Origin of the sequence: Membranihabitans marinus, from assembly GCF_021729155.1 — a bacterium.
GTDB classification, from domain to species: Bacteria; Bacteroidota; Bacteroidia; order Chitinophagales; family Saprospiraceae; genus Membranihabitans; species Membranihabitans marinus.
The window spans coordinates 57,672-115,342 of sequence record NZ_JAJQYA010000015.1; the positions used below are offsets into that span (position 1 = coordinate 57,672).

The 57,671-nt window shown below is 37.7% G+C and carries 50 protein-coding genes (1 of these 50 only partly in view); 24 read left to right on the forward strand and 26 right to left on the reverse strand.

The genetic code is table 11. From position 1 onward, the window contains the following. Both LVD51_RS11060 and LVD51_RS11065 read right to left on the reverse strand, forming a co-directional pair. On the reverse strand, positions 1-96 hold the 5' portion of the coding sequence (locus LVD51_RS11060) for a YkvA family protein (protein WP_236971424.1). It extends 258 nt beyond the left edge of the window; only the first 96 of its 354 coding nucleotides appear in the window; the start codon lies at positions 94-96; its stop codon lies off the left edge, out of view. A gap of 56 nt (positions 97-152) precedes the next feature. Further along, on the reverse strand, positions 153-806 hold the full coding sequence (locus LVD51_RS11065) for a polysaccharide deacetylase family protein (protein ID WP_236971426.1): 654 nt from the start codon (positions 804-806) through the stop codon (positions 153-155). Positions 807-996: 190 nt separating this feature from the next. Here LVD51_RS11065 and gltX point away from each other — a divergent pair, with 190 nt between their 5' ends. From gltX to LVD51_RS11095, 6 genes are all read left to right on the forward strand, one after another. Further along, positions 997-2,550, forward strand: a complete 1,554-nt coding sequence (gltX, locus tag LVD51_RS11070; protein ID WP_236971428.1) for a glutamate--tRNA ligase — start codon at positions 997-999, stop codon at positions 2,548-2,550. After that, positions 2,543-2,746, forward strand: coding sequence for a hypothetical protein (locus LVD51_RS11075; protein ID WP_236971430.1), 204 nt, complete (start codon positions 2,543-2,545; stop codon positions 2,744-2,746). The genes gltX and LVD51_RS11075 overlap by 8 nt, the downstream gene beginning before the upstream one ends. A gap of 65 nt (positions 2,747-2,811) precedes the next feature. Next, positions 2,812-3,372 carry an RNA polymerase sigma factor gene (locus LVD51_RS11080; protein WP_236971432.1) on the forward strand — a complete coding sequence of 187 codons (561 nt, stop codon included), beginning with the start codon at positions 2,812-2,814 and terminating at the stop codon, positions 3,370-3,372. Between the two features lie 2 nt (positions 3,373-3,374). Further along, the gene (locus LVD51_RS11085; protein WP_236971434.1) at positions 3,375-3,887 is read left to right on the forward strand and encodes a hypothetical protein; all 513 of its coding nucleotides are present in this window, start codon (positions 3,375-3,377) and stop codon (positions 3,885-3,887) included. Next, entirely contained in the window at positions 3,865-4,992 is a 1,128-nt protein-coding gene (locus LVD51_RS11090; RefSeq protein ID WP_236971436.1) for a DUF4097 family beta strand repeat-containing protein, read from the forward strand. The genes LVD51_RS11085 and LVD51_RS11090 overlap by 23 nt, the downstream gene beginning before the upstream one ends. Before the next feature lie 569 nt (positions 4,993-5,561). Then, positions 5,562-6,455, forward strand: a complete 894-nt coding sequence (locus LVD51_RS11095; protein WP_236971438.1) for an OmpA family protein — start codon at positions 5,562-5,564, stop codon at positions 6,453-6,455. 217 nt (positions 6,456-6,672) lie between these two features. Here the strand turns inward: LVD51_RS11095 and LVD51_RS11100 are convergent, their stop codons facing one another. The 8 genes from LVD51_RS11100 to LVD51_RS11135 form a co-directional block, all read right to left on the reverse strand. Further along, a complete protein-coding gene (locus tag LVD51_RS11100; RefSeq protein WP_236971440.1) occupies positions 6,673-7,401 on the reverse strand; it encodes a metallophosphoesterase family protein in 729 nt (242 codons plus the stop codon). Next, positions 7,398-8,453, reverse strand: a complete 1,056-nt coding sequence (arsB, locus tag LVD51_RS11105) for an ACR3 family arsenite efflux transporter (RefSeq protein ID WP_236971442.1) — start codon at positions 8,451-8,453, stop codon at positions 7,398-7,400. The genes LVD51_RS11100 and arsB overlap by 4 nt, the downstream gene beginning before the upstream one ends. Positions 8,454-8,455: 2 nt before the next feature. Next, the gene (locus LVD51_RS11110) at positions 8,456-9,088 is read right to left on the reverse strand and encodes an arsenate-mycothiol transferase ArsC (protein ID WP_236971445.1); all 633 of its coding nucleotides are present in this window, start codon (positions 9,086-9,088) and stop codon (positions 8,456-8,458) included. A 19-nt stretch (positions 9,089-9,107) separates the two neighbouring features. After that, complete coding sequence (locus LVD51_RS11115; RefSeq protein ID WP_236971446.1) at positions 9,108-9,575, reverse strand: DUF6428 family protein; 468 nt, start codon at positions 9,573-9,575, stop codon at positions 9,108-9,110. Positions 9,576-9,624: 49 nt separating this feature from the next. Beyond that, positions 9,625-9,954, reverse strand: a complete 330-nt coding sequence (locus LVD51_RS11120; RefSeq protein ID WP_236971447.1) for an ArsR/SmtB family transcription factor — start codon at positions 9,952-9,954, stop codon at positions 9,625-9,627. A 254-nt stretch (positions 9,955-10,208) separates the two neighbouring features. Continuing rightward, positions 10,209-10,670: an SsrA-binding protein gene (gene smpB / locus LVD51_RS11125; RefSeq protein ID WP_236971448.1), complete on the reverse strand. Its 462-nt coding sequence runs from the start codon at positions 10,668-10,670 to the stop codon at positions 10,209-10,211. A gap of 14 nt (positions 10,671-10,684) precedes the next feature. Continuing rightward, positions 10,685-11,011: a YbjQ family protein gene (locus LVD51_RS11130; RefSeq protein WP_236971449.1), complete on the reverse strand. Its 327-nt coding sequence runs from the start codon at positions 11,009-11,011 to the stop codon at positions 10,685-10,687. Continuing rightward, a complete protein-coding gene (locus tag LVD51_RS11135) occupies positions 11,011-13,185 on the reverse strand; it encodes a S9 family peptidase (protein ID WP_236971450.1) in 2,175 nt (724 codons plus the stop codon). Before LVD51_RS11135 ends, LVD51_RS11130 begins: the two co-directional genes overlap by 1 nt. Positions 13,186-14,071: 886 nt before the next feature. On the opposite strand from LVD51_RS11135, the gene LVD51_RS11140 reads away from it, so the two are divergent. From LVD51_RS11140 to ribA, 8 genes are all read left to right on the forward strand, one after another. Beyond that, on the forward strand, positions 14,072-15,397 hold the full coding sequence (locus LVD51_RS11140) for a T9SS type A sorting domain-containing protein (RefSeq protein WP_236971451.1): 1,326 nt from the start codon (positions 14,072-14,074) through the stop codon (positions 15,395-15,397). A gap of 823 nt (positions 15,398-16,220) precedes the next feature. Beyond that, complete coding sequence (locus LVD51_RS11145; RefSeq protein ID WP_236971452.1) at positions 16,221-17,840, forward strand: T9SS type A sorting domain-containing protein; 1,620 nt, start codon at positions 16,221-16,223, stop codon at positions 17,838-17,840. A gap of 754 nt (positions 17,841-18,594) precedes the next feature. Further along, positions 18,595-19,926, forward strand: a complete 1,332-nt coding sequence (locus LVD51_RS11150; RefSeq protein ID WP_236971453.1) for a T9SS type A sorting domain-containing protein — start codon at positions 18,595-18,597, stop codon at positions 19,924-19,926. Between the two features lie 848 nt (positions 19,927-20,774). Next, positions 20,775-21,602: a prephenate dehydratase gene (locus LVD51_RS11155; RefSeq protein ID WP_236971454.1), complete on the forward strand. Its 828-nt coding sequence runs from the start codon at positions 20,775-20,777 to the stop codon at positions 21,600-21,602. Then, on the forward strand, positions 21,592-22,767 hold the full coding sequence (locus LVD51_RS11160; protein ID WP_236971455.1) for a pyridoxal phosphate-dependent aminotransferase: 1,176 nt from the start codon (positions 21,592-21,594) through the stop codon (positions 22,765-22,767). The genes LVD51_RS11155 and LVD51_RS11160 overlap by 11 nt, the downstream gene beginning before the upstream one ends. Next, on the forward strand, positions 22,764-23,606 hold the full coding sequence (locus LVD51_RS11165; RefSeq protein ID WP_236971456.1) for a prephenate dehydrogenase: 843 nt from the start codon (positions 22,764-22,766) through the stop codon (positions 23,604-23,606). Before LVD51_RS11160 ends, LVD51_RS11165 begins: the two co-directional genes overlap by 4 nt. Positions 23,607-23,612: 6 nt before the next feature. Continuing rightward, entirely contained in the window at positions 23,613-24,701 is a 1,089-nt protein-coding gene (locus LVD51_RS11170; protein WP_236971457.1) for a chorismate mutase, read from the forward strand. Positions 24,702-24,948: 247 nt separating this feature from the next. Then, positions 24,949-25,527: a GTP cyclohydrolase II gene (gene ribA, locus LVD51_RS11175; protein WP_236971458.1), complete on the forward strand. Its 579-nt coding sequence runs from the start codon at positions 24,949-24,951 to the stop codon at positions 25,525-25,527. A 405-nt stretch (positions 25,528-25,932) separates the two neighbouring features. Here ribA and LVD51_RS11180 read toward each other — a convergent pair whose 3' ends face one another. Together LVD51_RS11180 and LVD51_RS11185 are read right to left on the reverse strand one after the other, a co-directional pair. After that, entirely contained in the window at positions 25,933-26,142 is a 210-nt protein-coding gene (locus tag LVD51_RS11180; protein ID WP_236971459.1) for a hypothetical protein, read from the reverse strand. A 620-nt stretch (positions 26,143-26,762) separates the two neighbouring features. Then, positions 26,763-27,215, reverse strand: a complete 453-nt coding sequence (locus LVD51_RS11185) for a hypothetical protein (RefSeq protein ID WP_236971460.1) — start codon at positions 27,213-27,215, stop codon at positions 26,763-26,765. 528 nt (positions 27,216-27,743) lie between these two features. Between LVD51_RS11185 and mazG the strand changes: the two genes are divergently transcribed. From mazG to LVD51_RS11215, 6 genes are all read left to right on the forward strand, one after another. Continuing rightward, positions 27,744-28,523 (forward strand): nucleoside triphosphate pyrophosphohydrolase, encoded by a 780-nt coding sequence (gene mazG, locus LVD51_RS11190; protein ID WP_236971461.1) that lies wholly within the window; start codon positions 27,744-27,746, stop codon positions 28,521-28,523. Positions 28,524-28,750: 227 nt separating this feature from the next. Next, a complete protein-coding gene (gene rpsO, locus LVD51_RS11195; protein ID WP_236971462.1) occupies positions 28,751-29,026 on the forward strand; it encodes a 30S ribosomal protein S15 in 276 nt (91 codons plus the stop codon). Positions 29,027-29,188: 162 nt separating this feature from the next. Beyond that, positions 29,189-31,456 carry a polyribonucleotide nucleotidyltransferase gene (locus LVD51_RS11200; protein WP_236971463.1) on the forward strand — a complete coding sequence of 756 codons (2,268 nt, stop codon included), beginning with the start codon at positions 29,189-29,191 and terminating at the stop codon, positions 31,454-31,456. Between the two features lie 529 nt (positions 31,457-31,985). Beyond that, a complete protein-coding gene (locus tag LVD51_RS11205; protein WP_236971464.1) occupies positions 31,986-32,639 on the forward strand; it encodes a hypothetical protein in 654 nt (217 codons plus the stop codon). Between the two features lie 73 nt (positions 32,640-32,712). Beyond that, complete coding sequence (locus LVD51_RS11210; protein WP_236971465.1) at positions 32,713-33,138, forward strand: NUDIX hydrolase; 426 nt, start codon at positions 32,713-32,715, stop codon at positions 33,136-33,138. 26 nt (positions 33,139-33,164) lie between these two features. Then, positions 33,165-34,100, forward strand: coding sequence for a phosphoribosylaminoimidazolesuccinocarboxamide synthase (locus LVD51_RS11215; RefSeq protein WP_236971466.1), 936 nt, complete (start codon positions 33,165-33,167; stop codon positions 34,098-34,100). 68 nt (positions 34,101-34,168) lie between these two features. On the opposite strand, the gene LVD51_RS11220 is transcribed toward LVD51_RS11215, so the two are convergent. The 5 genes from LVD51_RS11220 to LVD51_RS11240 form a co-directional block, all read right to left on the reverse strand. Continuing rightward, positions 34,169-35,092 (reverse strand): IS1595 family transposase, encoded by a 924-nt coding sequence (locus LVD51_RS11220; RefSeq protein ID WP_236971467.1) that lies wholly within the window; start codon positions 35,090-35,092, stop codon positions 34,169-34,171. Between the two features lie 772 nt (positions 35,093-35,864). Beyond that, complete coding sequence (locus tag LVD51_RS11225; protein ID WP_236971468.1) at positions 35,865-36,389, reverse strand: hypothetical protein; 525 nt, start codon at positions 36,387-36,389, stop codon at positions 35,865-35,867. A gap of 67 nt (positions 36,390-36,456) precedes the next feature. Continuing rightward, a complete protein-coding gene (locus LVD51_RS11230) occupies positions 36,457-37,668 on the reverse strand; it encodes an NAD(P)-dependent oxidoreductase (RefSeq protein ID WP_236971469.1) in 1,212 nt (403 codons plus the stop codon). A 144-nt stretch (positions 37,669-37,812) separates the two neighbouring features. Next, positions 37,813-39,222 carry an MATE family efflux transporter gene (locus tag LVD51_RS11235; RefSeq protein WP_236971470.1) on the reverse strand — a complete coding sequence of 470 codons (1,410 nt, stop codon included), beginning with the start codon at positions 39,220-39,222 and terminating at the stop codon, positions 37,813-37,815. Positions 39,223-39,405: 183 nt separating this feature from the next. Next, complete coding sequence (locus LVD51_RS11240; RefSeq protein WP_236971471.1) at positions 39,406-40,107, reverse strand: SDR family oxidoreductase; 702 nt, start codon at positions 40,105-40,107, stop codon at positions 39,406-39,408. Positions 40,108-40,187: 80 nt separating this feature from the next. Between LVD51_RS11240 and LVD51_RS11245 the strand changes: the two genes are divergently transcribed. Both LVD51_RS11245 and LVD51_RS11250 read left to right on the forward strand, forming a co-directional pair. Beyond that, entirely contained in the window at positions 40,188-40,934 is a 747-nt protein-coding gene (locus LVD51_RS11245; RefSeq protein WP_236971472.1) for an MlaE family ABC transporter permease, read from the forward strand. 10 nt (positions 40,935-40,944) lie between these two features. Next, positions 40,945-41,718 carry an ABC transporter ATP-binding protein gene (locus LVD51_RS11250; RefSeq protein ID WP_236971473.1) on the forward strand — a complete coding sequence of 258 codons (774 nt, stop codon included), beginning with the start codon at positions 40,945-40,947 and terminating at the stop codon, positions 41,716-41,718. Positions 41,719-41,927: 209 nt separating this feature from the next. Here LVD51_RS11250 and LVD51_RS11255 read toward each other — a convergent pair whose 3' ends face one another. Both LVD51_RS11255 and LVD51_RS11260 read right to left on the reverse strand, forming a co-directional pair. Beyond that, positions 41,928-43,262 (reverse strand): MATE family efflux transporter, encoded by a 1,335-nt coding sequence (locus tag LVD51_RS11255; protein ID WP_236971474.1) that lies wholly within the window; start codon positions 43,260-43,262, stop codon positions 41,928-41,930. A gap of 103 nt (positions 43,263-43,365) precedes the next feature. Next, positions 43,366-45,942 carry an adenosylcobalamin-dependent ribonucleoside-diphosphate reductase gene (locus LVD51_RS11260; RefSeq protein WP_236971475.1) on the reverse strand — a complete coding sequence of 859 codons (2,577 nt, stop codon included), beginning with the start codon at positions 45,940-45,942 and terminating at the stop codon, positions 43,366-43,368. Between the two features lie 829 nt (positions 45,943-46,771). Between LVD51_RS11260 and LVD51_RS11265 the strand changes: the two genes are divergently transcribed. Then, a complete protein-coding gene (locus tag LVD51_RS11265; RefSeq protein ID WP_236971476.1) occupies positions 46,772-47,098 on the forward strand; it encodes a DMT family transporter in 327 nt (108 codons plus the stop codon). Positions 47,099-47,298: 200 nt separating this feature from the next. Then, complete coding sequence (locus tag LVD51_RS11270) at positions 47,299-47,793, forward strand: DUF1648 domain-containing protein (protein WP_236971477.1); 495 nt, start codon at positions 47,299-47,301, stop codon at positions 47,791-47,793. Between the two features lie 107 nt (positions 47,794-47,900). Here the strand turns inward: LVD51_RS11270 and LVD51_RS11275 are convergent, their stop codons facing one another. The 7 genes from LVD51_RS11275 to LVD51_RS11305 form a co-directional block, all read right to left on the reverse strand. Then, positions 47,901-48,497 carry an RNA polymerase sigma factor gene (locus LVD51_RS11275; RefSeq protein WP_236971478.1) on the reverse strand — a complete coding sequence of 199 codons (597 nt, stop codon included), beginning with the start codon at positions 48,495-48,497 and terminating at the stop codon, positions 47,901-47,903. A gap of 361 nt (positions 48,498-48,858) precedes the next feature. Next, the gene (locus tag LVD51_RS11280) at positions 48,859-50,007 is read right to left on the reverse strand and encodes a right-handed parallel beta-helix repeat-containing protein (protein ID WP_236971479.1); all 1,149 of its coding nucleotides are present in this window, start codon (positions 50,005-50,007) and stop codon (positions 48,859-48,861) included. A 181-nt stretch (positions 50,008-50,188) separates the two neighbouring features. Then, the gene (locus LVD51_RS11285) at positions 50,189-51,718 is read right to left on the reverse strand and encodes a sulfatase (RefSeq protein ID WP_236971480.1); all 1,530 of its coding nucleotides are present in this window, start codon (positions 51,716-51,718) and stop codon (positions 50,189-50,191) included. Positions 51,719-51,724: 6 nt separating this feature from the next. After that, positions 51,725-53,116 (reverse strand): sulfatase-like hydrolase/transferase, encoded by a 1,392-nt coding sequence (locus LVD51_RS11290; protein WP_236971481.1) that lies wholly within the window; start codon positions 53,114-53,116, stop codon positions 51,725-51,727. Positions 53,117-53,536: 420 nt separating this feature from the next. Further along, the gene (locus tag LVD51_RS11295; RefSeq protein ID WP_236971482.1) at positions 53,537-54,406 is read right to left on the reverse strand and encodes a DUF4249 family protein; all 870 of its coding nucleotides are present in this window, start codon (positions 54,404-54,406) and stop codon (positions 53,537-53,539) included. Between the two features lie 6 nt (positions 54,407-54,412). Beyond that, positions 54,413-56,743 (reverse strand): TonB-dependent receptor, encoded by a 2,331-nt coding sequence (locus LVD51_RS11300; RefSeq protein WP_236971483.1) that lies wholly within the window; start codon positions 56,741-56,743, stop codon positions 54,413-54,415. Positions 56,744-56,801: 58 nt separating this feature from the next. Then, complete coding sequence (locus tag LVD51_RS11305) at positions 56,802-57,461, reverse strand: outer membrane beta-barrel protein (protein WP_236971484.1); 660 nt, start codon at positions 57,459-57,461, stop codon at positions 56,802-56,804. Positions 57,462-57,671 lie beyond the last annotated feature (210 nt).

Consider the following 57,671-nt stretch of genomic DNA (forward strand, 5'->3'; position numbering starts at 1 on the left):
AAATGCATAATAGAGCAACAATGTGGTATAGGTCAATTTATACCCAATTGCTTTAATTTTCTTCTTTAAATAGGAAAATACTTTTTTCTGATCCATAGATTCTCATTACTTACTATGATCTAACGTCGATATTTCAAAAAAAGTTTCTATGGCTAACCATGGATGAGTACTGGTTTGGCCGGAGGCTTTATGGTCTGGTTGATGGCTAGGAATTGATATCCGAGTTGGCTGTAGTAATCCAACATTCTCGGCAAGGCGTACAACATGCGATCTCTAGCTTTTTCACTGTCGTGAAATACGACAATAGAACCAGATTCTGTATAGTGCTTGACTTTCTGCCAACATTCTTCACCACTAATACCTCTGTCGAAGTCTCCACTCAATACGTCCCACATAACGATTTGATAATACCGTATCAAAAATTTGGCTTGAGAAGGCTTAATTCGACCATAGGGCGGTCTAAACAAATGAGAACCAGCCATTGATGCTGCTTTACGCACATTTTTAAAATAGTCGGCATTGTCGGTAGCCCATCCATTGAGGTGATTATAGGTGTGGCTTCCTACACTATGGCCATGATCGACAACCATTTGAAAAATATCACTGTATTTTAAAATATTTTCCCCAACACAGAAAAAGGTAGCGTGGGCATTGTATTGATCTAACATATCCAAAACCAGAGGAGTAATCTCAGGATGAGGACCATCGTCAAAGGTCAAATAGATGTTTTTACTGTCCCTAGGCATGTCCCACAACAGGCCGGGAAAAAATTCCTTTACAAACTTTGGTGTTTTAGTTAGATACATTGCTTTTCTATAAATGTGATCAGGCTAATATTTTTTATACTTTTGCGATATTATTAATAGTTGACATTACATGATCGTTCTGCTAATACGTTGGTTGTTTTTTCGAAGTACATCGCAATGGTGAATATAGCAAAACACAATAACATATAATAATTTTTTATAATATTTAACAATAACTTCAACATAAAATATGAGTCATTCAAAAGTAAGGGTAAGATTTGCGCCCAGTCCCACTGGTGCTTTGCATATTGGCGGTGTAAGAACAGCTTTGTACAATTATTTATTTGCCAAAAAATTCGGTGGTGATTTTATATTAAGAATCGAAGATACCGATCAAACTCGCTTTGTAGAAGGGGCTGAAAAATATATCAAAGACAGCTTACAGTGGTTGGGGATAGAGCCTGTAGAAGGGCCTGACCAAGGAGGACCCCATGGCCCTTACCGACAGTCCGAACGAAAATCCATGTACCATACTTATGCACAGCAACTTCTCGATGCTGGTCTGGCTTATATGGCATTTGACACTCCTGAAGAATTGGATGCTCTTCGAGAAGACTACGAGCAAAACAAAAAAATAAGTTTTAAATACGATGCATCCGTTCGCAACCGATTGAACAACAGTTTACACCTTTCACCGGTAGAGGTTGAAGCATTATTGGAAGCGAAAACTCCTTATGTTATTAGAATGATGATTCCGGAGGACGAGGAAGTATTTTTCAACGACTTAGTACGCGGTCATGTCAGATTTGACACCAACGAACTGGACGACAAGGTTATATTAAAAGCTGATGGGATGCCAACCTATCACCTCGCCAATATAGTAGATGATTATCATATGCAAATATCTCATGTCATCAGAGGAGAAGAATGGTTGTCTAGTACAGCTCATCACGTATTATTATATCAAATGTTGGGTTGGGAGGATTCCATGCCAGCCTTTGCCCACCTCCCCTTACTCTTAAAACCCAAAGGCAGTGGAAAATTGAGCAAGCGTGACGGAGCCAAATTTGGATTTCCCGTTTTCCCGATGCGTTGGATTGAACCAGACAGTCAAGACGAATATCAAGGATTTAAGGAAAATGGATTTTTGCCCGAAGCATTTCTCAACTTTATCTCATTACTGGGCTGGAATCCTGGCGACGATCAGGAAATAATGTCTATGGACACTTTGATCAAAGCCTTCGATATAGAAAAAATAAGCAAGAGCGGTGCGAGATTTGACTACAACAAAGCATTGTGGTTTAACCAACAATACATCATCCAATCGTCAAATGAGACATTGTTGGACTATTTTAAGCTAAATTTCCCCAGTATCTATGATATGGCAGATCCAGAATACATGGCCAAAGTATTGGAGCTGTATAGAGAGCGAATTCACACATTAATAGAATTTCCAGAATCGGCCAAGCCTTTTTTCAGCGATGACTATTTTAGAGATGATCAACAAATTAAAAAGCGATACAAGGAAGAAAATGATGAGTTGTACGCTGGGATGTTTGAAAAAATCATAGGTACGGAACCTTTTCTTCAAGCCAACCTAAAAGCCAGTGTAGAATCCTATGTAGAGGAAAAAGAAAGTAAGTTTGGAGTAATCCTTCCCATATTAAGATTGGCCATTGCTGGAATTTTACAAGGCCCAGATATGTTTGCAATGATGGAAGTCATGGGTAAAGAAAAAGTTTCGACCAGATTAGAAGCATCAATACCCTACTTTAAATCAGTTAAAATGAGAAAGGATGAGTAAAAAGAATAAAATTAACAAAAGGCCAGAATCACACGAAGAACTCAAGGGGTTTGACATTCAAATTGATGAATTCGGACAAGTCATTACCAATATTAGTCAAGACAAGCTAAACTCCTTTTTGGACAAAAATGTGATTGACAAAAAAATGGACGCAGATCAAGTTTCCAAACGACTTGCAGAGGACGAAAGTGAATAAAATCTTCCATTCCCTGCAACGTTTCGATATTTGACATCGTCTATAAGGCAAAAGGATGTAGTAAATTGCAGAATCTATTGTCGATCGATGTAATCAAAGAATGTAAAAAGGGGAATAGCATGGCTCAGCACATGGTATACAAACAACATGCATCAGCAATGTATAGCATTAGTGTGAGAATCGTCGGCAACACTGGAGAAGCGGAAGACGTAGTGCAACAATCTTTTATTCAAGCGTTTTCCAAACTCTATAAATTAGACGATGAGTCTTTGTTTGGACCGTGGTTGAAAAAGATTGTAGTCAACAATTCTATCGATAAGTTAAGACGTCGAAAAGTACAGTTTTTGAGCTTGGACGATGACCACCATTCGGTAATGGCTCTCTATTCTGCTCCCACTGAAATAATAGAAAATAGAACCGACACCGTAGAATGTATTAAACAGGCCATACTGCAATTGCCCGATGGATATCGCAGCATATTGAGTCTATACCTCATTGAAGGATACGACCACAGTGAGATTTCGGAAATATTAGGTATAAGTGAATCTACATCCAGATCGCAATATGCTAGAGCGAAAATAAAATTGCGAGAAATTTTAAAAAACAATTTTAAGATTCAACGATGAAGATGGACGAATTAGAACAGTTAATAAATCAACACCGGGATCAACTCCAATACCGTTTTGAAGGAATGGATGGAAGTTGGTCTGTGATTCAGCAACAATTAAAACCCGATAAACCTTCCCATAACTGGGTGAAAAACTTGGGTGGTATTGCAGCGGCCATTGCACTGGGATTGATGGCTGTATGGGGCTATACCCAATACAATAATCGATTTATGTTGAGCGCGGAATTAACGGCTTCTATCAACTATTACGAAGAAACAGAGAATCAACTTCTTCGCAACATTTTACAAAATACCGACAAATTAGACCCCATTATCCAAGGGGACTTAGACGAAATAGAAGCCACGCGAATCAATCTTATTCAAGGCCTGCCCTTTGCACCGGCCGATCAAAAGGAACGAATAATCAACTCTTTGGTTCAGTCATATGAACTCAAAATAGAAATGCTCAAAGAATTATTAATATCAGATCAATTAGAAAAATCATTTGCACATGAAGATGCCCATAATTTATAAGACCATCCTCTCCATTATCCTATTGGGGTTTGTATACACTACGATGGCCATAGCCCCGCAATATTCAGCGGAAAAAAAATACAGTAAAACGATTAACACTTCCGACCAACCCAATATTTTATTAGAGAGTAAAAAGGGAAATGTAACCTTTCAAGCTTGGGACAATGCCAGAGTGGAATTGGAAATCACCATCAAATCCGAAGCCGACTCTCAAGCCGATGCCGACAAAGGTTTAGAAGGTGCTAAGGTAGAAGTAACGGGAAATGAAGATCAAGTAAAAATTCAGACCATTTATCTAGATGAAAAAGAAAACAAATCATTTTGGTCTACGGTAAAGTTTTGGTCTGACAATCTCAAACTCAGTGTGGACATGGTCATTAAAGTACCTAGAAATTCCTACTACGACCTGTCACACACCTATGGAGACCTAGTATTACCCGACCTACGAGAAGCCAAAATTGAAGTAAAATACGGATCCATCACCGCCAATGACGTCAGTGAAAAACTATCCCTCGACTTGGGCTATGGTAACGCCAACTTAAACAACATCAATGCATGTAATGCCGTGATCAAATATTCGGATTTAAACACAGAAGATTTAATTGTCGGACAATTGGAAGTATCCTATTCCAAAATATCAGCCAAAAAAATCGATCAATTGGTGCTCGACACGCGCTACTCTAAGGTATATATAGATGAGATCAATCAGTTGAAACTCGATGGTCGATTTGACAAAATTGAAGTGGGCATTGCTCACCAAGTTGATATTGAGACCAAATACACCTCATTGTCCATCGACAGACTACTGTCTCAAGCCAAGATTGTCAACAGCTATCAAAGTGTCAAAATCAATGAATTGGGCCCAGACTTTAGCGATGTCAACATTGAAAACAAATACGGAAATTGCAATATCAAAGTAGCTGAAGACAGTAATACCAAATTTAAATGTGTGGCCAAGTTTGGTAAAATAAACTATCCGACATTTGTCAATATCGACGAAAATGAAGAAATTGAAAAAGTAAAAACCGTTGTTGGCACCATTGGTCAAGGTCAATCCAATATTTCTATTGTCAATAATTTTGGAAACATAGACTTATCTCATTAACCAATGCTTCAAATTTTTTCTAAAAAATAGAAAAATCCTAAGAATCAGAAATAATGATTGCTTAATTTCATGAATGCAAAGTATATAATACCAATTACGTTTATAATTGTCGGTTATATTTCGATTTATTGTAGAGCCGCAATGCATTGCGGCTTAAATATTGTAGATTAAGACGTAATGCTATACTGGTAGTAGTATCTTAACAAGGAATTCCAGGGCAATCACGCCTCGGCACAGTGGCCTCGGTTCCTTCGTCAAAGGTCGATTTACGACCTTTGGTTGCCATTCTGGCAACTTTACTCAATCACGTCGTAGCTACTGCTATGCTGGCAATCCCTCCCAAAACACGGAGGTTTTGGCTCCTTCATCATTGACCGATTTACGGTCAATGGCTCTACGAGCTTCATTCAGTCGTAGCCTCGTCTAACTTCAAATACTTTCAAAATCTTAACCGACATCATAAAACGTAATTGGTATAATAAGGGGATTTTTAAACTATCTTCTAGGAAAATTGCAAGAAATACAATACTTTCGTTCAATAAATTAACCGTTAATTAAAAAAAGATACAGTGAGAACAAACGTAATACTAATCCTACTTCTTGCTTTTGGCATGACTTCATGTGTGAGTAAAAAGAAATTTGAAGCTGTTCAAATGGAACTAGATCAAGCCAAAATGGACTGTGAAAGTGAAATTGCAGCATTGTTGAAACAAAAAGAAACGGTGGATAGAAGGTTAAAAGACCTTAGTGGGGAATTGTCTACCGCTAAAAACACAGCCAGCAACGGCCAAGATCGAATCAAGCAATTGGAGGATGAAATAGCTTTCCTAAAACAAACCAATACCAATCTTTTGGGACGTTTAGAAGAAATGTCAATTATCAGTAGAACCGGTGCGGAGAGTATCAAAAAATCATTGGATGCATTGGACAGACAAGGTAAATACATCCAAGATCTCAATACTACTTTGCAGCGTAAGGATTCCTTGAACTTAGTCTTGGTTCAAAAATTAAAAAGATCACTTTCTGATGTCAATGACGATGATGTCAATGTAGAAGTTAAGAAAGGAGTGGTTTATATTTCACTTTCTGACAAATTGTTATTCAAAAGTGGAAGTACTGCCATCACAGCAGAAGCCAATTCTGTTCTATCCAAGATTGCTTCTATCATAAACGATCACAACGATTTCGATGTATTAGTAGAAGGACATACAGACAATGTGCCGATCTCTACTTCTTGTATTAAGGACAACTGGGACCTCAGTGTATTGCGAGCGACCTCTATCGTTCGATCACTTCAAGAGAACCACAATGTTGAACCTAAAAGGATGACAGCGGGCGGACGTTCTGAGTTTGTCTCTAAAGCGGACAACGAAAACTCTGCAGGAAGGGCGTTGAATCGAAGAACGGAGATTATAGTTCTACCTAAATTAGATCAATACTTCAGCCTAATGGCTCCAGAATAGTCGAATTCATTGGAAATAAGACATAATATTAAAAAAGAGGACAACGGTAAAAGTTGTCCTCTTTTTTTTGTTCTTATATCAATGCATTTTACAATGACGGAACGCAGTCGTGTCTCTTAAAAAACAGATCAATATATAACCGACAGTTATATATTCAATTGATCTTAATCCCTCTATTTCCCATCAAAATATATAATAACTCTAGAAATATTCACAACTATCTGGCCATTCGCAAAGCATCCGCATAGCTAGAATCAAAATTACTCTGTTCTACTCCGATAGCGGCTTTCTCTACGTCGTATTCCAATCTCTTAAAAGAGACTTTCAAGCTATCAGAACGGGATCTAGTTGTAGATTGATTCAATTCTAAGATCGCATAACAAGCTCTGGGATCACCATCCTTGGGTTTGCCTACAGAACCAATGTTGACCACGTGTCTGTAGACATCACCATCTTTGATGACTCTGTGAAAAGGCTTGTGGGTATGACCGCACAACAGCACATCGGCTCGATGAGGCTGCATCATATCCAATACTTCTCCCTCGGGATAATCCACCAACATATAATCGTTGATGGCTTTCACACTGCCATGTACCAACAAAAGATTGAAGGACTGGCCCTGTTGAACAAAATTTAGTGACATATGTCGAGGTAGATTGATCAAATACTCTCTGTTTTCATCACTGACCATAGTCCTCGTCAATCCTCTATTGGACGGTGTAAACTCCTCCTCAATGGGTAGCAACAAGGCCTCATCGTGATTGCCCATAATGGTAGGAATCTTCCTTTGACGAATGGCCTCGACTACTTCATTGGGCCATACATTGTAACCGACCAAATCCCCTAGACAATAAATAGCATCTACCTGCTCCGCTTCCACATCCTCGAAAAAAGCTTGGAGGGCTGGCCAATTGGCGTGTATATCAGAAAAGAAGGCTATTTTCATAATACCGCTGTTTTGGGGCTATCGTAGTATTTCTTTTTCAACCAAAACGACACCCTTACCAATAAAATCAAAGCCGGCACTTCTACCAAGGGTCCTATAACTCCGGCAAAGGCTTGTCCCGAATTCAATCCAAATACAGCAATGGCTACAGCTATCGCCAATTCAAAGTTATTACCAGCTGCGGTAAAGGCCACAGCTGCTGTCTTGTCGTATTCTGCCCCCATGGCTCTGGTAAAGAAAAATCCAATAATAAACATCAAGGTGAAATAAATCAACAAGGGAACAGCAATAATCAATACATCCATTGGGATTTCAACGATTAATTCTCCCTTCAATGAAAACATCACCACGATGGTAAACAACAAAGCGATCAAGGTCATAGGTGAAATAGTGGGTATAAAAGTATTGGTATACCATTCTTCCCCTTTTAATTTCACCAAAATTAGCCTACTCAATATTCCCAACAAAAATGGAATGCCTAAATAAATGGCTACACTCTCGGCAATAGTCCCTATGGATATATCTACTATAGCACCCTCAAAACCAAAATATGGAGGTAGCACCGTAATAAATATCCAGGCATAGAAGCTATAAGCAAATACTTGAAATATACTATTGAGAGCTACCAATCCCGCACCGTATTCGCTGCTGCCATCGGCCAGATCATTCCACACCAAGACCATGGCGATACAACGAGCCAATCCAATAAGAATCAATCCGACCATGTATTCTGGATAATCGCGCAAGAAGGTAATAGCCAGAAAAAACATTAAGACCGGACCAATGATCCAGTTTAAGATCAGGGAAATCGAAAGTACTCTCGTGTTTTTAAACACCTTGGGCAAGAGGGCATAATTGACCTTGGCCAAGGGAGGATACATCATCAATATCAATCCGATGGCGATGGGAATATTGGTTGTCCCACTGCTAAAAGAATTAATAATATCGGGAAAAGTAGGAATAAAATATCCAAGTCCCACACCAATTGCCATCGCGACAAAGATCCAAAGGGTTAGATTTCTATCGAGAAAACTTAATTTTTTTGAGGCCATTATTACGAGTTGATTTGGTTAAAAACAAAAAATAGTTCAGTAGCAATTTGCAGACTTCTTTCATTGTATTTTTCTGCTTGTTGAGGAGTATGGTCAAAGGCCTTAGGGTCTTCAAAAGTGATAGGTATCCTCCTTTCAGCACCGGGAACAAAGGGACAGGCTTCATTGGCCGAATCACAAGTCATAATCGCAGCAAAGTGAGATCGAGGATTGAAATCATCATCCAACTTTTTTGAAAACCCTACGATAGGATGTTCATTGGCAGCGAATTTGATACTGTATACGGGATTGTCTCCAGTCGACAGGGTTTGGATTTCAAAGCCAGAACGACTCAAGGTCTCTGCCACCATAGGAAAAAGAGCAGTAGCTTCTGTTCCTCCAGAGTAACAAAACACTGAATCGATGTTAAAATAATGAGCCATTGTTTGTGCCCAGACTTGAGACAAATGACTTCTTCGAGAATTGTGCGTACAAATAAAATTGATGCGGACATCTTCCTTACTCGATACTTTGGCTTGAATAAAGTCAGCCAAGGGTTGCAAAACCGTTTTTCGCTCTGCCGAAATAGATTTCGGATCCAATTTCTCAATTAAATCAACTATTCCAGAGAATAGAGTTGTTTCTGTGTTAATCATTTTCTATAACTATTTTGATTTAGCAACAACCTCCTCCAGGTGTACAGGAAGATGCATTACTCAATTCTGACATTTTCAATTTCGGTTTCTCTTCCGGTATCCCACATTTATCCTTTGCCAAACAATCGGTTTGTTTGGTGGTCAATAAGAAATGAGTTCCATCGAAATCTAGTCCAAATTTTCCAATGGTATCTCCTTGATACTCTACTTCGATTTCTAGATCTTCAATACCCAATACCTTCTCTGATAGTTCGATAATATTCACTAATTTTTCCGGATGCAATCTGTGGTCATAGTCGTTGGCATTCCATAATTGGAAGTTGACTACTTCTTCATTTCGTACGGTCCCTCCACAATCGATAAAATGTTTGGTGATTTTACCTACTTCAGTTACGTGAAAGTGACTAGGTACTAATTCTCCATTGGGCAACTGAAAAGAAATGGTTTCCAATTGGTTTAATTTGTCTTTTATTTCTGAAAGTTTCATAATTATATTTGTTTATTGCGATAATACGATTAATAATAGTAAATTTTTTTTAACAACAATGGTCTTGAGAAATATCTTGATCTAAAAACTGATTCATTACTTCCTTCATTTTCACCCAATTTTCCCCGTCGATACAGTAACACACACTAGTACCTTCCACATTGCCTTTTATAAGACCTAAATTCTTCAATTCCTTGAGATGTTGAGATATGGTTGGTTGAGCCAAGCCAATTTCATTGACTAAATCACCGCAAACACAGCTATTTATCTTAAATAGGTGTTGAAGGATGGCTACCCGCGCTGGATGTCCAAAGGCTTTGGCGAGGGTAGCTATTTCATTTTGTAGGTCGGAGAACATTTCCGTTTTAGTTAAACCCATATCTCTTAAATTAATATATTGCAATATTACAATTAATGGTAGAAATATCCAAATTAATTTTACCGCATACCGTATATCGGCGCTCTCCTACCTAGATCAACCGCCTGATATGAAATACATTTTATAATTGATAAACTCACCCATCTACGACACAGTGGTGAACGACTATGACTGAATATAACTGAATGAAATCAGATATATAAACCCACCTAGTCAGTGAGTTTATCCGCTAGTATACTACAGATCGATTTTCTTTACAATTTAATTTTATTGTATCGTTCCACATCCCTCTTGGTATCACGAGCCTTAATCGATTGTCGTTTATCGTGAACTTTCTTACCCTGGGCCAATACAATCTTCACCTTGATCAAACCTCGATCGTTGATAAACACGCGATAGGGAATTAAGGTCAGACCTTTCTCCTTGAGTTTTTTCTGAAGGCGAACCATTTCTCTTTTCTTTAACAAGAGTTTTCTCTCCCTAATTGGACTGAGTATGTGCATCGTATTGAATTTGTACTCGGCAATATGCATACCTTTCATGTACAATTCATTCTTCTTAAAATAGCAAAAAGCATCAGTCATATTGGCCTTCCCTGCGCGGATAGACTTTACTTCGGCACCGTGTAATTGGATACCGGCAACAAATTCTTCAATAAATTCAAACTCAAATTTCGCCTTTCTATTGACGATATTTATGGTGTTCTTTGTAGACATTAATTTCTTTTATTTTATAATCGACTCAACCTCACAGCTGTGCCATAGGCCAATATTTCTGAGCAGCCTTGCATGACCATAGCCGTAGTAAATCGGACATTGACTATAGCATCTGCGTTTAGTCGTTCTGCATCTGCGATCATTCTATCCAAGGCTTGCTCTCTTGCTTGAGCCATTAATTTGGTATATTCAGTGACTTCTCCACCGACAAAATTGCGAAACATCGCTGTAAAATCCTTTCCGACATTTCGCGCCCTGACCGTACTGCCACGAACTACGTCTAGTAATTCTGTAATTTCGTATCCAGGTATAGTTTCCGTACTTGACAATAATATATTCATTACAAATTATTTAAAATAAAGTTTGTCATTTTTCGATATAAATGTAATCTCGCACCTGGTCCACTAATGCTATGACTGTTGTTGGGATAAAACATTGCCTCAAAATCCTTTCCTTCTTTAACCAGTGCTGCTGCCATTTCTGCGGTATGTTGAAAATGGACATTGTCGTCGGACAATCCGTGAACCAACAAATACTTTCCTTTCAACTTATTGGCAAAGTACACCGGTGAATAATCGTGATACCCTTTTTCGTTCTCCTTTTCGTTGCGCATATATCGCTCGGTGTATATGGTATCATACCAACGCCAATTGGTCACTGGGGCCACGGCGATGGCCATTTTGTAGACATCGTTTCCATGAAGGATTAAATTGGTAGACATATACCCGCCATAGCTCCAACCAAAAACCCCAATACGACTGCCATCTACATAGGGTAAAGAAGCCAAATAGCGAACGCCATCGATCTGATCTTCGGTCTCATATTTTCCTAAATTAAGGTAGGTCATTTTCTTAAATTTCTCGCCTCGACCTCCAGTACCTCTGTTGTCTATACAGGCCACGATATAACCTTTCTGAGCTAGCATTTGAAACCAAGCAAAGTTGAGTCCACCCCAAGCATCTACCACTTGTTGCGAACCAGGGCCACCATACAAGAAGGTAAATAAAGGATATTCTTTGTTTTCATCGAAATCAGGAGGTGTAATTAAATATCCATTTAAATCATCTCCTACCCTGTTTTTAAATGTAAAAAATGTCTTTGACTGGAAATCAAATTTTTCTAGTCTTTGTTTTAGAGCGGCATTGTCTACGATAGAGCGAATGTTCTGCCCTCGGTTGTCGAATACTATATATTGGCTCGGGGAATTTTTATTGGAATAGTTGTGTACATAATAATCGAAAGTTGTACTAAATTGACAGTCATTCCACCCCGTACTGTCTTGGATTGCGGTTAACTCTGAACCATTATAATTGACAGAATAAACTTCTCGTTGAAGTGGAGATAATTTACTGGCTTGGAAAAAGATTTTTTCCCGCTCTTCATCCACACCATATACATTGGTCACATCGTAATCCCCCTTCGTTATTTTACTCACTTGCTGACCTTTCATATTATAGAGATACAATTGATTATATCCCTCCTTCTCACTCGTCCACACAAAGTGCTGACCGTCTTTTAAAAACTTTAAATTGTCATGAACATCGATGTAATATTCATTATTTTCCTTTAACAACAATTTAGTTTTTGCATTTTGAGGATCGACTAAGATCAGAGACAATTCATTTTGATGTCTATTCACTACAGTCACACATAGTTGATTGTCAGTGTGAGTCCATTGTATACGAGGAATATAAAAATCACTGTAATCTAGGTCTACCTCAGTCGTTGTTTTTTTTGCCGTATCGTAAATAAGTACAGAAACTTCTGCATTTTTCTCACCGACTTTGGGGTATTTAAAAGTCTGATAATCGGGGTACAATTGGTTGTTATAGTTGGTCATTGTAAATTCTTTGACCTCACTTTCATCAAATCGAATAAAAGTCATATAACGACCATCAGCTGACCACTCAAAGGTCCTAGTAATGGCAAATTCTTCTTCGTAAACCCAATCTGCCGCCCCATTGATCACTTCATTGATTTGACCATCCATAGTCACCTGCACCACATTCTGTGACTTTAAATCCCTGTAATATATATTGTTTTCAAAAACGAAACCGATCTTATCGCCCTGTGGTGAAAAATGGGCATTCATTACTTTTCCATTGTCGAAAAGGGGAGAAATTGTTCCATTGCTTCGGTTATATATATAATAGTTGGCCAAATAAGAGCGTCGATACAACTTACTGCGTTGTTCTGCCAACAATATCATTCCTTCGTCGGAGGAGAAAGTATAACTATAGGATTTACCTTTAAAGCCCATGGCTTGACTCAATTCCTGTGGATCAAATATCACTTCAGTCATTTGTCCTGTAGTAATATCATAAGACTGAATTTGACCAGATTTCTTAAGGGTATAATGCCTTCCATCTGCCAAAAAATTGAACCCTGGTAAGGATTCCTGCACAAAAGTTCTGTTAAGCCATAGGTCTTCAAGTGTTATCTTAACTTGAGCTACACTCGACCCTACTGAAATAAATGTGACCATCGCAATTGGTAATAAATACTTTAATATCATCCTACATATTTTAAACTACTATCAAAGGTAGTTAAAAATATGTTTACTAAATATAGGATAAATATGTATAAAGTCAGCGATTAAAGACTGGTTTTACAATAACCCAATCATTCCCTCAAAACCCTTCATCATCTCTTAAAGACCTAGTATTGATTGAAAACAAAGTCAAACAATCTTTATTTGAATAAGAAAACCATTGACTCAACCTCAAATAATAGATCTATTTACATCAGAATTTAAGAAAGTAATGCCAAAATCTATTAAATAAACTCATAGACAAGCTTACTTTTAAAGATAATGCATCGATATTAATTTCAAAACCTAAGGTATTACGAAATAATAAAGCCAAAAACATCTATAAATTAAATACATTCCCTGCATTTAGTTTACCATATACAAACAATTAAATAACACCAACCACATACATCTACAATAAAAAAATCAAAAGCTATTAAAAATCAGACAAATTATAATTAAAAACAAAAAACACCCCTCAACACCTAAAAACATCCTCAATTATAAACTGATAATTACTTGAAAATATAAATTAAGACCAAAAAGTTAAAATTCAATTTTATAATACAACAATATAATTTAATCCCATATATTTGACCCTAAATCAAAATATCAACCTTCGGTTATTCATAGTCAAAACCTAAGCCAAACACCACATTAACTACTAATTATCAATTTATTAAAAAACACAACACCATATCAACATTATTATTACAGACAATAATAAATTAAGAATACATTATAATAACCAAAAATATCAAAACTTAAGTCAACAAAATCATCAATGTCTTTCACAACAATTCACATACAAAATAAATTTAAAGTCGAAGACAATTTAAAATTTAATCTACCCCCTTTAAAACTTACCAACATGAAAAAACATTTACTCTTTACACTTTTATTTTTGTCTGCCATCAATACATGGGCAGCCACCTATTATTCTTCTGGAAATAAATCTTGGAGTGATTCGGGATTCCCCAACACCCTAAATGCGGGAGATCAAATCATCATCCAATCAGGTCACACCATTGCACTCAATAAAGACATTGTCATCAATGGCCATCTCACCATTGGCGCAGCAGCAAAACTAGCTGGCAACAAAAAGATAGATGTCGGCATAGGTGGAATAATAGTGGTATCTGGAGAATTAGAAACATCTATGGATCTGACTATATCAGGTCACCTGCAAAATGTTGGCACAACTACCATCAATAGCAAAACCAAAGTAATTGGCACCTTGGACAACAGTGGAATCCTTAACTCTGACGATGAATTACATGTAGATGGGCAATTTACCAACTCTCATTTTACCTATATTAAAAAATTACACAGCGACGGAATCATCCTCAACACTGGCACCATTGAACTGGAACCAGGAGAGACATTCCACCACCATGGCGGAGAATTAAAGGGCAATGGCAGCAATTTGGGCAGCATAATCGCAGACGAACTAAAAATTGAGGACAACACTGGAGTAAACCTCAACAACCACCCCGAAGCCATCACCTCAAAAATGGTTTTCTGTGGTACCAATGGACAAGAACCAGGATTTGATGGCGATGGAAACAACAGCAGTCAAAAAGTAAGTAAGGAAGAATTCCTAACCAATGGAGAACCCACACTATCCATCATAGATGAAGAAGTATTTATATGTGCCAATCGCACCACCCCTATAGAACTTCTATCCTTCCAAGCCGAAGTAATGAATGAATCCACCGTAAAAATAGACTGGGTCACAAGTTCTGAGCTAAACAATGACTATTTTGAAATCGAGAGGAGTCGCGATGGATTAACTTGGGAAAAAATAACTCAAGTCAATGGTTCGGGAACAACTCAAACTACACAATACTATACTATTACTGATTTACAACCATATTCTGGTAAGACATGGTATCGATTAAAACAGGTAGATCTAGATGGGAGTTTTTCTTATTCAAATACCGAAGAAGCCAACATCAATTCAAATTCTTACTTATCCATCTACCCTAACCCCAGTCAAGACTTCATCACTCTCTCTGGCAGCAATATAGACTTAAGTCAAGTCAGAATATTCAATGGTTTGGGTCAAGATGTCAGTAATCTTCTAAATATTGGAACTGGTAAAACCTCAAGACAGGTGATTGATATTTCGACTTTGCCGGCCAATATATACTATATAATGATTTCTAATCAAATGCATAAATTGATTAAACAATAGTCGAAGACATTATCGACTATTATTTTTCTGAAAGCAGATATCTCATTACTATGAGGTATCTGCTTTTTTTCAATAAACAAAACACCTTTTAAGTGAACATCATCGAACACAAAACAGCTTAACTCCTCCTTCCTAGACTACTCCTTTTATGAAAAGTCTAAAATAAAATCGACAATACAGGACAATCCAACCCCAAGTCTAGATCAATTAGCAATTAGAAAAAAGAGCCACCCTCTTAAAGCAATCTGCAAGCAAATTTAAATAAAAATGATGTTTGATGTAATCGACAATAATCTCTCCAAAAGTATTACATAGAAAAACTGCCTAATCACACAAAATTTTCACCAATGCTACAACTTACACCAGCAACAAATACATCTCTTAAGAAGCTTATGAGATAGCTGATATTGTATCAAACAATAAATAATTAGATATAAATAATCACCTTATTACCTGTAAATATTTTACAAATCAAAAACACATGCCCTTTAAATGTTAAAAAACACACAATTAAACAAACATTTGAATAAAACACCTATCTTCACCTTAAGACTATACATCTAGTAATAATTTGCTTTGGAAATCTTCCAATTCACTAGTTGATAGCACTAAGTGTTCTTACAGAACATAAGCCAAGCCTCAAATTCATATAAACTTAAACAGTGCCATAACCACTATGCGCAAATGCTAGGCATTCACGTTGATCTAACTACACAGTTCATGCGAATGGTCTGACTATGTCTAAATCGAAAATTTTACGACATCGTTAATTGCAATAATTCTCATTTACAGTTTTTGAAACCTCTTTAGAAATTAATTAAAAATGAAAAAACACTTCCTATTTGCATTATTCATCATTTACTGCACTCATGGCTGGTCTAAAACCAATATTTCATCGATCAATGAAATGAGCTCCATCATTGAATTAGACTCTACTCAAATTAATGGCGACTTCACTCTTACCGCCGGCAATACCTACCTGTTAAAGGAGGACATTGAGATCTCTGGGAACCTCACCATCGAAGCTGGGGCGAGATTGGAAGGAAATAAAAAAATTACTGTTGATTTTGGAGGCAACTTAATCAACAATGGAGAAATCGAAACATCTAGTGAAATACTAGTTAATCTAGCTGGAAACATTGTCCTAAATGGAAAACTTTTTACTTCTGATAATATCATCATAAATATAGGAGGAAGTTTCACCAATAATGGACAACTTTTCACATCCAGCGAAGTTCTTGTAAATCTAGGTGGAAATTTCATCATCAATGGAATACTCGCCACATCTAATTTATTCACTGTTAATCTAGGTGGCAATCTTATCATCAATGGAAAATTCATTACTTCTCATGATTTTACAATCCAATCTGGCGTATCCATCTCCCTCCCTCCTTCTGGCGCCATTGAAGCATCAAAAGATGTAATTATTTCTGGTTCATTATACAATTCAGGTTCACTCCTAGTCAATGGAAAGATAATCGTGGAAGGCAGTCTGGACAACAGCGGCACTATAAATACAGATGGGGAACTGTATATTCAAGGACTTTTTAGCAACTCTCAAAACACTAAAGTCCAATCATTATATAGCGAGGGAATCATTCTTAATACTAGCACTATTGAATTGCTACCTGAACAAACTTTTCATCACCATGGAGGAGAAGTTAGCGGCGGAGGAAGAATATTGGCAGATTCTTTAAGAATAGAAGCCAACCCTGAAGTAAATCTAAACAATCGCCCCGAAGCGATAACCCAAAACACTATATTTTGTGGCACTATAGGCCAAGAACCCATATTTTATGGAGATGAAGAAAATGATTCAACCAAGGTAAGCAAACAAGAATTTTTAACCAACGGAGAGCCCACTCAATCTATTATTGATGAATTTGTCTTTTTATGTAATAACCTCACCACTCCTATCGAACTACAGCGCTTTGAAGCAAAAGCCAGTTCAGATAAAACCGTAGTCATTGAATGGATCACTAGCTCTGAACAAAACAACGATTATTTTGAAATTCAACGAAGTCGCGATGGACTAAACTGGGAAAAAATCAATCAAATTTCAGGAGCGGGAACAACCCAAACCACTCAATATTATTCTACCAATGATCTTCGACCACATCTAGGAAAATCGTGGTATCGATTAAAACAAGTGGATATTGATAGTAATTACACCTTCTCCCATACCGAAGAGGTAAACCTCTCGAACATTACAAACAATCTGTCCATATACCCCAACCCCAGTCAAGACTACATTACGTTATCTGGAAACAAGATCGATCTTAGTCAAATAAAGATATTCAACAGCATAGGCCAAGATGTCAGCAACCTCATCAACATTGGTCAAGGTGTAATTTCTAAACATGTAATTGACATATCAGCTTTACCGGCGAATATATACTATTTAAAGATCAACAATGAAGTACACAAATTAATTAAGCAGTAAAGAAGCCTTATAACCAACGGTTATTATAAAGTTATCACATAGCAGACATCTCGAATTGTAAAGAGCTGTCTGCTTTTTTATTTAAACACTATTTACAATTCATTTAATATCAAATAACTATACTCACACATATCTTAAAACCCTCTCCACTTAGCTAACACCACAAAATAAGTTCATACTCAAACAGATTAAAAACACTAACCAATCTACCCCCTAGGCCAAAAGAACTTACTTTCCTTTATTTTACTAATTAAAAATTCAATATAATAGACATTTTAACAACAATAATTAAACAATTTGCATATTAAATTACAAATTCACAAACAAAACAACATACTTACACAAACAGAATTTAATTTATTTAAATACACCATAACAATACACTTCACTAAGTATGTAGCAAAAAACAAAGCTAATACAAAGTTAACATGTTAATTAACACCAATAATATACAATCAATTGTTAATTATTAGTATATTTACCCTCAGAATAATTAAATACAATCTGGGAATTACAAAATCGACCTCAATATTTTTATATTTTTTGTAGTTCTTAATACGATATGACTATACCATCCTACAAACCGCTTCAAATCTGAGGTATTAATTGATTTCGAATCAATTGTAATAACATTACACCGAAATACAAACAGAATTTGAAGACTACGACCTACTTAATTTTTAAAGAAATTAAGTTTTAATTTTCACAACCCCAGTTGTATTAATATTTAAATAACCACCAAAAAAACATTACCATGAAAAAGTTATTTCTTTTCTTATTTTTCATAGTTTTCTTTGGCCAAAGTTGGGCTCAAACCTATATTACTGCTATTAGTGGAAATTGGTCTCCTACATTACCCACTACCTTGATCTCAGGAGAAACTATTCTAATATCATCAGGACACACAATTACCCTCGATGCCGACATAGAAATCAATGGAACTCTAACCATCTCAGCCGGAGCCATCCTCGAAGGTCCATATGAAATCACCGTAGGATCTACCGGTACAATAACCAACCTAGGAGAACTAAATATAGAAGAAGTCATGGTCAATGACGGCATTATTACCAATAATGGAACATTGACCGCTTCGGAAGATATCACTGTCAATGGATCCTTAACCAATACTGGAACGATATCCACTTCAGCAGACATTACGGTCAACGGATCCCTAACCAATAGCAACTCCCTTACTTCCACTGGGGATGTCAATATTCATGGAACATTGTCCAACTCTACAATGATAGAAGTAGATATTATGTATTGCGGCGGAACCCTGATCAATAGCGGAAGCATTACTTTAGGCAATAGCCGAACCTTAGAACTCGAAGGAGCCATTGTTTCTGGTGGCGGAGAAATTATCGCAGATAAACTACACATACACAAAAACCCATCTAACACACCGGCCGCCATTGTCGATATGGTATTTTGTGACAGAAATGGTAACACTCCCCAATTTGTGGGAGGAGGGGTTTCAGAAACTGACTTCATCACCAATGGTGACCTTACGGAATGCAGCATTAACGAATTTGTCTTTTTCTGTGAGAATAGAGTCTCTCCAATAGAATTGAAATTCTTCCAAACCGAAGTTTACAACAATTCACATGTGACGCTTGAATGGATTACATCTTCCGAAACAAACAATGCGTATTTTGAAATTCAACGAAGCCATGATGGACAAACCTGGCAACACATCAATAAAGTTTACGGAGCAGGCACTACGCCCATCGCCCAATATTATTCAACTACAGACTTGGAACCCATTTCTGGAAAATCTTGGTATCGATTGAAACAAGTGGACTTCGATGGCAGTTATTCATACTCACATACTGAAATTGTTGTCATCAATAAGAGAGACATCTTATCCATATACCCCAATCCCAGCCGAGACCACATCACAATATCTGGTAAAAACATCGACCTCAGTCAAGTTAAGCTATACAATGGATTGGGCCAAGAATTGAGTCAATCCATTGATATAGGAAGTGGGATAATTTCACATCAAATAATTGACCTATCTAATTTACCCGCTAACATTTATTATTTAAAAATTGATGAAACATTACATAAAATAATTAAACAATAAGACATAAGAATTTTATCCCAACGTATATTTCAAAAAACACAACCAGATGTCTTGATTAAATTAGAGACATCTGGTTGTTCTTTAATGCATAATATTTACCCATGCCACAGAGCACCTAAGTCCATTCAATTGAGAATTCTGCAATCACCTTTAGTCTTCGTCTATAGAAAAATATTCTACAACCTATCTTCAATTAAATGTCGACTTAAGGTTGCTTCTCACAATGGCAGTAACTGATGCAAATAAGATACGACTGCTATCCTAAGACGACATACCTTTAAAATACAAGCCTTTAAGCACTGAATTGACAACTGTGTAATTCAATAGGTTTACATCATTGAATCTCGGTAAAACCATAGGCCTTTAATATTTAACCATATTGATATAAAATTGAAGTAAAAGATTATGATTAATAAGTCGTAATCAATGGATACTGGGTAATTGAATGATAAATCAATGCTTTGAATAAAAAAAATAACAAAAAAATTTATTCTAAAATCATCGATTAAAAAGAAAAAAATTCTTTGGCCTCGTAAAAAGGTGGTGTTGAACACAGAAAGACATTCCTTGACTAGAATAATTTACACAAGGTTAAAATCCACTAAACAGAATAATTTTTTGTTTACAAGATTAATCCCTAGATTTGACCTATCATAATAATAAAGACATCGCAATGAAGGCATTGAACAAATATTACTTTTATTTTTTTAGCAGTATTCCAAAGTGGATCTGAGATATTTGATTGATGAATCATTCGACAATAATAATCAGGTCCTTAATTTGGGACCTTTTTTTTTGCACATAGATGAAAAAATGATCAACCAAGTTTGATTAAATAAAGAAAAAATATGAAAAGAGTATCGATCCAAGGTTATCCCGGAGCATTTCACCACATAGCGGCCGCTTTGTATGAAGGCAGTGCAGTAGATGTAGTAGGTAGAAATACCTTTGAAGAAGTGGTAACCGATGTAATGGAAGACGACAACATTCATTATGGTATGATGGCTATAGAGAATAGCATAGCTGGCAGTCTTATGAAAAACTACAGCTTAATCCAAGATTCTGGAGTCCGCATCATCGGAGAGACATATTTGCGTATTCGACAAAATCTATTGGCTCTGCCGGGGATCAAGATTGAACAAATTAAAGAAGTTCACTCCCATCCCATTGCATTGGCTCAATGTGAGAAATTTTTTAAAGCCTACCCCCATATTAAATTAATAGAATCTATAGATACCGCTGAAACGGCTCATCGAATAGCGACGGAAGGCAATACCGAAATTGGAGCAGTGGCCAGTGATTTGGCCGCAGAGATGTACCATTTGGATACCTTGGCCAGCAGTATAGAGACCAATAAGCAAAACTATACTCGATTCCTAGTATTGGACGACAAATGCCCGGGCTTGAGTTTTGATAAAATATCGATCTCATTTACAGTATCTCACCACATTGGTAGTTTGTATAAAGCCTTAGAAAATTTAGCACAAAACGAATGTAATCTTACCAAGATTCAAAGTGTTCCCATTTTGGGAAAACCTTGGCAATATTTATTCTTTGCCGACTTCACTCTGGCCAATCCCGATAATCTACCGAGTATATTAGAAGATTTACAACCTTTTGCGCAACAGGTAAAAGTTTTGGGCAAATACAAACAAGGTATACGTCATGACAATTAAATCGGCCCATAGAATAGACAGTGTTGTAGAATACTACTTCTCCAAAAAGCTCAAAGAAATAGCCCAGCTAAAATCAGAGGGCAAGGAGATTATCAATCTCGGTATAGGTAGCCCTGATTTGCCCCCGCATCAGTCCGTCATTCGGGCTTTGACCGATGGTGCAGAGAACAGTCAGAATCACGGTTACCAAAGTTATATCGGCATACCAGAGCTCAGAGCAGCCTATGCCAATTGGTACGCCAATCAATACCAGGTCGATCTCAATAGCCAAACAGAGATATTGCCTCTTATTGGATCTAAAGAAGGCATCATGCATATATCTATGACCTTCTTAGAAAGTGGTGACGAAGTGTTGATTCCCGATCCGGGATATCCAACCTATCGATCGGCAGCACTATTGGCTGGAGCAACGATTCGAAACTACTCTCTAATCAGTGAAAACGGATGGCAGCCCAATTTTACAGAATTGGAATCAACCGACTTGTCCAAGGTTAAAATAATGTGGGTCAATTATCCACACATGCCTACAGGGGCCAAAGCCAGTATTGAATTATTTGAAAAATTAGTTGAATTTGGTCAACGTCATAATATATTGATCTGCCACGACAATCCCTACAGCCTAATTCTCAATCCAGAGCCATTGAGCATATTATCGGTGGCAGGAGCCAAGGATCACTGTATTGAACTCAATTCCCTCAGCAAGTCTCACAATATGGCGGGCTGGAGAATGGGTGTCATGGTCGGCAAACAAGAATATATTTCAGAAATATTAAAGTTTAAATCCAATATGGATTCGGGCATGTTTCGCCCGATGCAATTGGCAGCTATTCAAGCACTGTCATTGGATGGACAATGGTACCAAGACAACAATAAGATATACGAGGAAAGAAAAAACATCGCCTATCGAATCCTAGACCAACTCGGTTGCAGTTACGAAACCGATCAAGCGGGATTATTTACATGGGGTCGAATCCCTTCCTCTTACCGCAGCGGTTTTGACTTAAGTGACGACATCTTAGACCACACCGGTGTATTTATTACTCCCGGAGGGATATTTGGTGACAATGGCAATGCATACATTAGAATATCTATCTGTACCGATGCCAAAGTACTAAATCAGGCTTTAGAGAAAATTGAATCATTTGTAAACCAAAGTGTTTTATGAAAATAGGGATTATTGGATTGGGATTAATTGGAGGGTCGCTTGGATTTGCATTAAAGAAAAGTGGATTTGCCGATTATTTATATGGATTCGACATCAATGCAGATCACAGAGCAGAGGCACTGAACAGAGGCATCGTCGATGAAACCACCAATAATATGGAAGAATTGGTGAATAAATCAGAAGTCATTATTCTGGCCATCCCTGTTCAGCATATTGAAACCACATTGCCACAATTATTGGACATGGTCACTGACCAGGTCATCACCGATGTGGGCAGCACCAAAAATTCCATTATCAATCAGGTAGCCCACCATGACAAAAGAAGACAATACGTGGCTTCTCACCCGATGGCGGGGACGGAATATAGCGGACCGCAAGCAGCTATTTGTCACTTATTTGAAGACAAAACTTGCGTACTCTGTGATGTTGAAGATAGCGATGAAGAATGTGTAGATATCATCAAAAAAATGTATCGAAGTATTGGCATGAACATTGTGTACTACAACTCGGTAGATCACGATGTGCACACGGCCTATGTATCGCATATATCTCACATCAGTTCATTTGCTCTGGCACTGACGGTATTAGAAAAAGAAAAAAATGCCAATCGAATATTTGAGTTGGCCAGTGGTGGATTTTCCAGTACGGTTCGACTGGCAAAAAGCAATCCAGATACTTGGGTTCCCATATTTGAACTCAACAGAGACAATGTATTAGATGTATTAGACGAACACATCAACACCATAAGTCAATTTCGGACGTTGTTGATTAAAAAAGATTTCTCAACTTTTCATCAATTGATTGAAAAAGCTAATAATATTCAGAAAATTTTAAAATAGGTAAACATGAATTTGAAACCAATATTCGAAAACACAGACAGACCCATTCAGATTTTGGGTCCTTGTAGCGCCGAAACCGAAGAACAGGTGTTGGCAACTGCTCAACAATTAAAAGATGCCAACGCTAAAGTTGATTTATTTAGAGCTGGTATTTGGAAACCGAGAACTCGCCCCAATTCTTTTGAGGGAGTAGGACCAGAAGGTCTTCAATGGTTGAAAAAAGTAAGAGAGCAGTACGGTTATAAAATCACTACGGAAGTTGCCAATACACAACATACCTTCGAAGCTTTGAAAGCCCAGGTGGATGTATTGTGGTTGGGTGCTCGTACAACGGTTAATCCATTTAGTGTACAGGAAGTTGCCGATGCACTTAAAGGAGTAGATGTACCTGTATTGGTTAAAAACCCTATCAACCCAGATTTGAAATTGTGGATGGGTGCTATCGAAAGATTGTACAATGTAGGTATCACTAGAATAGGTGCCATTCATAGAGGTTTTTCTAAATTTGGTAAGAGTGTATATCGAAATACTCCTCAGTGGCAAATCGCCTTGGAACTTAAGCGAAATTTCCCGGACATTGAAATCATTACCGATTCATCTCACATCTGTGGAAACCGAACCAATCTATACGAAATCAGTCAATTTGCCTTAGATCTCAACATCGACGGTATTATGTTGGAAACTCACCCCAATCCCGATGAGGCATGGAGTGATGCTGCACAGCAAGTGACTCCTAAATTTTTGCAAGAGAACATCCTCAGCAAATTGATCGTAAGAAAGGAAACAGAAACTGATCCATTATTCTTACACAATATTGAAGACTTGCGTTCACAAATCGATTTAATTGACAAAGAAGTGATTCAATTATTTGCCGACAGAATGAATTTGGCAGAGAAAATCGGTGAATACAAAAAACAAAACAACATTGCTATTTATCAGCAAGGTAGATGGAGTGACATCTTAGAGAAAGCGATGGAAATGGCTCAACCTAAGGGATTAAGCGAAGAATTTATCAATAGAATCTTAAAAGCTGTTCACCAAGAATCTATCGATCATCAAGAGAAAGTGATGCAAGGAAAGCAAGAAAACGCTTAATCGATATTGAAAATATAAATATATATTTAAATATTTTGTTATAATCAGCGATAATCGTACATTGATTGCGCAAAATTATAGTCATAAATATTTTAAATATGTTTCTATTAAGTGTTTTTCTATGTGTTTTCTTTTGCTCCGGTGGAGTAATATTGTTTACCAAATACGGAAGAAAAATTTAAACTATTTATGCCGATCGATGATTAGGTAGATAGTTTGAATTTTTCGACTGTATTTATTTAATCTCATGAAACAATTATCAAAAGCAACCATACCTACAAAATATGGTAATTTTATCGTCGCCGCATTTGGCGAGCGAGCGGACGAGTACAGTCCGCATTTGGCCATAATAAGTGAGGACATTGATATCACCCAACCCGTCAATCTCAGAATTCATTCTGAATGTGTGACTGGTGATATTTTTGGGTCTCAACGATGTGAGTGTGGAGAACAATTAACTGCGGCCTTAGAGACCATCGGCAAGACTGGTGGTATCGTGATATATTTGAGACAAGAAGGTCGAGGTATAGGCATTGTCAATAAGCTCAAGGCCTATGAGTTGCAAGACACCGGTCTAGATACCGTAGAAGCCAATGTCCATTTGGGGTTCGAACCCGATGAACGAGAATACGGCATGGCTATCGAAATCTTAGAAATCCTGGGTATCAAATCCATTTATTTACTGACCAATAACCCCGACAAGGTTTCGGCTATTCAAAACTCCAACATCACTTTGGTGGATCGAAAGCCTCTGGTAATAGAAACCAGGGATACCAACGAAGGTTATATGAAAACCAAAGAAGACTTTTTTGGGCATATGTTATAAATGTCTTATCCGCTTCATTGAATGATTTCAACTAGTTTATCTTATTTCACTAGATAAGGATAAGGGACATATCATCATTTTTCTTGGAGGAATAGACCGCCATCCTCCTCAAGCAGACCGCTCAAATTAATACGAGGTTAATTTGACTTTAACGGTCTTCTTTCTATGGATTGGAAGGGTTATGCGAAATTGAATTTACAATGAATAGAAATTCAACCTTCTTCTAATTTTTAGCCATTATTATATCACAGCAGGTTAACTTCAGAAGTACATATTTCTGATAAATAAATCTAAATCCCCATACAGCCATCCTATGAATGGCAACACGAATAATCATCGATAATAAAGAATAATAAGGCTTTTATAATTCGGGAATCAATGACTAAGCATTGAATAAGATGATCATTATGCACTGGCGGGATTGGCACATTCTTCATCGGGTTTTTTACCGCAAACACTGCACTCCCCCACTTTAGTCTTCAACATAGGATTGTTGTTGGCACATGTTCCTCTAAATTCTTTGCCTATCGCTATATGACGAATATTAATCAGGAGAAAAGATACTCCAAAAATGGCAAAAATGACAAGAAGATAATATAAGAATGTAGATAGCATAATGAACTATTTTAATTAAATTTTGGATTAAAACACTAGTCTTAATCCCTTATTCAACAGTTTCTAAGGCTGAATGTTTAAGGAATGCAAAGGTAATATATAAATGTGGATAGTTCAATGGTTTTTAACCATACTTTTTCATTCTAAGCTTCCTTCCATTAGCCTCTCTGTATTTTTGGCTGTGAGATTGAATTGCCAATCAGTATAGCTCAATCCTTTCTCTTAGTTATAATACGAATTATAATGGTTGGTTACATTTCGATTTTTTATGATTCTTTTGGTCCAGTTTAGAGACACGACCGAATAATGTCCTCAGAATATATTGGTAGAATTTCGTCTTATAGCAGTGACAATTACCTGACGAATTATGGGGCGATCACACGCGGGAGCTAGTGGCTAACCCACCGAGCCCAGTGGAAGCGGTGGCTGAGCTTTGTCGAAACCCGATTCCTTCAATTTTAATATAATATTATTGAAAAATGAAATTTAATACTTAGCAATTTTAATGTAGTGTTGTCACGACACAGTGGTCGTGGTTAAATATCCTCGGCACAGTGGCCTCGGTTCTATCGACAAAATACTCACCAATAAGAGGTTCAAAGACTTCTTATTGATTCTCACTAAACTAAATCCTCATCATCACCATTCCAGTATTCTTCCTTAACCGCTGATCTTGGTACTATGACTAACTCTGCTTTCATATTGTCTGGAATTACCCCAGGAATATTTCCTGCCTCATAATTCCCTAAAAAACGAAGCCATTCTTCAACAAGTCTCATTAATTCAACAGTAGGGATAGTGAACGACTCGAATTCGTCAAAAAATCCACTAACAAATGTCTCATTCTTACTGATAAATAATACACATTTGTCTTCTGCCTCTAATTTAATCGGACTAGAATTATCATTTAGGCTATTAATATGATCAATAAGAATTTTTACATTTTTAGCTTTGGCCAAATCTCTACTAAACACATGACATATTGGATCGTATTTATTAGGAGCCACATTTATGACTGGAATTTGATTTCCATTACTGAGAATTACGAGCTTATAACTTCTTGTCCACCACATCAAGGAAAATTTTTTAATACAGGAAATGCTGAAATAATGTACCCATCTGCATGCAGATAAAATTCTATTAACTGTCCACCCTAAGTGTTTGCTTGCCAGCGGTTTCCTGCTATATTTCTAGGAATATTACTTAGAACATATTCCCTTCCAACTTGGGCACAATTTTGACCCTCCTTAACTAAAGAGATTATCATCTCCTTATATTCTGAATCATATTTTCTTCTTTTCATTTTCATAATTGTAAAGTTAACATTTGTAGCTTAACTATTAGTGTTGAATTTTATACTATATCCAACTAGGTGACTTCATTCAGTTATATTCAGTCAAGTCTCTACGTCCTCAGAATTTATTGGTAGTATTACGTCTTATGGCAGTGTAAATTACCTGACGAACTATGGGGCGATCACACGCCGGAGCCAGTACCTCCTGTTCCTTATTCGTCTACTTTTGGAAAAAACAAAATTCATACCTCTTAATATCACAACAAAACTCACTACCTTTACTGCCCTAATCAAAATAAATTTATCCATGACCAATGATACCAGAGCAATTGCCTTTTTGCGACTGCTAAAAATAATGGATGAATTGCGCGAACACTGCCCCTGGGACCGCAAGCAAACTTTTGAAAGTTTGCGAAACCTAACCATTGAAGAAACCTACGAATTAGTAGATGCCATAGACAGTGGAGACATGGCCGATATCGAAGAAGAAGTCGGCGACGTATTGCTCCACCTCGTATTCTATGCCAAAATGGGATCAGAACAAGAAAGCTTTAATATATCGACCATTATCAACCGCCTATGCGATAAACTCATACATAGACACCCACACATTTACGGAGATATTAAAGTCCAGGACGCCAGTGAAGTCCAATCCAATTGGGAACAACTTAAATTAAAAGAAGGTAAAAAGTCCATACTTCAAGGCGTGCCCAAAGCTTTGCCCGCACTGATCAAGGCACAACGACTGCAAGAAAAAACAGCCCAAGTGGGATTTGAATGGACAGAAGTAAAGCAAGTTATGGACAAGGTTGAAGAAGAATGGGCAGAACTCAAAACAGAATTGGCCCGCGACATCCCCAATTCCAACCACATCGAAGAAGAATTTGGCGACCTTTTATTTTCCATGGTCAATCTAGCTCGATTTATTGATGTAGAACCAGAAACGGCTCTGGAAAGAACCAATGCAAAATTCAAATCAAGATTTGAATACATTGAACAAAATGCCCGTAGACCATTAGCGGATATGAGTTTAGAAGAAATGGACGATTTATGGAACAAAGCAAAGGTAATTCTCGAGAAAGAATAACCCGTCCTATACACCGGTATGAAAGGCGGAAAATTTTTCACAGGGGTTTCTGTATAATGGGCTATTTATCCGATGCTCAACGATTAACAAAGACAATATCGAAAGGAAATTACGGGTTTATAAGGTAATAATGATAGAAAATATTATTTATCATAGATTTATATCTTATATTTGCGGCGCGCTATACGTGTATTTATTTAATCACTAAATGGTAAACAAAAAATATTATGCCAGTTTATATTACAAAAGAAAAAAAACAGGAGCTTTTTAAAGAATTTGGTGGATCTGAAAACAACACCGGTTCTACTCAAGGACAGATTGCATTATTCACATTTAGAATACAATCTCTTTCAGAACACTTGAAAAACAATCACAAAGACCAATCTTCTAGAAAAGCGTTGTTGTCTTTAGTTGGAAAAAGAAAACGATTGCTCACCTATCTTGCAAACAACGATATCGGAGCATATCGAAGTTTGATCGAAAAATTGGGTATCAGAAAATAAAAGGAAAAGAGTGCTATTTTTTAGCACTCTTTTTTTATAACTCCTTCATTGTAATCGCATTACAAAACTGCGATTTTTTAAAATTTGGGTTATTAAGATTACAGGGCCGATAAATAGCTAAAAATTCCTGCCTCTTTTTAACACTTAAAACGTAAATTATTTATGGGACAATTAAATCCTATTCGACAGAGCTTTAATCTTCCTGACGGCAGAGAAGTGACCCTTGAAACAGGAAAACTAGCTCGACAAGCGGACGGATCCGCACTTTTAAAAATGGGGAATACCATGCTTCTTTGTACAGTCGTATCTGCAAAAGAAGCCAAAGAAGGTCAACCATTTTTTCCCCTTTCTGTAGATTATCAAGAAAAATTTGCCGCTGCAGGACGAATTCCAGGCAACTTTTTTAGACGTGAAACCAGATTGAACGATTACGAAATATTGACATCGAGATTGGTTGATAGAGCCATCAGGCCTCTATTCCCCGATGATTACATGAATGAAACTCAAGTCATCATCAATTTGATCTCTGGTGAAGAAGATGTACTTCCCGACGCATTGGTAGCCCTTACGGCTTCTACCGCCTTAAGCGTTTCCAATATACCATGGGCTGGACCCATTTCTGAAGTTCGCGTAGCTCGAATTGAAGGAGAATTTGTCATCAATCCCAACAGATCTGCCTTGGAGACTGCCGATATCGATTTAATCGTTGCAGCAACTCTAGACAACGTGATGATGGTGGAAGGTGAAGCCGACGAATGTTCAGAAACCGACTTGATTGAAGCGATTAAAATAGCTCACGATGCCATCAAAGTACAATGTCAAGCACAATTGGACTTGGCTCAACAAGTAGGTGACGCCGCTCTAATAAAGAGAGACATCGTTCTTCCTGAAGAAAATGAAGAAATCAAAGCATTCGTTGAAGAGTTTTCTACTGAGGCCATCGATACAATTGCTCACGGGCAATTGGACAAAGATGCTCGAAAATCAGGATTCAAAGAAGCCTTAACTGCTCTTAAAGAAGCCTATTTAGAAAAGGTAGGTGATGAAGAAGTATATGCTGAAGCGGAACCGTTTTTAAGCAAATATTTCAATAAGTTGCAAAAACAATTGATCCGTAAAATGGTCTTGCAAGAAAAAGTGAGATTAGACGGACGTAAAGGTGACGAAATTCGAAACATTACTTGTGAAGTAGACTTTTTACCATCGGCTCACGGATCTGCACTCTTTACCAGAGGAGAGACTCAAGCCCTTACATCATTGACTCTAGGAAGTAAACTAGATGAAATGATGGTAGACACGGCTTTGTTAAACGGCCACGAAAAATTCATCCTTCACTATAACTTCCCTGCTTTCTCTGTTGGTGAAATCAAACCAATGAGAGGACCAGGTAGACGTGAGGTAGGTCATGCTAATCTAGCAGGTCGATCCTTGAAAAAAGTATTGGATAAAGACGAAACATATACCATAAGAATCGTATCTGACATATTGGAATCCAATGGGTCATCTTCTATGGCTACCGTTTGTGCCGGTTCACTGGCATTGATGGACGCTGGTATTCAGACCAAGGCGCCTGTATCGGGAATTGCCATGGGTATGATTAAGGAAGGCGATGACTATGCCATATTATCTGACATCCTTGGAGATGAAGATGCCTTGGGAGATATGGACTTTAAAGTCACAGGTACTTCTAATGGAATTACCGCTTGTCAAATGGATATCAAGATCGATGGATTGTCATACGACATCATGGAGAAGGCCTTATTGCAAGCCAAAGACGGTCGTTTACACATCTTGGGCAAAATGAGTGAAGCCATAGGCGAGACAAGAGAAGACCTTAAACCTTTTGCACCGAGAATCGAACAAGTCATTATCGACAAGTCATTCATTGGCGCGGTTATCGGACCTGGAGGAAAGATTATCCAAGAAATGCAAAAAGAAACCAATACCGTTATCAGTATTGAAGAAGTAGGAGAAACTGGTGTAATCCAAATTGCCAGCTCCAACAGAGATGATATTAATGCCGCTATTGCCAAAATAAAAGACATCACTTTTGTTCCCGATGTAGGATCTGACTACGAAGCAGTAGTTACTGAGATTTTACCTTTCGGTGTTGTTGTTGAATTTAACGGCAAAAACGGTTTGCTACACATTTCTGAATTTTCACATACCAGAATTGATACGGTAGAAGAGGTATTTTCAATTGGAGATCCTGTCAAAGTAAGACTCATAGGTATCGATAGTCGAAATGGCAAATTCAAATTGAGTCGCAAAGCACTTATGCCTCGACCAGAAGGCATGCCACCAGAACCAGAGCGACGTGATGATCGCAGAGGAGGTGATCGCAGAGGAGGTGACCGAAGAGGTGGAGATAGAAGAGACAACAGAGGCGGTGGAGACCGCAGAGATAATAATAGAGGTGATCGTCGATAATTCACGATCCTTCGACTAAATTAAGATTAAGCTCTGCAAATAATTGCAGAGCTTTTTTTATATTACTGAGCGAACCTTCCCGTGTTGGATGGTTTATACGAATTACATTTATAATTAACGGAAATCTTTAGATCTATTTGAAGTTATACATCGTTTAAAATACTCGCCGTAGCTACGGCTATGGAGCCACCCCCTCCCGAAACGCGGAGGTTTCGGCTCCTTCAACCTTGACCGATTTACGGTCAATGGCTCTTTGAGCTTCTTTCAGTCGTAGCCTCGTCTAACTCCAAATATTTTCAAAATCTTTTCCGTCATCATAAAATGTAAATCGTATTATACATACAAATCGAAGTATAAATGATGAAATTATAAAAGGATAAACAGATACCCTGTTTAATTAGAAACGTTGATATATGGTTTGTGGTTTGGATAAACAATCGATACCACATGTACTGTTTACAATTCGTCATTGAAATCTTTGAATTATAGTTTACTTTGAATTTTTATTGATAACTATCAAAACTACCTTATGTTTTTATTTTTTTTACTCGGACTATTAGTGACCGTATATATAATTAATAAAATATATTTCGGTAAAACCACCATCGATCACTTGCGAAAGGAATTAGACAAAACCAAAAAAATCTATAAAAATGTCCTTCCCAGTCTAGTTCATTGGAGTGATCAAGAAATAGAATTGCTGTCCTATCACGTAAGTGGATTATCCGAACGCAAAGGATTTGGTCAATCCATTAGAGGGGTATTTACATCAATCTATCAAGAAAATATGTTGGTCTTCCAACATCGTCCCAACGATAGCAAAAAAAAGAACGGTTATACGATTTTGATTTCAGAAGGTCACGAAATAATTATCGACGGCAAAAATCAAGTATATGTCAATGGTGAAATTTTAGGTCTAATCAATAAAAAGAATCAGTTTGTCAATCCCAAACTCCGTCGCAATTTTGGATTCTTGGAAGAGGAGCGTTTCAACAAACACAATCTCATATCAGAAGACAAAGAAATCCTAGGTGCAGTGAAAAATCCAGAAGACTGGGAACTGCCCTTCCCCAGAGCTCTTGAGTTATATCAACCACTAGACGACCATTATCGCTTATTGCTCAAAATATTATGCGGCCATCAAATGGTTAAAATCTACGCCGACCATCTCAATAATAAATAAATATTAAATTTCTCCGTAAAAAAGGAGTATATTTGATTGTTTAGCGAATGTGATATTAATTAATCAGGACACCATGAGTGTAAAAGATTTAGCAAAGGTCGTCATTTATCGAATGGCGGAAAAGGGACTTGAAATACTTCTTATCAAAGATGAAGGTGATCCCAAAGGACAGACTTGGTCCTTGCCCAATGGCTTTGTACAACCTTCAACCATGAAGGAAGAAATGATTCAATTGGAAGAACCGACGCAAGATTCTCCAGAATATTCAAAGACCATAGCCATCGAAAAAGAAGAAAAAGACCTTCCTTCTTTAAGAGCCATGTTAATGAACGATGTCAAATATGTACATCAAAGATTAAAAGACTACATGACAGAATTTGACGAAGCCCACTATGTATCTATCAAAGACGCCGTAAAAAGGGTCTTGCCACACGAATACGCCAAACTTAAGGAATTAAAAGACATCCTTTCAGACAAAAACTCTGTAGAAAACATTTAACCAACTTTATCTTTCCCCCAATTTATATGAGTGCAATAGCAAGTACGGATTTCAATTTTCCAGGTCAACAAGGTGTTTATCATGGCAAAGTAAGAGACGTCTATGATTTAGGTAATCAATTGGTAATTGTATCGACCGATCGCATATCGGCTTTCGATCATATCTTAAGCCAACCCATACCATACAAAGGCCAAGTTCTCAATCAAACCGCAGCATACTTTCTAAATGCCACTCAGGACATCGTTCCCAATTGGCTTCAGAAAAGCCCTGACCCCAATGTATCTATAGGATTGAAATGCGAACCTATAAAGTTAGAAATGGTGGTTAGAGGCTATTTGGCAGGACATGCATGGAGAGAATATAAAGCGGGTAAAAGAGTGCTGTGTGGAGTGACCATGCCAGAAGGTATGAAGGAAAACGATGCTTTTCCTAGCCCAATTATCACTCCGGCTACCAAGGCAGACGAAGGTCATGATGAAGACATAAGTAAGGAAGATATTTTAGCAAAAAAAATAGTAAGTCCAGAACTTTGGCAACAATTGGCAGACTATTCACTGGCTTTATTTGCCCGAGGTACTGAATTGGCCAAAAAACAAGATTTAATTCTAGTAGACACCAAGTATGAATTTGGCATCCACGAAGGCAAGCTCTACTTAATCGACGAAGTACATACCCCGGATAGCTCGAGATATTTCTATGCCGATGGTTACAGTGAACGCCAAGCTGCTGGTGAAAAACAACGACAATTGAGTAAAGAATTTGTCAGAGAGTGGTTAATGGACAATGGATTTCAAGGATTGGAAGGTCAAACTCTTCCAACCATGCCAACCTCATTTGTACAAACCGTCTCGGAAAGATACATTGAACTATACGAAAAAGTAACGGGGCAAAAGTTTCAAAAATCAGAAGCTATAGACCTCCACGCTCGGATAGAAACCAATATATTAGCGGCCATTTCATAATTTTTCAGTAAGGATTATACTTCAAAAATAGGAGTTGTAAGGTAGCAAAACTCTGGTATTCGAAAAAATTAACTATAGTCGATAAACAAGGCTTTAGGCGTAAAATTGACAATGTCGTAATAGGTCCGCGGTTCGTGCTTTATCATGCGATCCAGTAAATGCAAAAACAAACCATCCTCCATATCACACCTGTTTAGCCGGAAGAAATATTCGTCGAGATAATATTGTAATAATTCGGCATGCCCATGAATTCCCCTAATCCAATGCAATAACCCGCAACTAATGCGATAGGTCATGACTACAGGACGTTTTCCCTTTTTGCAGATGACGGTTTTTAATCCAGGATATTTATTTTGTAGGGCAGCAAAACCATGCCAACCATTGGTCTTAATGTGGGCGGATTTGTCGACGTGGTCATTGAGGATGACATTCAGCTCTTTAGCACTTAAATTGTCTACCTTATGACCATAAGTTTTACCGCGTCCTTTACTCTTTTTTTCATGAGCCAAGACGGCCAATTTCTTCTTTTCAATTTTGATACCATCCTTTACAATGCGGTTGACACCGAGTTCGCAGGTCATTACTTCCACCTCGTTTGATAAGGAATACTTCTTCCTACTGGCCATGGCTTGCATGACTTTATGTTTAAATAGCCAACAGGTTTTTTGCCTTAGCCCAAGCTTCCTACTTAATTCTGTAGAGGCGATACCTCTTTTATTAGTCGATACGAGGTATACGATGTAAAACGCTTTCTGGAGACTGAATTTCATATGATGAAACAAGGTATTGGCTTTCGGAGATTCAATATATCCACAGGCTGTGCATCTGCGATCATATTTTTTTACAGAACGACAGTACTTCTTTTTATGACATCGATGACATGAATATCCGTCTTTCCATTTTTTATCGGACAAGTACTTCAAACAACTTTCGTCATCGGGAAATAGTTGCTGGAAGTCAAATAAGGATAGGCTTTTTGATATTGCTTCCATGATATTGTATTTTAAGCTTATGTAATCTATATTGTAGCGTGATGCAATAGCGCCTAAAGCGCTCTTTCTCCCCATCCATTCCCATCCATTCCCATCCTACACCGCCCAGACTACAGCATACAGACCTCGCCATCCAATTTCTCATTCACATTCTTTCATACCCCACTCATCAAATGCATTGCATCCTCAACATACTATTCCCATACGCTGAATTCGCTACTTCCTTTGTCCTCCTCATCTTCTTTTAAATCATCGCAATCCCTAGATTAATTTATAAGTCGTAAAGAACCTCCTACCTAAAAAATAAAATCAACCTACTAATAAGTTCCTAGAAATAAGAAATATAATATCAATTATAACCCATTGCGTTTATAATTGTCGGCTATATTTCTAATTATTGTAGAGATATGACCGAATAAAATGAAGTACCCCTTCGACTTAACGTCGTTCAGTCATCTTCGCCGAAGGTCGATTTACGAGCCAACCCATCCACGACACGGTGGTCGTCTTCCTTCAATATCGAAAATGAAAAAGACATCTCATACAAATCTTCGATAAGAACAGAAAACTTGTGATTTCTCAGGATTCACCACAAATACCTTGGATCGTGATCCCCTTCGCTTTCTCCTTCATATATTATAAAGGGACTAATACGAATTACAAAATGAATCTGGCATTATCGGTATTTGATAATGAGAAATAAAGAACCTACTCATAATGATTTGAGTAAAATTTCTGACAGATTTAGTGACCCGTCCAAAGACTAATCCTCCTAACTCTTTCCGCCTACAAAATGATCTTCCTTATTCTGAAATAGAATATTGAATGTGGTCAAACTACCATAAATTCTTGTAATATATTGCTGAAGATTAACCTTCTCCTCATCGGTTAACCCACTAGAATTTATCCGTTGCTCCATTACCCGCAATCGATCCCGAACCATCACTATCTTGTGAAAAAAAGTCTCAATCGGAATTTCCTTGCTTTTAATGTTGTCATTCGGCGGTTTAATTTCCAAAACCCCTCCTTCCCATCGATGGGCCAAATCCATGTCCGACGGCAATAAATCATGAGCTTGCAAAACCTTTGCTAGGCTTTTTTCAAAGTGATTAAGAGAAATAGATGCTTCCGCTGGAATCTCCTCGATCACATCCCAACCATCATAATTCTTTCCCATCGGTTTAATCCCACTATCTATAAAACACACATCATATGTTGTCTCATTTAACCCAACAATGACACCTTTTCCGTATATACTATGTCGCAGCCTAGTACCGACACCCAATAATTTAGACATTTATTTTATAATTTTATAGCCAATAAAAATGCTGTGAAAGATATTAACTTTTTTTAAAATGTCAATATTATTGATGGCCAGCAACGTAATTTTTCAAATATTTAAAATGCGGCCCCAATTCTCCATCAATGGCTATACTGCCTCGCAACAATACCCCATCATCAAACCGCGAATCATATACCAATGGAAAAATACCATCTAAAAACTGTTGTCCAAAGGATGTACTGGCATCCCTAGGCAATTCATTTGGCAAATTATCGATGGTCATCATGTCTATGCCAGAAGGGGTATAGGCTGGCACTTCACACTCCTCCACAACATCATAGCCAAACACAGGATCCACGATGGTTGTGGGTCGCAAAGTAGAAGGAATGGAGGCTATGGGTGCAATATCACAAGTGATGTCTGCGATGACCTCAATTTTGAAATTAGGATCTTTCATATCTTCTGGACTAAAAAAACGCGGCGCATTATTATCCCAATATATTCCATTGATCATAATATCGGCCCGATGTGCATAGGGCAAAAAAGCAGAATCAAACCGCTGGGGAAATTGAAAAAATTCAGATTGATCAAATGGAGATCCGTCTTTCTTTTTCGCATAATCGAAAAAGTCTAAAACAGTATACACGGCTTTATCAAATTCTTTATTTAAGAAATCATCCGGAGATACCTCTGCAATACCCATGTCATCTAAAACCTGCTTAGCTCCTTGTCCTACCCTACCTTTACCGGTAAGGACTATCTTTACCGATGGCCACTGAATAGAAGAGTACGCTGTCTGAACCTCCTTGTAATCAAAAGCCTTATACATTCTCGGCAAATCAAATGATTTATGGCGTTGACCATAGGTATACAACCCATTATGAGCACCGACCATGCCTGCAAAATATCCAAAAGCGATCAAACGCTGCCTCTTTTCATTGGTCAATAATTCATAATCTACCAATCGAATATTTTTCTCTAATATAGCCTGTAATAGTGGGCGATTATAGACCTGCTCTTTATAGGTATGAGAAAAGAAAAAATATGTTTTGCCTTGAATCAATTTTTCAATAGGTACTTCCTTTACTCCCAATAGAATATCACAGTCCGATACATGATCCACTACTCTAATCCCTGCATCCATATATTCGCTGTCCTTAAAACAACGATTCGGTGAATGTTCTACCACCAAATCCACATCGTAATGGGACTGTAACCATGCACATTGTTCGGGATTGAGAATTACTCTATCGTCACTTGGGACTTTTTCTTCGCGTATAATACCTATTTTCATATCTCAAAGATAGAAAGGAATTAATAAAAATTTAATTAGTTTCAATGGACATCCCTGTTATTTTGCCCGGCTATACCATATTGCTACATTGCCAATATTTATACATTTCGCATTATACCCAGTCCATGTGTCTACTTTCAAGTCCTATACCGTCATGGTTTTCCATTTCCCTTTTCTAAATAAAATCATAGCTACAATGGCTATCATTACCTCGGCCACTGTGATGGCAATATATACGCCCATTGGCCCCATGTCCCAATGAATGGCTGCCAAATAAGCAAAAGGCACTTGAAAAATCCAAAAGCAAAAGAAATTGATAACCGTCGGTGTTTGCGTATCTCCAGCTCCATTAAAAGCTTGGGTCATAACCATACCATAGGCGTAAAAAATATATCCCGCGGCTATAATTTGCAGACTTAAAGCACCGGCTTCAATCACAGCATTGACTTCTGTAAATAGACCAATAATTGGATGGGCGAAAAACAAATAGATCAAGGAAAAAACACCCATAAACCAGGCATTGTATTTACCGGTTATCCAAACAGATTCTTCAGCGCGATTGGCTTGATTGGCACCGAGATTTTGTCCCACTAGAGTAGCCGCTGCATTGCTGATTCCCCAAGCTGGCATCATAGTAAATGTAATTACACGAATAGAAATGGTGTAGCCTGCCAATACCTCACTGCCAAACTCGGCCATGATTCTCATTAACAAAACCCAACTCGAAGTACCGATTAGAAACTGACCTATCCCTCCTAAGGAAATTTTAATTAAATTTTTCATTATTCGCCAATGAATAACCCAATCCTTCATGGTGAGCTGGATTCTAGTCCAACCGTAAAATAAAACAAAGAGCTGAAAAACTACAGCACTTCCCCGTCCAATATTGGTAGCTATCCCGGCGCCTTCAACTCCAAAAGCAGGCACTGGGCCCCAACCAAAAATAAAGATAGGGTCCAAGATAATGTTTAAGCCATTGGACAACACCAGCGACCACATAGCAAAAGAAGCATCCCCAGCCCCCCTAAAGATGGCATTGATCAAAAACAATAGCATAATGGTGATATTCCCTCCGAGTAACCATTGGGTATAACGATAGCCCTCATTGATTACCGCTGGACTAGCCCCCATAAGCGCCAATATTTCTCGAGCATATCTAAAGCCCAGAATACCCACTATTACGGCAACCAATACTCCCAATAGAATGGCCTGACTCGCCGTCTTTTTTGCTTGAGCCAGATTTTCTTCCCCAATTCTGCGTGCAACCAATGCAGTCACCGCCATACTCAATCCTATGGCTATGGCATAAACCAAGGTGATTACTGATTCTGTCAAACCTATAGTAGCTACGGCTTCTACACTGATTCTTGACACATAAATGATATCTACCAAAGCAAATACCGACTCCATCAACATCTCGATGATCATGGGAATGGCCAATAAAAAAATGGCTCTGCGAATACTACCTTGGGTATATTGAAATTCTTTACCTGAAAGAGCCTCTAGGAGACTGTTAAAAAACGATGGCTGTTCCGGTGTTTGATTATTTTCCACAAATAGAAATTTTAAATAATATAAAGGAATGATCCTCCTAATCCATTTAGAGGATACTATTGCATAGCACAGCTGCTATATAACCCATTTAAAATTTCTTAAACATTCATAATCTTGCAATTATAAGGAATATTTTAAAAATAATTTTCAGAATTTGACTTGAACGCAAAAAAATAATAATGGTTACAAGTCCCCCAACAACGGTCTAACCACTACATCTTCCAGTACGGATTTATTTTCCAACTCGGTGGCCAATAAGACAATCTTAGCTATATCTGAAGCCTCCATTAGCCTGTCCTTAGGCAAATCCACTCCTGCCCAACTGTTGGACCAAGTTGCTCCAGGCATAATGTTGGTCACCCTTATTCCATATTCCTTGAGTTCTTCTCGCAAACCTTTCCCCAGGCCCAACATAGCAAATTTGGATATAGAATAAGATCCTCCATTGGGATAGGCCTTTAGCCCAGCCACGGAAGATATATTAATAATATGTCCACTGCCTTGAGATATCATTTGTGGGATAAAACTCCTAGACATTCTATAGGCACTATAGACATTGGTATTCATGGTCATTTCTAGGACGCCATCATCTTCTTCGTGTATTTTTCCAGGAATAAACACTCCTGCATTATTGATCAATACATCAATTGATGTCCAATGTTCGAGACAATTTTTAGCAAATTTATTTATTTCGACATGATTTGTAACGTCAACGGACTGGATAAAAACATCGGTACAATTTGTCGAAGTTAAAATATCGGCTTTTAACACCTCTAACTTACTGAAAGTTCGTGCGCAAAGCGCCAAAGCATTATCTTTGCTTGCAAAAGCGTAAGCGATGGCTTTTCCTATCCCTTCCGTCGCTCCGGTTATAACAATATTCATAGTGAGATTTTTCTAATTATAGGTAAAATAAAATTGAATCACTTTATAAAATTAGATTAATTTACCATATTTACAATCTTATGATTAAATCATTGCTTATTCACACAGGCCGATATGTTAGTTTGTTGATCTCCACTATGAGAAGACCGACAAATCTCAAAATGTACTGGAAAGAAATCATTCGCCAGATGTATGATATCGGCGTTGGTTCCGTAACGATTGTAGCCCTTATTGCCATATTTATTGGTGCCGTTTCTGCAGTTCAATTTAGTTATCAAATTGGCGGATCCTTTATTCCCAACTATTACATTGGATATATAGTGAGGGACATGACCATTATAGAATTGGCCCCTACCTTTACGGGATTGGTTTTGGCAGGGAAGGTCGGTTCCAATATGGCTTCTGAAATCGGTGGGATGCGTCAAAAAGAGCACATTGACGCTATGGAAGTCATGGGAGTCAATACGGCGAGTTATCTCATTATGCCCAAACTTATTGCGGCTGTTTTTATTATACCTGTCCTCGTATGTATTGGAGCATTTGTCAGTATCATTGGAGGATATATTGCATCTGTACCTTTTGGCGACTTAAGTCACGTGGATTACATTAAGGGATTGAGATCGTTTTTTGAACCTTTCAATGTAACCATGATGCTGATCAAGGCGGTGGTATTTTCCTTTATTTTGACCTCGGTATCTTGCTATCAGGGATTCTACGTTGAAGGCGGATCCATTGAGTTGGGAAAAGCAAGTACCAATGCAGTAGTGGTCAGTGATGTGCTTATATTATTGGCCGATTATATTATTGCTCTTATTCTTACTACTTAAAACCTAGATCATGATCACAGCAAAAAATATATTTAAAAGTTTTGATGATCTTGATGTTCTCAAAGGAATATCCATCCATTTTGAGCCCGGTAAGAACAATTTGATTATTGGAAAAAGTGGTGCAGGTAAAACTGTATTATTAAAAATATTGGTAGGGCTAATGAAACCCACCAGTGGAGAAATATGGTACGACAAATTAAATTTCACTCAACTCCACCATCAAGAATTACAAAACCTCCGATTGGAAGTAGGCATGTTGTTTCAGGGATCAGCCTTATTCGATTCGATGACCATTGAAGAAAACATCAGATTTCCAATGGATATGTTTACCTCAAAAACCAAGAAACAAAAAGTAAATAGGGTGAATTACTGTTTGGAAAGAGTAAACCTATCTGGCATCAACAACAAATATCCCTCGGAAATATCAGGGGGGATGCAAAAACGGGTCGGTATTGCTCGTTCCATCGTTTTGGAACCCAAATATTTGTTTTGTGATGAGCCCAATTCTGGATTAGATCCCAAAACATCTATTGTAATCGATGAATTGATCAGTGATATTACCCACGAAAACAATATTACCACCATTATCAATACACACGATATGAATTCCGTATTGGAAATTGGGGACAATATCAACCTCTTATACGAAGGTAAATTGGCTTGGCAGGGCAGCAAAGACGATGTATTGGAATCGGACAATGACAAATTGCTGGACTTTATATTTGCATCGCCCTTCCTCAAACGACTTAGAGGCAAAGCACTCGAAAGCAATGGTCCTTCGTAAGCCCAGTCTATGATAAATTGATGGTTATTATTTTGTTTAGCAATCTTCGAGAAAAAATTAATTCAGCCGTTGAATTATACACCGAGCATTGGGTATATGATATCAAAGTTCGGTAGCATGGCTTTCCCGGCATAGAGAGCAAATCTCACCATGGATTTGTTTTATAAAAATACCTGGGGTTTATCCTCAAACCAACTGTAGGTATTACCTTATTCCATGATGGGACTATGTCTAGATACTTTGAAAAATCGCACCGTTAGAGTGACGGATAACACGGTTAGACCAATGACCAATCCGTACCAGATTCCACTGGATTCCATGCCTTGATAAAAAGCCAAATAATAACCAAAAGGTATACCTACAACCCAATATGCCAATGAAATCCAAATGGTCGGAATTCTCACATCGTGCAGTCCTCTCAACAAACCAATATCAATAGCCTGAATTGCATCGGGAATTTGAAAAACCCCAGCCAATACCAGTAAAACTGAAGCCCATGCCACCACTTCTGCCTCACTATTAAACAAATAAGGCATATAGTCCTTGGTCAAGGCAAAAAATACTGCGCATATAACACCGTATATCAAACCCATGATCAATGTTTTTCTTCCGATAGTACGGACATCATTGACCTTGCCACGCCCCAAAGCGTTGCCCACCAAAATAGAACCTGCAGCACTTAAGCCCATGGACACCATAAAGGTCAGAGAGGCAATACCGATGGCAATTTGATGAGCAGCCTGTTGAACTGCGCCAAACCACCCAATCATAATCCCAGAGACTGCAAAAGCGCCAGATTCCATAGCGTACTGCAAGCTTGAGGGAATCCCTATACGCAACAACTCTTTTAACCTACTCACTTCCAAGGTCAGGGAAGAAGACAAGTCTGTTCTATATTTTTGAAATTGAGGAGCCTTTAACAATATCCACAACAAAGCTATGAATATAATAATCCTGCTAATTAGAGTACCTAAACCAGCTCCGTAGAGTCCGTATTCTGGCATTCCAAATTTGCCAAATATAAAGATGTAATTTAAAAAAGTATTGATGGGTATGGACAGCAAGGACAGCATCATAGCTGTTCGAGTAAACTCCAAACCATCGGCTATTTGTTTCAATGCCAAAAACATTAACATGGGAAGACTAGACCATGCCATGATTACAAGATAATCTTCAGAAGCGGCAGCCACCTCAGGATCTTGATCCAAATGATATACAATGGAAGACCCCCAATCTAAGCCAACTGCGATCAAGATCGCAAATATGGTTACCAACACAAATCCATTGAAACCTATATGGGCACAACTTTTATATGATTTATTGCCATTGGCTGAGGCCACCAATGGTGAAATGGCAAAGGTAAGCCCCATTCCCATAATAAAAGGGATGGCCAAAATATTGTTGACCAGAGCTGAAGCAGCCAATAAAATAGCGCTTATTGAACCGACCATAGCACTATCGATTATCCCCAACATCATCTGGGTCAAATTACCTAATATAATGGGGAGGGAGACCTTGATTATCCGCTTGTTACTTGCTTCCATTTACTGTTATTCTCGCGCAAAATTACTAAAACAAATGGCCTAAACATAAAAAGGGTAACGAATGATTCCGTTACCCTTTTATTATTTAATCGCTGTTGTTATTTTATCCGCATTTGCTATATCCACAACTCTTACAAGCGAGGCAACCTTCTTCATATACCAATCCTTTGGGATCTTCACAGTTGGGGCACTTCTTATCTACTGCCACCATACCGTCGGCTATATATTTTTTCAATGCCCTAGCTACACCGTTTTTCCATGTATTGATGTTTTCATCGTATAGATTCAATCCAATAATCAAATCAGCTACGTCTGCAATAGGCATATTATGTCTCAATACTCCTGAGATCAACTTGGCGTAATTCCAATATTCTTTATCAAATGATCTAGAAAGACCTTCAATCGTGATGCGATAACCATCTTTGTCTATAAATTGGAAATCGTAGCGACTCGATCCTTTGTCAGATTTGTTTTTAATTACCCAGCCTTTATTTACAAAAGACGGTAGATTAAAGGAATCCTCCATTTTACCAGTAAATATTTCGTAAGGTCTTCCATCGACTAAACCGACAACGGCCAACCATTTTTCGTATTCATTTTGGAAGCGTACCACATCGGCTTCTATCTTTTTGGGACGTTTAGCTGGAGTAAATACTTTGGCTAAACTTTCGGAGTCTGTCAATTGGGAATTAGTTTCTCCTTCTGTCTCCTCTGCATCGTTGGACACCAAAACCCCACTTCTCGATCCATCTCTATATACGGTAATCCCTTTCAACCCGCGCTTCCACGATTCTACATAGATTTCACCAACTTTCTCAACACTTACATCGGAAGGTAGGTTGATGGTTGAACTTATAGAATGAGTTACATATTTTTGAACTAAGGCCTGCATTTGTACCCGTTGTACCCAATTGATCTCAGGTGCTGTCGAACCCACATAAGGACTCTCTTGAATATCTGTTTGCCCAGTAGTATCCATCCATGTTTTCAATTTTGGATGAAATACATCGAATTCTTCCCAAGCATCTCCCATATCATCTATAAAAGTAGCTTTGGCGGTTTTATCTACCCCATTGATTTTTCTTCGACGTTTATAGGACAACAAAAACACGGGTTCAATACCAGAAGAAGTATGAGCCAACATACTCAATGTTCCAGTTGGAGCTACTGTACTAATAGAAATATTTCTACGTCCAAATTTCATCATACGGCTGTATAATTCTGGAAATTCAGCCTCCATCATTTGAACAAACTCCGATGTGTGCTCTATAGAAGGATCGAATCCATCAAAAGGACCTCTCTCTATGGCCATGTCTACCGAACTATCAAATTCTGCTTGTAATTTAGCACGCATTACTTGATCTACGACGTCTAAGGCTTGATCTCCATCAAACTTCAATCCGAGAGCGGCGCACATATCTGCCAAAGCAGTAAATCCAAGACCTGTTCTTCTACCCTTTTGTCCGTTTTCGTACAACAATTTCCAGGTATCAATTTCTGTTTGCTTTATATGAGAAGGTTCTGGATCAGCATTAACTTTTTCCAATATTCTTTCGATTGCTCCCAATTCCAAGTCTACGAGATTGTCCATTAAGTGTTGAGACTCGTAAGTGACTTTGTAAAATTTATCAAAATCAAATTTTGCATCTTTTGTAAATGGATTCTCAACAAAGCTAAACAGGTTAATAGCGATCAATCTACAGCTATCTCCCCCTTGCATGGCGATTTCCGAACAAGGATTGGTCGAACTGTTTTCGAAAGCAGGATAAACCGACGATGTACTATAGGTATGCTGGCGATCCCAGAATATCAATCCGGGCTCTGCAGTATTATGTGCACATTTGATAATGGTATTCCACAATTCTCTTGCATTGATTTCTTTGCTATACTGAGGTTCTGCGGCATCAATTGGCCATCGAAGTTTAAAAGAACCATCTTGATCTACGGCTTTCATAAATTCATCGGACAATCTTACCGAGATATTGGCTCCGGTTACCTTGGCTAGGTTTTGTTTGATGGTCACGAAATCTTCAATATCTGGGTGAGCCACATCGATGGTCAACATCAAAGCTCCTCTTCGTCCATTTTGTGCAACTTCTCTGGTGGTATTTGAAAACCGCTCCATAAAAGAGACCGCTCCAGTAGTCGTACCTGCGGCATTGGATACATTGGCATCCTTCGGACGAAGTCCAGAGATATCAACACCTACCCCACATCTTCTCTTAAACAACTGAACCAACTGTTGATCGGTATACATGACTCCACCATAAGAATCAAATACTGGAGGAACCACTACACAATTGGAGAGCGAAGCAATCATTTCGGTATTGCCCAAAGCTGCCATTACACTTCCCTGAGGGATGACGTATTTAAAATCCTTGAACAAATTATAAATATCGGCTTCAGTCAAGGCCATTCTACTCTTACCATAATCAGACAAAGATTTTGATCGATTATCAGTATGGTATTTTGCTTCTACTTTGGCAAATTCCTTAGCCATTCGTCGATGCATATCATCTGGTGAGGTTTCTAAAAAACTACCTTGCTGATCGCGTACTGCATATTTATTTATCCATGTTGTCGCAGCGAGTTCATCTCCATCAAAATATTTTTGAGCGATTTCTAAAACTTCTTGATAGGAATGCTTTTCTTTTTCCAATATAATTTCTGGTGAATTCATTTGATCTTAATTGTAAAAATTTCTTTAATTATATTTTTTATGTTTTTTATTTTTGAAAATTTTCATCCTCAAAAAAAATTTTTTCTCTTTATTATTTTCGACATCACGAACTTATTAAATAAAATTGTAACATAAAAATTTTATTTTTTTAAGTTACCAACAACTTCACAAGTTATTAACATACCTCGACATCTCCACTAATTATCAATACTTTATATATCTCAATACAGACACATTATCAAATATACTAATAAACATTTTTAAAACGAGATGAAAAATTTTCATTTTTAAAATGAAAAACTTTTGTCTCATGAAAAATATTTTCAACTGAATTAAAACAAAAATATCATTAAGGTTGTTCCGATGTTCCCTTTATAAAAACACCAAGTTGGTTTTGAAAGGCTCACAAAATTAGAGAAAAAATATTCAAAAAAGGAATCGATTTTATTCCAAAAAATCAATCACACCCCCTTTCCTTTGATGAAAATTATAAGTACAAAAGTCTAAAACCATGATGATCAACTGAATGAAACAGAAGAAAAAAATTATCAATTTTCGTGAAAAAAATATGGCCTTGCCGGCAACCAAACCCATTCCATTCAAACAAAAAAACTCCCTACATTTCCAATCCAAGTTCAATACATTTTATATCCACCTAATACCAATAATAAAATAATGCAACAGCTATTGCACACCAACATCTATTAGAAAAAATTCGCCCCTAGACAATAAGACTAAAGTTTAAGCTTTCCACTTTTTAACCCAGCTATTTAATATATTTATCTGATATTTTCTAACCCCTAATTGGCAACAAAACAACATCACAACCATGAATTGGATTTTATTAATTATAGCTGGACTTTTTGAAATTGGATTTGCCACTTGCTTGGGCAAAGCCAAAAACGCTACTGGGTTAACTTCTACCTATTGGTATGGAGGATTTCTAATCTGTCTTGCCATAAGCATGACATTGTTGATCAAGGCCAGTCAAAGCCTCCCCATCGGCACAGCTTATGCGGTATGGACAGGGATTGGAGCAGTGGGAAGTGTCTTGGTAGGTATTTTCCTTTTTAAAGACCCCGTTGATTTTTGGCGATTGTTTTTCATCACCACCCTCATCATATCCCTCATCGGGTTAAAACTAGCCAGTCATTAAAACTGATAATTCAAACCTTGAAATTCATCTCTTATTCAAATCTATAAACTCATCAACTGTTCAATACAAAGCTTTCTCCCAATCCCTAACATCACTTTCATAGGCTACAACCGTCATCCCACAACGAAACAATCTACCAAACTTAGCACAGTATGTTTCATTCTAATTTTGTATTTTACTCATAATAACCCATCAGTATTATGAAGCAACCCATATTAACCATATCAAAGACTCAGGTAGACAAGGCCATCAATCTAGTATGTTTTATATTATTACTCATTTTATTTGGCCTGCCTATATTTTACTATTCTATATTACCCGATCGAATACCCATACATTTTAGAGCTCAGGGCCAGGTCGATCGCTACGATGAAAAAATATGGATATTCTTGGCTCCCTCTTTAGGACTCATCACCTACCTTGGACTTCGTATATTGATTTTATTTCCACACAAGTTCAATTATTGGGTGACCATAACCAAAGACAATGCCTACTACCAATATAAAAATGCCATAAGAATGCTTCGGATTTTAAATGTTATTATTCTAACCTCTTTAACCTATCTCAATTACATGATCATTCGAGTTGCCCTAGGCTTTAGAGAAGACATAGGATTTTCTTTTATCTTAACTATGATTATCATAAGTTTTGGAGTAATCTTTACATTTCAGAGAGCCTCTCTTAAAAACAAATAGACTCTGCATAAGTATTGCTCCACGATGAATAATACCAAATGTATTTATTATAGTATTGAATCAGCTATGGACTATCTGAAATTACTACTCAAGAAAAAAAGAATTGTTTACAGAATAGAAAAACCAAATATTGGAATCAACAAATGCTCCAACACACCCAGAGCGGTTTTATCAGACCGCAGCCTAATCATGGCCTTGTACAAAGTATTGACGACACTGCGATAAGAAATAGATAAAATATCTGCTATTTCGTCGATAGAAAAATCACTGTAGTACCGCAAATAGATAAGCTCCCGCTGTCTTTTTGGCAATTTATTAATCATTGACGCCAATACTTTCTTCTTGAGGTCTGCATTCGATTGAGTTAAAGCAATCTCTTCTGGCTCTATTTGCAACTGAAGATCATCATCCAGTAAATCCATCTGTCGCTTGGCCTGAATATTTTTCAGTAAACTTCTTCTAAAACAAGTATACAAATAGGGTTTAATGTAGGATACTTGGCCTAACTGCTCTCTTTTTTCAAATAAATGCAAGAACATATCTTGCAATGTATCTTCTACAATAGAGGATTTCCCGCAAAGCTTAATACCATAGTTGTGCAAATCAGAATAATATATCCGAAAAATCTGAGACAAGGCATCCCGATCGCCTAGCTTCAATCTAGACCAAATAACAGAATCATTTTCTAAGTGTACTGCTTTCACAACATGAATACTTTTAATATACCAGCCACCACATACCCCAATAATATTTCGACGGCATTGCCAAAAAACACATAAAACACAAATAAGATTTTAACCACACAAACAACAATTTCAAAACACAGAAAATGTATTATTTCAAAATGGACAAAATCAATAAATCTAACACATTACAAAAGAGGAAGTTAATTAATAATAAATTAAAATAGGTATTTCAGAAATACAACTTTTTAAATAATACAAAGAATTAAGTTTATAATTCTACAAAAACCTAATATTTCAATTGTATTTCATATTACATGAAAATATAATTAACCCAAAAAGATAATACAAAATGAAATTTACAATGGTTGGTATAATAGACTCAATTGGACTTTACAGGTGCTTGACCATAGGCATTATCATAAGCTTTGGTCATTTTAAAACCATAGGGCCTTACAGCCACATCGACATCACTGTGTTCGACAAACCAATTTCTATAGATTAAACATTGCTCTTCAGCATCGCCGCGTATTCCTATTGCAAAATTAGGGGACCGAAAGGTATTGTTGTAAATCTCAATGTTTGTCCCTGCGATAGCCGTACCATCCTTGCGATCTCTACCCCCATGCATATCAAAACAATGACTGAGGGATTCACCCAACTCCACGTTATGCCGAGCGACATAACTACAACCGGGCTTCCCGGTTCCAGCTATCGAATGGCGATTGTAATCGAAATTATTGTATTCAATCAATGACTCAGCGGTATTGTGACTTACGCCATAGCCCAATCCATTGTATTGGCAATGATGGATAAAGTTGTGATGAATATGATGACCTTTTCCTGAATATAAGTAGACTCCAGCCCTTGAAAATCCAGATATATCACAATTGTCAATCTCCAATTCATCATACTCACAATTGATGCCAGAAGAAACAGGAAACTTGTAATAATATTCGTGCCGCTTTCCACCTGGCCCAAAAGACTTGGCATGGTGCTCCATATATCGTTTCGGGTTGGGACCTTGCAATCTCAAACCGGTTATTCGAACACCGGCACCCATAATTTTCAACATCATTGGAGTTTTGAGAGCGTCACTACATATCAAGCCTCCCTGACTGCCCTTTACACCTCGATCACTGGCCAGAGTGATACCAGCAGGAATATTCAATACCAACTCTTCTATATAGATCGATGTAGTCATATCTATCACTGCGTCTCCAGGCACAAAAACCACTTCTCCGCCTTGGGCTTTGGACAGCGCTTCTATCAACTCATCCAAAGAACGGACTACATAATCCCCCTTTTTTACCACCGCTTTATAGGAAGTTCCTCCACCTATAGCGCCCAATTCATTGGGTTTTGCCCCATACAACTTCCCTTCTAACTCCAAATAAGTCTTATCATTATCTGCCCCATTTGAAGAGTTATTAATATACATTCCTCCTTTTTCTCTGCGAAAATGAAGTAAAGGTAGACCAGTCGCGGTGAGAAAAGTAAAGCGAGCAAAGCTTCTTCGAGATTGTTTCATTTTTTAATGTTTAACCAAGGCATCAATAAGCTGTAGACATAGAGGATATTCTCTACAATTGTAAATGACCATGAAATATAAGAAAAACAACTCCAACTACCTCTATATACAACATCCTTTAAAAAACAATAACTATTTCCAAAATCGTTGATAATTGTAGGAACTCATTAGATTTTAAGTACTAATTTTCCTCCTTATTATAGGTGATCCCCAATTCATTATTTCTCACTTCTTTTAATTTTTCCATTAATCGAATTTTAAGTTCGGCAACTTGATCTTGATATTGAGGATAATGGGCCAAATTATTAAACTGTTTCACATCGTTTTCCATATCATATAGTTCCATTCCACCTCGTCCATCTTCGCCATACTGAATGTAGGCCCACTTGTCGGTGCGCACAAGGTAGCCCATACGACCATTGCGCTGAGAAACCGAAAATGCCATATCCTTAACTTCCGCATTGGGATTGTCAAACAAAGGACTCAAATCATCGCCTTGCAACCCATCAGGCAATGTCAATCCAGCCATAGTAGCTATAGTGGGATATAAGTCGATAAGTTCTGCAAAGGAATGACAGACCGCGGCTTTCTTTCCCGGAACTTTAACAATCAGAGGCACTCGAACCGATTCTTCCATTAAACTCACCTTCATCCAAAACCGGTGTTCGCCCAAGTGATAGCCATGATCAGAAGTCATGACCACAATGGTATTGTCTTCTAATCCTTCTCGTTTCAAAGCCGTCAAAATTTTGCCCACCTGTTCGTCCATAAATGCCGTCGAAGCATAATAGGCAGCTATGGCTTTTTTCTCCTGTTCCTCAGTCATCTGCCCATTGACACTGTTCACATAATTGATGCCTTGAGCGGGGATATCATCCCAATCATTTTCCACTTGCGGAGGCATTACCATAGCTTCATATGGATAAGGTTCAAACGATGTTTTCGGTGCAACAAAAGGCACATGAGGCCGAAACATTCCAGCGGCAATAAAGAAAGGTTCGTTCTTGTGGGATTGCAATAGCTCAACTACTTTTTCCGCCGTCACAACATCGGTGTGTATTTCTCCTTCATCCGTTTTTACAATATTCATTAGATTTCCACCATTGAGGTTCTCTCCTTTTAAGATAGATCTATTTCCATATGGATTTTTTTGCACCAATTCCGACTCTCCTTTGGCATTCACTTCTGGAGCCGCGCTATTGTAGCGCTCTGTCCAAGAGGCGGCATCATCCTTGCCATCCAATCCCTTCATTACATCGACAGAACCCATATGGAATATTTTACCGACACGGGCCGTAAAATATCCATTGTTTTTGAAAAGCTCAGCCCAAGACGGTCTATTTGGGCCCACATTCTCTCGACCACTGACATAACCATAAGTTTGAGTAGCACTGGGATAGTAGCCAAACATCAATGATGCCCTAGATGGACCACATACTGGATATTGACAATATGCGCGGGTAAAACGCGTGCCCTCAGAAGCCAGTTCATCTATATTAGGGGTATTACAAGCCGGATTTTCATAACTGGACAAAGCTGCAGCGGTAAGATCGTCGGAAATAATAAACAAGACGTTGAGTTTTTTATTGGGTTCCGTCGAAATGGATTGAGCCGACACCAAATGAACCGACATCAAAAACGCCAGTGACATCAAGGATAAAACTATGGTTCTACTACATCTTGTTAAGCTATAATATATTGAGATCGACATTGAATTCTAATTTTGTTTTTGGAATGAATCTTCTATTTCTAAATAACTATCTATTTCTTCTTGTTTCAATTGAAAAGCTGCAGCTAATTTATCCACAATTTTCGGTTCTTGAGCAGCTTTATTCTGACTTTCCGCTTGATCGGATTTTAAATTATACAACTGCCAATCCTCGTCAGCGCCTTCTCTTATGATTTTCCAATCACCCCAATGTAGGGCAGAAAAGTTTTTATATTCAAAAAATAATGTCGCATGAGGAGAATACTTATTTTGTCCTGTAAGATTGGGCAGAATATTTTCACCATCAATAAAGCGATCTTGTGGCAATTGCGCTCCCGCCAATTTAGCAACTGTCGGATATATATCCAAAGACCACAATCGCGTATCGACCACACTGCCCTCGGGAATATTACCCGGCCACTTGGCCAGTGCTGGAACGCGGATTCCTCCTTCCCATAGTGTAACTCCAGCTCCTTTAAAGGGCGCATTGGATTGAATATCTAAATAGGGATAGAAAGCACCATTATCTGAATAAAAGAACACAAAGGTATTATCGGCGATACCCAATTCTTCCAGTTTATCCATTACACGACCAATAGCCATATCGATAGCGGTCACTACGGCATTGAATCTTGTCTTAGCATCTTTGGTATCGGGAGACACTCCATAGGGTTTAAAAGCATAATCCGGTGCCTGCCATATATTCTCAGCATCGGGATCTATATTTCTATCTCCCGGATGGTGAGGTGCATCGAAAGGCAAATAAACCATCCAAGGTTTACCTTTCTCCGTATTCTCTTCCATAAAATCCATGGCTGCATTGGCAAATAAATCCGTACTGTATTCCCCATGACGATTAATCGGTTCATTGTTGTGATGTAAATCGTGTTTGCCGGCATAGACATGGGTAAAGTGATCGGCATTTCCACTGGCGATTCCCAGGTACTCATCAAAACCTCGATCGATGGGCCGAGAACCGGGTGCAAAACCCACATTCCACTTACCAAATGCCCCTTTGGCATAATTGGCATCACTGGTTTCGAGCATTCTTGGAATAATAACCTCAGACTGTCGCAGTCCTATGCCGTAATTCCCTTTCAATCCCCCCAATTGATTGACCAACTGATGTCTACGGGCGATACGTCCGGTCAGCAGACAGGCTCTAGACACAGTACAAGTAGCCCCTGCTGTATAGAAATTAGTCAATCGCGCCCCTTGTTCAGCCAATTTTTCAATATTGGGCGTAATAATGGTCGACTGCTTATTGTAAACTGAAAAATCTCCATATCCTACATTGTCCACAGTGATAATGAGGATATTGGGACGTTCTTGTTTATTATTCAACTTAGATTTAATATCCTTGAGCATTGGTGATTGTCCACTCAATCCGATTGTAGTCATGAATACTATAAGAGATGCGATTAGTATTCTTTGGAATGTAAAATTTGAATGCATTTTTTTATATTTATTAATGATGGTTTTTTATCCAAATTGATTTAGGCGAAATGATTTTTGTATAATTCCAACCCAATTCTACCTAAAGATTCAAGAAGTACTGATTTGTTTCAAACAAATCTATGCCGAATAAACTTTTACGGTAACGTTACCGAATATAGGAATTTTATGGGTTTTACACTACAATTTCAGGAATTTTATAACTCATTGAAGTAAATTTTGTATTCTATCCCTCTATTCAGAATCACTCATAAAAAAATTCATAGATTATTGCCAGCAAATCTTTTCTTATACGATGTATTAAGAAAATCCCCATTCAGGTTAAAACTTAGGATTACAAATAGATATGAACTTATGATATACAGATCAAAAATCTAAAAAGAGAACGGTGTCTACACTATGCAAAATACCAAAAACCCCTTGACCACCTTGGATATTGGAATAGACAGGATTGGTCACCGTAAAAGGACTAGATTCCGTATCTCTATAGGACGATACTGTTTGATAAAATTGCAATAGGTGGGTATCCATTCGCGAAATAGTCAACAAAACCGCATTGACTTCTTGATTGACCTCGTATCCCGGTGGTCGAATAAAGGTTTTGGCATTGAGTACTACATCGATGATATCAGCAGAATAATTATCTGATTCAATGGCATCAGTTAATCGAAATCTAGGGTTTTGATAATTGATCGGATCAGAGTAAAAAGACTGCCCCCCATCGATAGAGTAGACTTTATGATGAATATATCCAGTTGGACTGGATTGAGCATCCAACAATTGCAATTCAATATAATTATTGGGTGGAAATGTGGTACTGTCTTGTACAAAAACCAATGATCGAATATTAGGTGGTGCAGGAATCAAACACTGATTAGAAGACAATTTCACCTCGCCATTTTCGTCAATGACTTCAATCCAATATAAAGTGGTAGAATCAAAAACCAAGGAGTCCGGATCAATATAAAAATATCCTTCTTTTTGAACCCCAGCATATTGCTTATCTTTTTCACCCGACCATAAAATCACTTGAAACTGGGAATAGTCAATACTGTCATATAACTCTCCATCCGCTGGTTGATTATGAGCTAAATGAACCCATAAACCTTCCACTGTACTCAATACCCCATTGACTATCAATCCTGGTTGGTAATCGGGATATTCTAAGGCCTCAGAATAGATTTCACAAGAAGTCATCAAGACCATACCAATTAGAATCAAATGATATATTTTCATCTTTTTTTAAAATTTAAATCCAATATTAAAACTGGGAATAATGGGGAAAATGGATCTAATTTTCCAAGCATTGCCTATGTTTTCAACAGTGTAAGGATTTTTGCGGTAATAAGCATTGTAAAGGTTCAGCGAAAACCATTTTTCTTTTCCGGTTTTGGACGAAATCCAAGTACGCTTTATGCCCAGATCCAATCTGTGATTGGCTGGCAGACGAAAATTGTTAATATTATCGAAAACGGAATAACCAATACCAAATAAATCATCTGGTCTTACTTTTTCATTGGACCAAGTAATGGGCCGGCCCGATTGATAGATCCACTGAGCTGACAATTTGTATTCATCATTCACCTGATAAATCCATAGGGCATTGATCTGATGTCTAAAATCGAAATCTGAATCGAACCGTCTCCCTTGATTGAGGGTAAGAAATTGCATTTTAGTCTGCGACCAAGTATATGCCAATGAACTGTGAAATTTCCCCTTAGTTTTTTGAACCATCCACTCCAATCCCCTAGACCATATTTTTCCATTGCGATGTAGGTCTTTGTCAAAAGCAATAATTTGACTAAGCGGTTCTTCTGTCGGCGGTTGGTATTTTATAATATCATATTGATGTTTGTAATACAATGCAATACCAATATTGTCCAATAATCCATCTAAATTCTGACGATATTCAAGACTGTATTGATCGGAGAATGCTGGAGATAAATCTGCGTTGCTTAAAATAAAATTTTCTGCAAAGAGAAAATCTGCATTGTAATACAAAAAATGAATGGCTTGAGTTTGGTGATTATAAGCAAGATTAATGGTTGACTTGGGATGAGGCTGATAAGATATGATGGCTTTGGGTTCAATCTCACTTCTACTTGTATTCTCAAAAACATATTGTGGAAAACGACTACCTACTGAAATGTGTAGATTGGGTGCTATATTCAGTTCTACATCAACATAGGGTGCATAGGTCTGCAATGATGGTTGCTTACGAGTCGCACTTCTCCTATCTTCCTCCGTATTAATATTAGAAACAAATTGATATTGATACCGATATTGAAATTTATTGGACAACAATTCCCATTCCAGCCCATAATCGAGGCTTAATTTTTGGTCACTGTAAAACTTCCCACCTATGCTTGCCTTAGTGGACTGTATAGCATTGTCCATACTTTCATACAAATCCGTAGTAAACTCAGTTTCTTGTTGAAAATCAACATTTCTTACAAATTCATCAACTCCTAGATGGTTGCTGTGACGAGAATGACTGAGATGTAATCGCCAACGAAGCTTCCGATTTGGTAACCATTGATAGTTGATAGCAGCCAATATATTATTTAATCGATATTTAAATTCATCCTCCAATTGATCAGAAACATCTATATAAGAATTGACCACGTTAATATCCTTTCCGTGATAAAATGAAAAATCTATGGACTGTTGATCGTCAATCTTAGATTGAATATGTCCATTAACATCGTAAAAAGTGTAGCCAAATGCATCTCCTTCGGTCTTCCTTTTCCTAATACGTTGACGTCGAGGTAGAAAAAACAAATCTAAAAATGTAGTTCTGGCACTAATATTATAGGTTGTGTTACCATTTTCAGTTAAAGGTCCAGACATTGAAATTCGAGGACTGATCAAGCTAATGTCAATATTTTTTTCAGATTCATTTGCCTGACCTGCCAAGGTTTGAACCGACATTACCGATGATAATCTTCCACCATAATGAGAAGGCCAATAATTTTTGTAAAAATCAACATTTTGAATGATGGCTGGATCCAACAATGAAATAATACCAGCGGCATGGTTAACATTGAAAAGGGTCGCACCATCAAAGAGCAATAGATTTTGTTCCTGCAATCCTCCCCTGACCAATAAGTGGGCATAACCTTCCCTTCCATTGTTCACCCCTGGTAACAAGGTAATAGATTTGAGTATATCTGACTGTCCAGTAATACCGGGGATGGTATTCAAAAATTTTAAAGGAAGATATTCTCGACCTGATTTCGATTGAGCAATGTACTGATCTGGTGACAAAATAACAACCGTTTGAAGTTGCTTGATTTCCAATTCTATATTATATTGAGCAGAACCATCGAGGATGAGGATGACACTATCTTTGAATCCCACATAACTTATTCGTACACTATCGCCCCTATCAGCTTTTAAATATGCTATGCCCTTATCATTGGTTATTGCCCCCCAATCCTTTGAAATATTGAGCAAAGTAGCTCCGATGAGGTTTTCACCATCGACGGAGCTATAAACCTTAAAACTAGGATTCTGCGATCGCCCCAATAAACAGCTTATCAATATAAGAAGACATATAATTTCATACCTCATGTTACCTCATTTTTCAAAGATCAATTGGGGTGAATATAAAATGCGTAGAGAAGGCAATCTACCATTTATACGAAACGCCCAATGATATACCATGATCTCTGTAAGAACTGTTCCTAACAACCTTTCCCACTTCGTGTTCGGTCTCTGTATACACCCTGCCTTTTTGCACCCTGTGATAAAAAAGATCAACTGTCCATTGCGGTCCCACAGGGAAAAAAAGTCCCACATTCATATCATAGGTGATTGCCCATTTATTTTCATAGGACAGTTTTTGATTGCTTTCTAAGTTAGTCCAATGCCAGTTTAAGGTATGGCTAAGATTTACCCCGGCAAATATCCCCATAAAACCTAAACCATTATACCGCAATCGCAGTGGCATATCCACACTATGGTGTTGATGAAGAATGTCTAAACTATAATCAATGGAAATTTCATGTGGTGATTTTATGATATTAATGGTATCTAAATTAATTTCCACGGGATTGAATTTGACTCGATTGTATCGCCATTCCAATCCAGTTTGAAAAGACAAACCTTCCACTGATTTAAACCCTCGTTCAACAGCGAATCCCACAGATATACTACCTCCTTGTTTGAATTTATCGTGATCCGATATCATGGTCATAGATCCCACGCTCATATTGATTTGAGGACTCCACTGCGCCATAGCCCATTGACCGGCAAACAGGATGAGAGAAGTAATAATGGTTATTTTCATGATTATTGGGTTTGATTATACATTTTTTCACACGATTCCACTTCGGCCATCTCCAAATATAATTAGAGGAATAATTATTTTTTTTGGGAAAAAAGTAGTGATTAGACACTGAATACTTCGATGAATATTTCTATATTTTATAAAAATATGGTATTCAATTGAGGATTAGCTCTTTAATATAGCAAACATTTCTTTATTATGAAAAATAAA

Bases quoted from the DNA above. Each gene is read 5' to 3' on its own strand.
- LVD51_RS11170 (WP_236971457.1), top strand. From the start codon at position 23,613: ATGAATTTGAAACCAATATTCGAAAACACAGACAGACCCATTCAGATT.
- LVD51_RS11295 (WP_236971482.1), bottom strand. From the start codon at position 54,406: ATGAAAATATATCATTTGATTCTAATTGGTATGGTCTTGATGACTTCT.
- LVD51_RS11270 (WP_236971477.1), top strand. From the start codon at position 47,299: ATGAAGCAACCCATATTAACCATATCAAAGACTCAGGTAGACAAGGCC.
- LVD51_RS11110 (WP_236971445.1), bottom strand. From the start codon at position 9,088: ATGATTAACACAGAAACAACTCTATTCTCTGGAATAGTTGATTTAATT.
- LVD51_RS11265 (WP_236971476.1), top strand. From the start codon at position 46,772: ATGAATTGGATTTTATTAATTATAGCTGGACTTTTTGAAATTGGATTT.
- LVD51_RS11120 (WP_236971447.1), bottom strand. From the start codon at position 9,954: ATGGGTTTAACTAAAACGGAAATGTTCTCCGACCTACAAAATGAAATA.
- LVD51_RS11185 (WP_236971460.1), bottom strand. From the start codon at position 27,215: ATGTGGTGGACAAGAAGTTATAAGCTCGTAATTCTCAGTAATGGAAAT.
- LVD51_RS11210 (WP_236971465.1), top strand. From the start codon at position 32,713: ATGAGTGTAAAAGATTTAGCAAAGGTCGTCATTTATCGAATGGCGGAA.
- LVD51_RS11160 (WP_236971455.1), top strand. From the start codon at position 21,592: ATGACAATTAAATCGGCCCATAGAATAGACAGTGTTGTAGAATACTAC.
- LVD51_RS11200 (WP_236971463.1), top strand. From the start codon at position 29,189: ATGGGACAATTAAATCCTATTCGACAGAGCTTTAATCTTCCTGACGGC.
- LVD51_RS11255 (WP_236971474.1), bottom strand. From the start codon at position 43,262: ATGGAAGCAAGTAACAAGCGGATAATCAAGGTCTCCCTCCCCATTATA.
- rpsO (WP_236971462.1), top strand. From the start codon at position 28,751: ATGCCAGTTTATATTACAAAAGAAAAAAAACAGGAGCTTTTTAAAGAA.
- LVD51_RS11230 (WP_236971469.1), bottom strand. From the start codon at position 37,668: ATGAAAATAGGTATTATACGCGAAGAAAAAGTCCCAAGTGACGATAGA.
- LVD51_RS11305 (WP_236971484.1), bottom strand. From the start codon at position 57,461: ATGAAAATAACCATTATTACTTCTCTCATCCTGTTTGCCGGTCAATGG.
- LVD51_RS11250 (WP_236971473.1), top strand. From the start codon at position 40,945: ATGATCACAGCAAAAAATATATTTAAAAGTTTTGATGATCTTGATGTT.
- LVD51_RS11135 (WP_236971450.1), bottom strand. From the start codon at position 13,185: ATGATATTAAAGTATTTATTACCAATTGCGATGGTCACATTTATTTCA.
- LVD51_RS11075 (WP_236971430.1), top strand. From the start codon at position 2,543: ATGAGTAAAAAGAATAAAATTAACAAAAGGCCAGAATCACACGAAGAA.
- LVD51_RS11240 (WP_236971471.1), bottom strand. From the start codon at position 40,107: ATGAATATTGTTATAACCGGAGCGACGGAAGGGATAGGAAAAGCCATC.
- LVD51_RS11115 (WP_236971446.1), bottom strand. From the start codon at position 9,575: ATGAAACTTTCAGAAATAAAAGACAAATTAAACCAATTGGAAACCATT.
- arsB (WP_236971442.1), bottom strand. From the start codon at position 8,453: ATGGCCTCAAAAAAATTAAGTTTTCTCGATAGAAATCTAACCCTTTGG.
- LVD51_RS11290 (WP_236971481.1), bottom strand. From the start codon at position 53,116: ATGACTACAATCGGATTGAGTGGACAATCACCAATGCTCAAGGATATT.
- LVD51_RS11085 (WP_236971434.1), top strand. From the start codon at position 3,375: ATGGACGAATTAGAACAGTTAATAAATCAACACCGGGATCAACTCCAA.
- gltX (WP_236971428.1), top strand. From the start codon at position 997: ATGAGTCATTCAAAAGTAAGGGTAAGATTTGCGCCCAGTCCCACTGGT.
- LVD51_RS11130 (WP_236971449.1), bottom strand. From the start codon at position 11,011: ATGAATATATTATTGTCAAGTACGGAAACTATACCTGGATACGAAATT.
- LVD51_RS11225 (WP_236971468.1), bottom strand. From the start codon at position 36,389: ATGTCTAAATTATTGGGTGTCGGTACTAGGCTGCGACATAGTATATAC.
- LVD51_RS11165 (WP_236971456.1), top strand. From the start codon at position 22,764: ATGAAAATAGGGATTATTGGATTGGGATTAATTGGAGGGTCGCTTGGA.
- LVD51_RS11180 (WP_236971459.1), bottom strand. From the start codon at position 26,142: ATGCTATCTACATTCTTATATTATCTTCTTGTCATTTTTGCCATTTTT.
- LVD51_RS11205 (WP_236971464.1), top strand. From the start codon at position 31,986: ATGTTTTTATTTTTTTTACTCGGACTATTAGTGACCGTATATATAATT.
- LVD51_RS11145 (WP_236971452.1), top strand. From the start codon at position 16,221: ATGAAAAAACACTTCCTATTTGCATTATTCATCATTTACTGCACTCAT.
- LVD51_RS11150 (WP_236971453.1), top strand. From the start codon at position 18,595: ATGAAAAAGTTATTTCTTTTCTTATTTTTCATAGTTTTCTTTGGCCAA.
- LVD51_RS11140 (WP_236971451.1), top strand. From the start codon at position 14,072: ATGAAAAAACATTTACTCTTTACACTTTTATTTTTGTCTGCCATCAAT.
- LVD51_RS11090 (WP_236971436.1), top strand. From the start codon at position 3,865: ATGAAGATGCCCATAATTTATAAGACCATCCTCTCCATTATCCTATTG.
- LVD51_RS11100 (WP_236971440.1), bottom strand. From the start codon at position 7,401: ATGAAAATAGCCTTCTTTTCTGATATACACGCCAATTGGCCAGCCCTC.
- LVD51_RS11220 (WP_236971467.1), bottom strand. From the start codon at position 35,092: ATGGAAGCAATATCAAAAAGCCTATCCTTATTTGACTTCCAGCAACTA.
- LVD51_RS11155 (WP_236971454.1), top strand. From the start codon at position 20,775: ATGAAAAGAGTATCGATCCAAGGTTATCCCGGAGCATTTCACCACATA.
- smpB (WP_236971448.1), bottom strand. From the start codon at position 10,670: ATGTCTACAAAGAACACCATAAATATCGTCAATAGAAAGGCGAAATTT.
- LVD51_RS11300 (WP_236971483.1), bottom strand. From the start codon at position 56,743: ATGAGGTATGAAATTATATGTCTTCTTATATTGATAAGCTGTTTATTG.
- ribA (WP_236971458.1), top strand. From the start codon at position 24,949: ATGAAACAATTATCAAAAGCAACCATACCTACAAAATATGGTAATTTT.
- mazG (WP_236971461.1), top strand. From the start codon at position 27,744: ATGACCAATGATACCAGAGCAATTGCCTTTTTGCGACTGCTAAAAATA.
- LVD51_RS11245 (WP_236971472.1), top strand. From the start codon at position 40,188: ATGATTAAATCATTGCTTATTCACACAGGCCGATATGTTAGTTTGTTG.
- LVD51_RS11260 (WP_236971475.1), bottom strand. From the start codon at position 45,942: ATGAATTCACCAGAAATTATATTGGAAAAAGAAAAGCATTCCTATCAA.
- LVD51_RS11065 (WP_236971426.1), bottom strand. From the start codon at position 806: ATGTATCTAACTAAAACACCAAAGTTTGTAAAGGAATTTTTTCCCGGC.
- LVD51_RS11280 (WP_236971479.1), bottom strand. From the start codon at position 50,007: ATGAAACAATCTCGAAGAAGCTTTGCTCGCTTTACTTTTCTCACCGCG.
- LVD51_RS11285 (WP_236971480.1), bottom strand. From the start codon at position 51,718: ATGTCGATCTCAATATATTATAGCTTAACAAGATGTAGTAGAACCATA.
- LVD51_RS11215 (WP_236971466.1), top strand. From the start codon at position 33,165: ATGAGTGCAATAGCAAGTACGGATTTCAATTTTCCAGGTCAACAAGGT.